Genomic DNA, 53,782 nt, shown 5'->3' on the forward strand with positions numbered 1-53,782 from the left:
CAGATCCCAGGCGGTGTGCACGGGCAGCTCCGGCGTGCAGGGCAGAGGGCGGATGCGCCCCTCGCGCTCCGCAGCATCGAGCAGGGGAGCGTAGTAGGCCCCGCGCACGGCTGCGGCAAACGAGCACTCGAATTCCTGCAGGTATTCGGCTTCATCCATGCCCCGGCGGGCAGCCGCCAGCTCGCTTGCGGGCAGGTAGCCCGTTTCGGAAGCGGGAAAGCGAAACCGCGACCACAGTCCTTCGGTATCCGCGCCAGCCTGCTGCCACACGTCGTAGAGCAGGTTGTCCGTGCCCTGGGGCGTGCCGCAAAACAGCGCCCGGCCCTGACGGTCGGCCAGCATGGGGCGCAGCACCTGCGTCCAGACCTGCCGGGGCATATCTGCCGGTTCGTCCAGCACCAGATCGTCCAGATACAGACCGCGCAGGGCCTGTGCGTTTTCCGTGCCCAGCAGGCGGATGCGTCCGCCTGTGGGCAGCACGCAGGCGAGCTCGCTTTCGAGAAATCGCGTGCCTGGCACGGCCCCGGCAAAGCGTTTGCAGTAATCCCATGCCACAGCCTTGGCCTGCCCCAGAAAGGGCGCGGCATAGGCAGCGCGCCAGTCGTCCCGGCCCACGCGTAAAGCCTGGCGCACAAGGTCATTGATCGCGGCCACGGTTTTGCCAAAGCGCCTGTGGCAGAGCAGCACGCAAAAGCGTGAACGCTCCTCGTGAAAGCGCCATTGCAGCGGCCGGGGGCTGTAGGGGATGACGTGCGGTTCTGGCTGGGACATGGAATAGCACCCTTATAACGTTGCAGGTAAAACTGGCTGCGCGGGCTGGTTGTGTCGCGTGTTGGCGCCGTCTGGCTGGTTGTTGGCCGCGTGGCTGGCGGTGCGTTTTGTTGTTTGCCCGGCTTTGCGCCCGGCGGTGCGTTTTGTTGTTTGCCCGGCTTTGCGCCCGGCCTTTTGCGATGCGTGGGGCAGTCTGCCGGACGCGGCGCAGGGCGGCCCGCCCCACACGACCACCATGCGGGGCTCGGCTTCGGTTGGTTCGTCGTCGCGCAGCGAGCGCAATATCGCGTGCAATTCTTTAATTTCTTTAACAATATCTATGCTTTTTTCTGCAATGTCGGCGGCGCTGAGCGTGCGGGTAAGCAGATCGAGCCGTTGCTCCAGGCTGTCCAGCAGGGGCATGTTGCGCGCGGCCGCTCTGCGTTTGACGGAGGGCATCAGTTGCAGCCTCCCGTTGCATCCACGCCCGCACGGCAGCCGTACTGCACGCCTACCTGGGGGGTATGGTTCTGGCGGTCTTCGTGTCGGTCAAAGGTGTGCTCGAGGCGTTCGAGCAGGCGATCGAGACCCGAAATGCGGGCGTTGAGGGCCTGCATTTCGCCGCGCAGGGCCGCCAGCTCGTTTTGCAGGCCAGCCATGTCGGCAGTGCCGGGGGCGAGGCGCAGGTGTTGCTCAAGCGCGTCGAGCCTGCGGGCTGAGGCGGCCTCGCGCCGGGCGTCGCGCTGCACGTGCAGCGAATAGTCGTCGGCGCGCACAAAGGCCCGCCTCAGGCTCCACAGCGCCCAGGCAAACAGCCCCTGCACGAGCAGCACAAGCAGGCTTGCCCCGGTGGAAGAAAAAATGTCCATGGTCAGCTAACCTCCAAACCAGTCGGGTGCGGTCAAAGGGCGGTCTGGGGGCGGCTAGAATCCCAGTCCCAGCATACCCAGCAGCAGGGTCATGATCTGGTTGAGGGCCGAGGGCGGCAGGTGGTCGCCCCATGCCGGAAATAACAGGGGAACAATGATGAGCCGGCCAGCAACCTCCCAGCCAAAGAGCAGGGTGAGCATCCAGCCCAGAAACGAACGCCACAAGCGCAGCAGGCTGGCGGGCCCGCCGCTGACCTCCGCCTCGTTGATGCGGCTCTGGGCTTCATTTTGCTGGCTGCGGTCGGGCAGCATTTTGCCCACAACGCCGGAGATGCCGCCAATGAGAGTGCCGAGCAGGGACCACATGCTAGTTGGCCTCCCGTTCGAGGTCGGCGAGATACTGGGCCAGGGCCTTGACCCGGTTGCGCCAGCCATCAAGAAAAACCTTCAGCGAGGGACGCCTTGCGGCCAGGTCGCGGTAAAAGGCGTCGCGCAGGCGCAGTATCTGCCGGGCGGCAAACCAGTGCAGATTGGCCGATTCAAGGGCTTCGGCCAGCTCCGTCGTGCGGCTGCCCGCGATGCCGTCCTCGGCAATGGGGGTGTAGTGGTCAAGCTGGGCTTCGCCCACGGCGTTCATGCCCCGCTGCATCTGGCGGACAGCCCTCCCTGGCCCCATGTTTACCGCGCCGTCGTACAGCGTGACGGCCAGGGGCAGGGGCAGGGCCGCGCAACCCAGGGCATCCCAGAAATGCCTTTTGAACAGGGCGGCGGCCTGAGCCCGCGTGCAGGCCCGGATGTCGTCGGCGTCCACATCGCCGTCCATGTCCAGATCAAGGCCGCAATAGGCGCAGCTCGCGGTGCGGGCGTTGGAGCAGTCGTCGCAGGTTTTATGCTGGCGCAGGCATTCCTGGCGGGCCTGTCGGGCAAGATCCTGCACCCAGCGCAGCGAGACCCCATAGTTGGTCAAGCCGCCCGGATCAGCCGGATGGTCGGTCAGTCCGCCTTCCCACTGGGCGGTGAATGCATGGGCTGTTTCAAACATGTTTGTCATGACGCTCTCCTTGCTTTGTTGGCAGCCACAGCGGCGGCGTGTGCACAACATGCCAAAAAGCGGGCCGCGCGTAAGACTGAAACGTTTCAGCAGGGCAAAAGCCTTGCCTGGAGCCGGTTTGAGCGCAAAAACGCGCGTAATTGCGCAGGTGGGCGCAAAAAAAGCCAGCAAATTTGCTGGCTTAAAATTTTTGTCGGGGATGCGTGCGCCTGATTTGCGTCAGTGGCTGGCGTCGGGCCTGTCCGTTGCGGGCCGGGCGGAGTCGCCAAGCTTCATGAGCAACCGAGTCTGCGGTGGAACGGAGTTTTCCTTTTTCAAAATCTGCCAAACGCGGCGGTCAGATATGCCGTGCCGGCGGGCCAGACTGGACACTGCCGCCGTGCTGCTCGCGCCCCGCCGGGTGCTGCGCGAAAAATCCCTGGTGATGTCGCGTTGGCGAAGGCGGTTCATCAACGCCGAACAGCGCGGCACGTACAGGCTGGTGCCGCCAAAAACCGCCATAAGCTTGCGCAGGCACGCAACCCCCAGTTTTTTGCGTAGCGAGTGCCCTTTGTCCTTGGGCAGGCTGCGCGGCACACGGATGCTCTGACCGCCAAAGCCTTGCAACACCAGCCAGAACTGGTGCAGGTCATTGAGCGCCGTCCATATCTGGCGGGCATTGTCCGGCAGGTGCTTGATGAGGCAGCGCCACTGTCGTTCGTCATCGTTTCTGCTCAGGGCGTCGCCCCAGGCGCTGTCCTTCTTGCATCGTTTGCACCCCCTGCCTGCTGCGGCAGGGGGTGTTTTATCCATTTGAACCGCTTCCGCCGGTATATGCTCCGGCGCGTCGGCTTCAATCCGCCTATTGGTCATAGCGCGTCTCCACAATAGGGCAGGTGCGCGCCAGGATGAGATATGCGGGTAATACCGGCGGTGCGGGCGGGGTTTGCGAGCGGGGAGGGGCCTGCGCTGGGGCTTCCTGCTCTCTCTGGCTGGCCAGCAGACGCAGGTGGTCGATTACAAGGCGCAAAACCGGTTGCTGGAATGCACACACGCCTGAGTGTAAGGAATCCAGCACAGCGCTCAGGTTTTGGATATCGTCATAAAATGCGGACATGCTATGCTCCAAAAATAGAAAATTAAATTACCGGGCCGTAAAATAGAAAAATCATTATTTTGGTAGATAGTCAAGGAAAAGTTTTAATAATAAGAAAAGTTTTAACATGCTTATTTAATTTAATAAATATGATAAATATGTGGCAAATTTAGCGAAGTGTTAATACATATTAAAAAGTTTTCTTTGTGCTTTAAGGAAAACTTGAATTTAATTGAAAACAAATATAGGTATGCATAAACGGAAGCGCCAATTTATGAAATAAACGTTTGGAGCGGGATTGGATACTGCTGTTTGACCGGTCTTTGAAGCAATAAAAAAACAAGGGATAATCATGAAGACAGCGCAAGCGCCCCTGATATCGGCATTCGGCGCACGTATGCGTCAGCGCAGGGAAAACCTGGGTTTGCACAAGCAGGTTCTTGCAGAGGCGGTGGGGCTGAGTTTGACGACCATCCAGCAGTACGAGAATGGGCAGCTGCCCAAGGGCAGCCATGCGGTGCGCCTGGCCGACGCCCTTGACTGCTCGCTTGACTGGTTGCTGGCAGGGCGCGGAGATTGCGGCGGCGGCATCGTGGATACGGCCGAAGCGCGGCTCATGATGGTGCCCATGGCCGAGGCCCGCCTGTCAGCGGGTACGGGCAGCTTTGAAACGGGCGGGGACGTGTTGCGGCATTACGCCTTCAGGTGGGATTTTTTGCGGCGCAAGGGCAACCCGGCGCAAATGGTGCTGCTGCGTGTTGCGGGCGACAGCATGCGGCCACGCATTGTAAACAACGACGTGGTGCTCATAGACCAGAGCCAGCGTGAGCCCATACCCGGCAGAATTTACGCCGTGGGCGTGGAAGACATGGTGTATCTCAAGGTGCTGGACGCCATGCCCGGCAAGCTCATTCTTACCAGCATCAACCCCGATTTTGCACCCATTGAGGCAGATACCAGCGACCAGCTGGCGGGCATGGTGCGTATTATCGGCAGGGCTGTGTGGGTGGGCAGAGAGCTTGATTGAGTCGCGTTTGCCCGTGTCTGCTCGCGTCGCGCGCGGTTGGGGCAAACGGCTCAGTGTGTGTGGCTGCGCAGCAGGCGTGACGCAGGCTGCTCAGCTCTTGGGGGCAACGCCCGGCGCCGCAATTTTGTCCATATCGTGCTCGCTGGCAAGGTTGCGGTTCCATGCGCGGATGGCTGCACCCTGCGATACAGACCACTGTTGCGATGTTTGCCCGCAAGAGCAGACAACGCGCCACACTTCCTGTTTGCGGCCAGGGGGAAGCAGGGATTCCAGATGAACATTGGTTCCGCCGCAGACAAGGCAGGGGCGGATTGTGTGTGGATCAAGCTCTTTCATATATGGCAGCATAGCAGCTTTGCCCAGGCACCACAAGGACCGCCTCCGTGCTGGTGCAGACAGCGCTGGAATATGGAAAAAAATAAATCTCGGCGGCAGAACAATTCTTAACGCTTCGTTGACGCGATAATTTGCACTGTAAGGCCGCACGCGACATGTGGCGCTGTGCAATTTTTTTACGTACCTTTTTGGAGGAACTATGCGTTATCTGCTTATCATGCTCGTGTCCCTGATGCTTGCCGCCCCTGTCTATGCCGCCGGAACCACCGACGCTACCGCCGCGCCCGCCGCCCACAAGACCAAGCACGTGACAAAAGCCGCCCCTGTGGATACGGTAGCCAAAGCTTTGGCCGCTGCCAACAAAACCCCTGTGTCCGTGACCGGTACCATTGTGGAACCCATGCAGGGCAAGAAAAACGGCTACATCTTTGACGACGGCACAGGCCGCATGACCGTGGTTTTGGGCAAAAAGGCCGCCGCTGCCGCTCACCTCGAAGCGCAGAGCAAGGTTCACCTGACCGGCGTTATGGTCGTCAAGGCCGGCAAAGAAGGCGTGATGGCTGTGCGTAAGGCTGAAATGCAGCAGTAGCCAGCTTCTATTGCAACAGATTGCGATGGTTTCCGATGTCCGCAGGCTGCGCCACAGTGCGCGGACATCGGAAATCTTTTTGCCCTGTCACCTTCAACTACCTGTCCTGTCTCTGCCACAGAATATTTCTATCCACCCGGCGGCGCAGCCCGGCCTTTCGGAGAACAGTATGCAAACAGTGCGGCCCGCCCTTTGTTCCATGCTTTTGTGCCTGGTGTTCAGCCTTGTGTTTTTGAATTGGCAAACCGCGTGCGCGGCAGGGTTTGAAGGGCCTGGGGTTGCGGCCACAGTAACCCGGGCCGTTGACGTGCTTGGCGCGCAGGACGACGCCCCCTGCGAGCTTGAGGGGCATCTGGTGGAAAAGCTGCCCCGCCGCAAGCACCGCTACCTGTTTGAAGACCACAGCGGGCAGGTTGTGGTTGAAATAGACAACAAGGTTTTTGAGCATCTCACCATCACCCCCAAGGACAAGGTTCGCCTGCTGGGCCATGTGGACTGGAACCGCAAGCGCCTCAACGAGGTTGAGGTGGATTCGCTCTCCATTATCGGCCCCATTACCGCCAAGGATATGCCGGAGGTCGCCCCCGCCCCCCAAAAGTCCGGCCCGGCGAGGCGCTGACATGCCCATTGCCATTTTGCTTGTGGAGGACAACGAGGACATCCTCGCCAATCTCTACGCGTTTCTTGAGCCGCTGGGCTATGAACTCGACTGCGCCCGCAATGGCAAAACCGGCCTGTCCATGGCGCTTGAGCAGCATTTTGACTGCATCGTGCTTGACGTGATGCTGCCCGGTCTTGACGGTATAAACCTGTGCCGCGCCCTGCGCGAAAAGCATCAGCGCCACACGCCAGTCATCATGCTGACCGCAAGGGATGCCGTGGCCGACAGGGTGCAGGGTCTCGAAGCCGGGGCGGACGACTACCTCGTCAAACCCTTTGCCCTCAAGGAACTCGAAGCCAGAATACGCGCGCTGTTGCGCCGGGGGCGCATGTCGGCCGCCAATGCCGCCGATGGCGGCGCAGTGTGGACCTACGCGGATATGACATTCAATGCGAGCGAGCACTGGGCCGAGCGTCAGGGCCGCCGTCTGCGCCTGAGCCCCACGGGTTTTCGCATCCTTGACGAGCTGGTGCGCGTTGCGCCGGGGCTTGTGCGGCGAGAAGATCTCGAGCACAGTCTGTGGGGCGACGACCCGCCCGAAGGCAGCGCCCTGCGCACGCACATCCACGAGCTGCGGCGCGAGCTGGATAAACCCTTTGCCTTGCCCCTGCTGCACACAGTGCCGCATGTCGGCTACCGGCTGAGCACCGACCCCGGAGAAACCGACTGATGCGCAGGCCTCCCACCCCTCGCGTTTACGCTGCAGACGGCTGTGCCGCCTCTCCCCGCCGCAGGACGAGCATTCGTCGCCGCCTGCTGGCGGCTTTTGTGTTTTTGGCCCTGCTCATGAGCGCGGCCCTGGGGATAGTGGGGCGGCTGTCGTTTGATTCGCTGGGAACCTACCTGGTGGGCTGGCACGCCAGACCGGTGATGGAAGCCTTTATCGAGGCGGAAAAGCGCGCCTGGGAGGCTGAAGACAACGGCGGAGGCAATCTGTACTACGGCGAAGACCTCGCGGTGGTCATGCATTGGCGTTTTCTTGTAGGCAAGCAGGTGCCGCAAGAGTGGCGGGATATGCCCGACGGGCTGCATTTCATCAACCACATGGAAGAATTTATTCTTATCGAGCGCAGGGACGACGTCATCTATGTGCTCAACGGCGGCACCGGCGCGTTTTTGGCGCTGAAAAAACGTCTCAACCGCATTTTGTTGCTCTGCGCCGTCAGCGGGCTTGGGCTGGCCGTGATATTGGCTGCGGTCATGAGCCGCCGCCTGACAGGGCCGCTGAGCAGGCTCACGACGGCGGTAGAGGGGCGCTCCACCGCGTACCTGCAGGCCGGTGCGCAGGAGTCTGGCGCGAGTGCGCAGCCCATCCCCCTGACGGGGCTGGACGATGAGGTTGGCGTGCTGGCGCGGGCCATCGCCGCGCGCGAGGAGGCCCTGCAACGCTTTGTACAGCGCGAAAGCAACTTTACCGGTGATGTGAGCCACGAGTTGCGCACGCCGCTTACGGTCATGCAGGGCGGCCTGGAAATTCTGGAGCTGCAGCTGCAACGCCTGCCTCAGGGGGAGAGTCTGTCGCCCGTGGTGCAGCGTCTTTTACGTACCACAGGTCGCATGACCAATACCGTGCGCACCCTGCTGATGCTGGCCCGCCGTCCGGAAGAAATCGAATTTCATGAGCTTGACTGCAGTGCCCTCCTATGGGGCATAGTAGCTGAAATGGCGGGTGATGCCGTGTTGCGTCTGGCAGGCCAGCCTGGCCGGAGCGGATCTGACGGCAGCGCCGCCGCTTGCCCGGCCAAAGGGGCGGCGACAGCCGCTTGCAGCGCTGCGAGTCTTAACCGTACCGCGAGCCTGCCGGGTGACGGCGCGGTCGGTCATCCGCCGTTCAGCGGGCCGGAACAGCGCCCGCCCGTGGTGCTGCAGGCGGATATAGCCTCAGGCGTGCTGGTGCGCGGGCAAAAAGAGCTTGCGGGCATCGTGTTTAACAATCTGCTGGACAACGCCTGCCAGTACACGGAAAATGGGTGCGCCACAGTGGCTCTCACTCCGGGCGAACTGTGCGTGCGCAACAGCGGGCGCATCCCGTCCGGCGTGGATATTTTTGCCAGGGGCGTGCGTTGCGCGCCCAAGGCTGGCAGTGGTGCGGGCCTCGGGCTTTCACTTGCGCTCAGGGCATGCGAGCGGCTTGGATGGCAGCTTGATCTTGTCTCTGACCCGGCAGGCGGCGAAGCTGTGTTTCGCGTAACATTTACTCCTCTATCGCAGGGAGTTGACATATAATGTCCGACTTGCAACTTGGGCGGGGCATTGTTTCTGCCCCCGGCTTTTTTTCCGGCAAGCGCCGTTTTTTACTGCCCCTGCTGCTTGTGCTCGCGGCCCTGCTGTGCTGGCGGCTGTTTTTTGCCGGCGGCCCGGCCCGCAAGGGCATGAACATGGACATGCCGCCGGTGCGCATTGCCCCCGCAATTGCCCAGAATGTACCGCATTTTCTTAACGGTCTGGGCACGGTGCTGCCCTCAAGCGACGTGCTTGTCACCAGCCGCGTGGACGGCCAGCTGCAGCGCCTGCATTTTCAGGAAGGGCAGAGAGTAAAGGCTGGCGATCTGCTGGCCGAGATCGACCCGCGCCCCTTCAAGGCCTCCCTTGATCAGGCGCGCGGCACGCTGGCCAAGGATCAGGCGCAGCTGGACAATGCCCGCAAGGATCTGGCGCGGTACGCCAAGCTTGCGCAGGGCGACTTTATCGCCGCCCAGCAGTTTGAAACGCAGCGTGCACTTGTGCGGCAGTACGAGGGCTCGGTCGAGGCCGACAAGGCAGCGGTCGACTCCGCCGCCCTGCAGCTGAGCTACAGCCGCATTACCGCGCCCACGTCGGGGCGTCTGGGGCTGCGCAATGTGGACGAGGGCAACATGATCAAGGCTTCGGACACGTCAGGTCTTGTGCGCATCACCGAGGTAAGCCCCTGCGACGTGGTTTTTACGCTGCCTGAAAGTCAGGTTCCGCTGGTGGTGCAGGCCTTGCGCGCCCACGAGGACGATGTGGATCGCCAGCCTTTGCCCGTTCAGGCCTGGGACCGCGAACAGAAAACCCAGCTGGGAGTGGGCGGGTTGCTCTCGCTGGACAACCAGATTGACCTCTCTACCGGCACGGTAAAGCTCAAGGCGCGTTTTCCCAACAGGGATGGGGCCTTGTATCCCAACCAGTTTGTCAACGCCCGTCTGCAGGTGCGCGTGCTCCAGAATGCCGTGACGGTGCCCACGTCTGCCGTGCAGCTGGGCACGCGCGGGGCTTACGTGTACGTGGTCGCCAAAAACGACAAGGGGCAGGACGCCGTAACCGTGCGTCCCATTACCCCCGGCATTGCCACCGATGCACTGACAGTTGCGACCAAGGGCATTGAGCCGGGCGAGCTTGTGGTGGTCGACGGGCTTGACCGTCTGCGCGACGGCATTGCCGTTAAAGTCGCCGCCACAACAGAAACTCCCAAAGCCCAGCTTGCGGAATAACCGCCGGGGCACGCCGGGTTTCCTGTTTCTACCACCCCTTCCTGCAGGGGGAGCACCCGTTATATGAATCTTTCGCGCATATTTATTCTACGCCCCATAGCCACCTCTCTGCTCATGGTGGCGCTGTTTCTCTCCGGCCTGCTGGGGTATCGCTACCTGCCCGTGGCGGCCCTGCCGCAGATAGACTACCCGACCATTCAGGTGCAGACGCTGTATCCCGGCGGGTCGCCCGATGTGATGGCCTCGGTGATAACCGCCCCCCTTGAGCGGCAGTTTGGCATCATGCCCGGTCTGGTGCAGATGAGCTCCCTGTCCTCAGCCGGAGCCTCTGTGGTGACGTTGCAGTTTGACCTTGCCATTGCGCTGGACGTGGCCGAGCAGGAAGTGCAGGCGGCCATCAATGCCGCCAACAACCTGCTGCCGAGCGACCTGCCCTCGCCGCCCGTTTACAACAAGGTAAACCCGGCCGACCCGCCGGTCATTACCCTTGCCGTCACCAGCGATGCCATGCCGCTTACCCGGCTGGAAGACCTGGTTGATACGCGCATGGCCCAAAAAATTTCGCAGGTGCCCGGCGTGGGGCTGGTGACGCTTTCCGGCGGGCAGCGCCCGGCTGTGAGGGTGCAGGTCAACCCCAAGGCCCTGGCCAATGCGGGGCTTACCCTGGCCGACGTGCGCACGGCCATTGCCAAGGCCAACGTCAACGACGCCAAGGGGAGCTTTGACGGCCCGGAGCGGGCCAGCACCATTGACTCCAACGATCAGTTGACCTCCGCCGACGCCTATGCCGACGCCATCATCGGGTATCGGGATGGCGGCCCCCTGCGTCTGCGCGATGTGGCCGAGGTGGTCGAAGGGGCGGAAAACGCCCGCCTTGCCGCTTATGTGGCGGGCGAGGGCACGCCGTTTCGCCCGGCAATCGTGCTGTCGGTGCAGCGCCAGCCCGGTGCAAACGTTATCGGCGTGGCGGACAGGGTGCTGCAGCTTTTGCCCGTGCTCAAGCAGACGCTGCCCGGCAATGTGGACGTGCGCGTTGTTACCGACCGTACCACCACCATCCGCGCCACGGTTCACGATGTGCAGCTTGAGCTGCTGCTGGCCGTGGGGCTGGTGATCTGGGTCATCTGGCTGTTTTTGCGCAACGCCAGGGCCACGGTCATCCCCGCGCTGGCGGTTCCCCTTTCGCTGGTGGGCACGCTCGGGGTCATGCATCTGGCCGGGTATTCGCTGAACAACCTTACGCTCATGGCTCTGGTTATCGCCACAGGCTTTGTGGTGGACGACGCCATTGTGGTTATCGAAAACATCTCGCGGTACCTCGAGCAGGGGCAAAAACCCGTGCAGGCGGCCCTGACGGGCGCAGGGCAGATCGGATTTACCATTATTTCGCTGACCATTTCACTGGTAGCCGTGCTTATTCCCCTGCTTTTCATGGGAGACGTGGTGGGGCGGCTTTTCCGCGAGTTTGCGGTAACGCTGGCCGTGACCATCCTTATCTCTGCAGTAATTTCGCTCACGCTCACGCCCATGCTCTGCGCGGTTATGCTGCGCCCCGGGCAACATGCGCAGCAACAGGAAAGCGGCCGTTTTTTTACCCGCCTGCTGGCCTGGTATGAGGAAAAGCTCGACTGGGTGCTGCGCCACCAGAGTATTACCCTTGCGGTGGCAGTGGGTACGCTGGTTTTGACGGTTTTGCTGTATGCAGGCGTGCCCAAGGGATTTTTCCCCGTTCAGGATACGGGCGTCATCCAGGGCATGGCCGAAGCGCCGCAGGATACGTCGTTTGAGGCCATGGCAGGGCGGCAGCGTCAGCTGGCCGAGGTCATACTGCAAGATCCCGCTGTTGAGGGCGTGGTGTTTTTTGTGGGCGTGGACGGCATCAACCAGAGCATGGGAACCTCGCGCCTCTCCATTGAGCTGAAGCCGCTGGAAGACCGCGACGCCCGCGCTCCGGTCATTGCCCGCCGCATCATGGAAAAGGCCGTTGCCCTGCCGGGCATGACCCTGTATCTGCAGCCCGTGCAGGACCTGACCATTGAAGACCGCATTTCGCGTACCCAGTACCAGTTTACGGTTGAAGCCCTGGACAGGGACCAGCTGGATGCGTGGATTCCGCGTATTGTAAACGCCCTGGCGCAACGGCCAGAGCTTGAGATGGTGACCAGCGACTACCAGAGCCCTGGACGCATGGCCTGGCTCAACATCAACCGAGATGCCGCAGGCCGTCTTGGCATAAGCATGTCCACCATTGACAACGCCCTGTATGATGCTCTGGGCCAGCGGCTTATTTCAACCATCTTTACGCAGACCAACCAGTACAAGGTCGTGCTCGAAACGGCGCCCCGCTTCCGCCTCGGGCCGCAGTCGATGGAAAACATCTACGTGGCCGGCGGCGACGGCAAACCCGTGCCGCTCACAAGCCTGGCCACGCTTGAGGAGCGCCCCGTGCGCCTTTCCATCGCGCGTCAGGGGCAGTTTCCCGTGGCGACCATCTCCTTCAACGTGGCCAACGGCTCGTCGCTGGGCGCGGCGGTCAAGGCGCTCAACGCTACAGAGGCCGAGCTCAGCCTGCCTGCAGCCCTGCGCACCCAGTTGCAGGGCGCGGCCAAGGCCTTTGCCACCTCGACCGACAACCAGATATGGCTTATCCTGGCCGCCGTCATCACCATGTATATTGTGCTGGGAGTGCTGTACGAAAGCTACGTGCACCCGGTGACCATCCTTTCCACCCTGCCGTCGGCCGGGGTAGGGGCGCTGCTCGCGCTTATCGTGGCCGACATGGATCTGGGCGTGGTGGGCATAATCGGTATTATTCTGCTCATCGGCATTGTCAAAAAAAATGCCATCATGATGATAGATTTTGCCCTGGATGCGGAACGCAGCGAGGGCAAGGAACCGCTGGCGGCCATACGACAGGCCTGTCTGCTGCGCCTGCGGCCCATACTCATGACCACCATGGCGGCCCTGCTTGGCGCGTTGCCCCTCATGCTCGGCTGGGGCATGGGCGCGGAGCTGCGGCGGCCGCTGGGCGTCACAATGGTGGGCGGGCTTATTTTCAGCCAGGCTCTTACGCTGTTTACGACTCCGGTCATCTACCTGTGGTTTGACCGCGTCGGCAGGCGGTTCCGGGGCGGCAAGGCGCAAAGCTCCGGGGCCGGGCAGGAGCACTCCCACGGGGAAGAAAGCGGCCTGAAAGTGCCTGGCCGGGAGACTCGGCCATGAACACAGATCGGGACGCCGCCAAAACTTCCGCTGCCCGCGGTGCTGAACAGGGCACGCAGGATCAGGCCAGCTCCACTGGCAGGGGACGTCCGTCGCTGACCAACAAGCTCAAGGCCCTGCGTGAATCTGGCCGCCAGCACCGCTTCGGGCCGGAGGTCTTGCCCGTCAGCCTCTCCGCCCCGTTTATACGGCGGCCTGTGGCAACGGCCCTGCTGACCTTTGCCATTGCCCTTGCTGGCATTGTGGCCTTTGGGCTGCTGCCCGTAGCCCCTTTGCCGCAGGTGGACTTTCCCGTGGTGGTGGTGCGGGCCAAGCTGCCCGGCGCGGGCCCGGAAACCATGGCCGCCACTGTGGCCACGCCGCTGGAGCGCTCGCTGGGGCGCATTGCCGGCGTTACGGAAATGACCTCAACCAGTTCCCTTTCGAGTACCGAAATAGTTTTGCAGTTTGACCTTGACCGCAACATCGACGGCGCGGCCCGGGACGTGCAGTCGTCCATCAATGCGGCGCGCTCCAACCTGCCCACCATGCCCGCCAACCCCACCTACCGCAAGGTTAACCCGGCGGGCGCGCCCATCATGATTCTGGCCATTTCCTCGGATGTGCTCACCCGCACCCAGCTGTACGACGCGGCATCCACCGTGCTGGCGCAAAAAATTTCGCAGCTGCCGGGCGTGGGCGAGGTTATTGTGGGCGGCGGCGCGCTGCCCGCCGTGCGGGTGGACGTTATACCCGACGCCCTCAACAGGGCGGGCCTGACCATGAGCGACGTGCGCGCGGCCCTTGCTGCGGCCAATGCCTTTATGCCCAAGGGGCAGGTGGACAACGGCGGAACATTTTGGCTTGTCGGCGCGAGCGACCAGCTGCGCAAGTCTGGAGACTACAAATCGCTTATTGTTGCCCGCAGGGCGGATAAAACCATACGCCTTTCGGATGTGGCCAATGTGATCGACGGACCGGAAGATGTCCGCGCCATGGCTGTTTCGGACGGTAAACCCTCGGTGCTGCTTATTGTGTTTCGTTCGCCGGGGGCCAACATCATCGAGACAGTCGACCAGGTAAAGGAAATGCTGCCGCAGCTGCGCTCGTGGCTGCCCGAAAGCGCCGACCTGGGGCAACGCCTGGACCGCTCGCTGACCATCCGGGCCTCGTTGCGCGAGGTCGAAAAAAGCCTCGCGCTTTCCATGGCGCTGGTGGTTCTGGTGACCTTTCTGTTTTTGCGCAACGGCAGGGCCACGGCCATACCGGCGGTGGCCGCGCCCGTGTCGCTGCTGGCTACGTTTGGCGTCATGTATTTGTGCGGCTACAGCCTGGACAACCTTTCGCTCATGGCCCTGACCGTTTCCACCGGCTTTGTGGTGGACGACGCCATTGTGGTGCTCGAAAACATCGTACGGCGTCTCGAATCGGGCGAAAGCCCCATGCGGGCGGCCCTGCGCGGCGCGCGCGAGGTGGGCTTTACCGTCGTATCCATTTCCATTTCGCTGGTGGCGGTGTTTACGCCCATCCTCTTTATGGGCGGGCTTGTGGGGCGTTTGTTCCGCGAATTTTCCGTGGTGCTCACCACTGCGGTGCTGGTCTCCATGGTAGTGTCGCTGACTACAACGCCCATGATGTGCGCCATGTTGTTGCGCCCCATGGCGCACGGAGACGCCGCGGCAGCGCAGGCGGCCAAACTTGGCGCGGGTGGGCTTGCGGGTTTGTGGTGGCGGCTGCTGGCCCGTGTGGGAGATTTTTGGGGCCGTCTGCTGTCGGGCATGCAAAGTGGCTATGCGGCAACCCTGCCCGTGGTGCTGCGTCATCCGCGCCTGACCATCTGCTCGTTGCTGCTGGTCATTGCCGCCAACGTGTGGATGTTCGTTGTTGTGCCAAAGGGGTTTTTTCCGCAGCAGGACACGGGCGTCATCATGGGGGGCATACGTACCGACCAGAGCGCATCGTTTCAGGCCATGCAGCAAAAACTGCGCAAGCTTATCGATGTTATCAAGGCAGACCCCGCCGTGCAGCATGTCTCGGGCAATATCAACAGCGGGCGCGGGGGTGGCGGTGGGGTTTTTATCGCTCTGAAGCCTCTGGCGGAGCGCAAGCTTGACGCCATGGGCGTTATTGCCCGTTTGCGCGGCAAACTGGTGGCAGAGCCGGGCATGCAGATTTTTTTGCAGCCGGCTCAGGACATCATGATGGGCGGGCGCGGCTCTCGCTCGCAATACCAGTACACCCTGCAGGCCGACAATCTGGAAGATCTGCGCCAGTGGGGCCGCAAACTGCAAAGGGCCGTGGCCGCCAACCACCTGTTCAAGGATGTGGACAGCGATATTGAGGAGCGCGGGCTTGAGACCATGGTCAAGGTCGACCGCGATGCCCTGGCCCGTTACGGCCTGACCATAAAGGATGTGGATGCCGCGCTGGGCAGCGCCTTTGGGCAAAGCCAGGCCTCGACCATATATCAGGATAAAAATCAGTACCATGTGGTGCTGGAGTATGGGCCGGACTGGCTGAACGGCGCTGACGCCCTTGGCAAGGTGCGCCTGCCGGGCAAGGAAGGTCTTGTGCCCCTGCTCAGCGTGGCCACCATTGTGCCTGCGTTTGCCCCCCTCTCTGTGGCGCACCAGGGGCAGTTTGCCGCTGTGACCATATCTTTCAATCTGGCGCAAGGGGTCTCGCTTTCCCAGGCGCAGGCCGCGCTGGCGGCCATAAAGGCGGAGCTGGGCATGCCGTCCACAGTAGTAAGCGGCTTTCAGGGTACGGCCAAGATGTTCAGCGACACGGCGGGCAACCAGATTGTGCTTGTGCTGGCCGCGCTGGCCGCGCTGTATATTGTGCTGGGCATGCTGTACGAAAGCCTCATCCATCCGCTGACCATCCTTTCAACCCTGCCTTCGGCGGGCGGGGGAGCCTTGCTGGCCCTGATGGTCTGCGGCATGGAGTTTAGCGTAATTGCGCTTATCGGCGTGCTGCTTTTGTGCGGCATTGTCAAAAAAAACGCGATCATGATGATAGATTTTGCCCTCGAGGCGGCGCGCACCCGCAACCTGCCCCCCGACAGGGCCATTTATGAAGCCTGCCTGCTGCGCTTCAGGCCCATCATGATGACCACCGCCGCAGCCATACTTGGCGCAGTGCCTCTGGCCATGGGGCACGGAGACGGCGCGGAAATACGCCAGCCTCTGGGCGTGACCATTGTGGGGGGGCTGTTGGTAAGCCAGGTGTTGACGTTGTACACGACCCCGGTGGTTTACCTGTGTCTCGACCGGCTGAGCCGCCGCTTTAATCAGTGGCGCAAAAATCGCCGGACGTTGCGACAGCAGGGCGACAATAGCTTAGCGGAGCTGTAAGTTTTTTCGCTCCCCCATTGCTCTTTGTCCATAATTAGTAAAGGATACAGACATTCCCCCCATTTGACGATTTACGAGGAATGCCATGTATCATCACACGTTGCGGATACTGCTGTGCTGTTCTGATGCATCGCTTGAGTCCTCGCTGCGCGACTCTGCGCCGCACCCCGGTTTTACCCATGCCATAACCGCTGCTGGCGCAAATGATCTGGCGTCGCTGCCGGCGCTGGCCGAGGCCGACATTGTGCTGCTGGACGCTCCGGCTCTGGAACAGTTGCCTGCCATGCGCAGCGCTGCACGGGCAGATGCGCTGTTTGTCTGCGTGGACGCGGGCGCGGCAGGGCTGGAAGAGCGGCATCTTTGCCTGCTCGACGAGGTATGGGCCGGGAGCCGCAGCGCCGCCCTCTGCTCCTTTTATGTGTCGCGGCTGCTGGATAGGGTGCGTCGGCAAAAGGACCACGACCTTGCCGCCCTGCAACTCAATACAGCCATTGATCTCACCACTGATCTTGTGTGGTTCAAAGACGTCGAGGGCGTGCACGTCAAAGTCAATCAGGCCTTTTGCCGCCTTGTGGGCAAAAGCCGCGAGGTGATAGAAGGGCGGGGGCATTATTTTATCTGGGATCTGGAGCCGGAGGAATACGCGCAGGGCGAATTCGTATGCCTTGAGACGGACGAAATCGTCATGAATTCGCGTGAGATAGGGGTATTTGACGAGGTTGTCAAAACCCCGCAGGGCATGCGGCAGTTCAAGACACGCAAGGCTCCGTTGTTCAACGACGAAGGCGGCATTATAGGCACAGTGGGCATTGCCCATGATGTGACCGATATCGCCAACGTGACGGCAGAACTGGATCTGGTGCTGCAAAGCATACCCTACGCGGTGATAATTCTCGACGCCGACAGGCGTATCGTCAATTTTAACGAGCGGTTCAGAAAGCTTTTTGGCATCGGGCCATCAGACTATATTATTGGCGAACCTCGCCAGGTGCTTCGTCAAAGGGCCATTGAGCGTCTCGGCTTTGTCCGCAGCGGCAAGCATGTCAAAATGCGTTCTGCCGTGGATGGGCATGAAAAGTACATTGACATGTACGAGAATGAAATATTTGATATTTTTAACAATGTGATCGGCATGATCTGCATCTACCGGGACGTGACCCGGCAGCGGCAGGTTGAAAGACGCCTCAGGCAGCGGGCCGACACGGATGATCTTACGGGGCTTTTCAACCGGCACTACTTTTTTAAAAATATCCCTGTCACCCTGCCTGTGGGCGCTGGGCTTGCCTATATTGACCTCGACAATTTCAAGTACGTCAACGACAAGTTCGGCCATTACACTGGCGACAAGGCCCTGGCGCTGACGGCCCAGATTTTGCGCAAGCATCTGCGCAATGCGGTCATTGCGCGTCTGGGAGGGGATGAGTTTGCGGCCTTTTTCCCCAACGGCTGTACGGAGGAGCTTCTGCGCAGCCGGGCAGGTGATCTGCTGGCGGCCATGGTTGGAGCCTATGAGGGGCACGAGGCTTTTCGGGGCTTGTCGGCCAGCATCGGCATCACCCTGGTGCAGCAGCCGGGCCTCTCGCGCGAAGACCTGGTCAGGCGCGGCGATGTGGCCATGTACGAGGCAAAGCGCTTTGGCAAGAGACGTTACTGTTTTTACTCTGCAAATCACGAATAGCGCGGCGGGTGCGCCCCATGCGGCGTGCACCCGCCGTGGGTTACAGGGGTTTGATGATGCGTGTTCCACCGTTTGAGCTTGAAGTGTTTTTTGGCCGGTACGAATTTTCCACGCCGTATCTGCTTGCCCAGTCCGACTGCGAGGCCGTGAGCATTGACGCACTGCTGCAGCTTGAGCCCGATCCCGAAGCGGCCCGGAGGGATTTTTTAAACACCAGCCTCGGATATGGCGAAAACAACGGCAGGCCCGACCTGCGCCGCGCCGTGGCCGACCTGTATTCAGACATGAGTCAGGAAAATGTGGTGCTGTTCACCGGCGCTCAGGAGGGCATATTTGCCTGCATGAACACCCTGCTCGAGCCGGGCGATCATGTTGTCTGCATGTTTCCGGCTTACCAGTCGCTGTATGAGGTGGCCCGCAGCCTGGGCTGCCGGGTGGACATGTGGCATCTGCGGCAGACGCCGCAAGGCTGGCAGGCGGACATGGACGAGCTGGCTGCTCTCGTGCGGCCAGACACCAAGGCCATTGTGCTCAACACGCCGCACAACCCCACGGGTTTTACCCTCAACAGCGAACAGACCGGGGCCTTGTGCGCGCTGGCCCGCAAATGCGGCGCGTGGATTTTTTGCGACGAGGTATACCGAGGCCTGGGCTGGAATGCGCAGGCGCAAGCCCCCGGCCAGAGCGCGGCTGCAGGGCAAGACCGGGCCGTCCATGCCCCGTGGATTGCCGATGCCTACGAGAAAGGTATTTCTCTCGGGGTGCTCAGCAAGGCCTATGGTCTGCCTGGCCTGCGTGTGGGCTGGCTGGCCTGCCGCGATGCGGCGGTGATGGAGGGCATCGCCCGCTACAAAAATTACCTGAGCATCTGCGGTGCAACACCCTCGGAGGCGCTGGCCCTTGTTGCCCTGCGGCACGGGCCAGCATTGCTGAAAAAAAATCGTCAGATCATTGCCGAAAACCTGAAAACAGCGGACGCCTTTTTTGCCCGGCACGCCAACCTTTTTGTTTACAATCGCCCCATGGCGGGGCCTATTGGTTTTCCGCGTATACGTATTGGCGAACCTGCAAGCGGGTTTTGCGAAAGGCTGGCCCACGAGGCAGGGGTGCTGCTGTTGCCCGGCTCGGTCTACGGCATCAGCGAACCGTATTTTCGTATGGGCTTTGGCCGCAAGAGTTTTGCGGCACACCTTGCGCGGTTTGAACAATGGCTGGCAACGCAGGGCCTCGCGTAGGATGGCCCGCGCAGCCTCTGCAAACAGTGATCCCCGCCTGGCGCTGCCGGGCGGGGATTGTCGTCAAAAATGGGGGACAGCTGCATCCCGTCCCGCGCCAACGGCGTCCAGATACAGCGCCCAGGCTTCGCCTATGGCAAAAAGCCGCTCGCGTGGGATGGCCCCGCTGTCGTAGGTTATCAGTACCGAGCCGCTTACGCTGTTGCCTTCCACCGCCCGAACACCGTCAATGGCGGACATCTTTTCGCGGGCCAGGCGCAGCACGCCTTCATGCCGCAGCGCGGGGTGCCGTATGCGCACTCTGCCGTCTACAAAGCTGCGCACGTATTTAAGCAGATGGATGGCGTTCATAATAGAACTCCTCGCCGGGCAGGCTTTCCGGCAGGTGGGGGCGCATGGCGTTGAGCGCCACGCCCAGGGTTGTGACGTTATGCAGCAGGGCAGAAACGCCAGGCCCGAGCAGCATAAACAGACCGCCCATCAAAAACAGGCTGTTAAGGGTCATGGTGGTCACAAAGTTGGCGTGAATACGCCTGAGAGTACGGTCGCCCAGCATGCGGGCGCTTATGAGTCCTTCAAGGCTTGGGTGGGTCAGCAGCACATTGGCGACCTCGCGGGCCAGATCTGTGCCGTCGCTCATTGCCACGCCCACATGGGCCGCCGAGAGGGCAGGGGCGTCGTTGATGCCGTCGCCGACCATGAGCACCTTGCAGCCTTGCGCCGCAAGCTCCTGCACGATATGGGCCTTGTCGGTGGGCAGCACCTGCGCCCGAAATTCCGTAATGCCCGCCTGCGCCGCAACAACCCGTGCCGTGCGCTCGTCGTCGCCGGTGAGCATGAACACCCGGCGCATGCCAAGGGTGCGCATGGTCTCGACCACGCTTGCCGCCTCGGGCCGCAGGGGGTCTTCAATGGCGACCAGCCCCGCTGCAAGGCCGTCTTCGCCCATAAACAGCAGGGATCGGCCAAGGTCTGTCTGCTGGCGGATGGCCTCGGCAAGGCAGGACAAATCCACGCCCTCGTCGTGCTCGATATAGTGGCGGCTGCCCACGCGCATTTTTTTGCCGTGCAGGGTAGAGGCCACGCCGTGGGCCACAACGTATTCCACATGGGCGTGCTCTTCGGCGTGTTGCAGGCCCTCCTCCTCGGCCTTGCGCACAACGGCCCGAGCCACAGGGTGAGGAAAGTGCTCCTCAAGGCAGGCCATGACCCGCAGCACTTCGTCCCGGTTAAAGCCCTGGGCGGGGATGACCTCCACAACCTTGGGGCTGGCCTGGGTGAGCGTGCCGGTTTTGTCAAACACCAGGGCGTCGGCCTCGCTGAGGGCCTCAAGGTAGCGGCCCCCCTTGATGGCGATGCCGTACCGCGCGCCTTCGCGCATGGATGCCAGCACCGCCAGCGGCGTGGCCAACTTGAGCGCGCACGAGTAATCAACCAGCAGCACTGACGAGGCCCGGCGAAAGTCGCGTGTGATGAGCCACACAAGCCCGGCAAGCCCAAAGGTAAAGGGAACCGCCATGTCGGCCAGACGCTCAAATTTGCCCTGAACTCCGGCCTTGAGCGATTCAGATTCTTCAATAAATTTGACAACCTGACGCAAGCGCGTGCCGTCGCCCACATGGCGGGCGCGGATAACCAGCCTGCCTTCTTCAAGCGCGGTGCCCGCGTATACAGAAGCGCCCTCTGCCCGGTGCACGCCGAGGGGTTCGCCTGTCATGGACGACTGGTTTACCAGCCCGCAGCCTTCAACCACCTCGCCGTCCACGGGTATGGAACCGCCCGCCCGCACAACCACAAGGTCGTCCTCGCGCACCTGGGCGAGGGGCACGGAAACTTCCGTGCCGTCAACCAGCAGCCATACGTTTTCAACATTAAGGGCAAGGCTTTCGGTCAGCGAGGCCATGGAGCGTCGACGCGTCCAGTCTTCAAGGGTTTCACCCAGACCGAGCAGCAGCGTGAGCATGCTGACCGTGCGAAAATCCCTCATGACCAGTGATGCGCCGATGGCGGCGGCATCCAGAACATCCACGCTCAGCGTGCCGCGCAGCACTGCTCCCAGCCCCTTGAAGATATAAGGCAGCGCGCTGACAACGCTGTTGAACACGCGTAGCGCCAGCGGCAAAAAAGGGCGTACAAAAATATAGCGCACCAGCGGCATAAGTTCGTTGCCGGGCTGGGTTGCGTCCGCACCGGGCTGTTCCGGCAGGCCAAACTGGCCCTTGGCGTCGGCCGCGCCCACCAGCAGGGTGAGAGCTGTAACGCGGCTTTCCTCGTTGTCATAAAAAATGAGCAGGCTGCCCACCAGGGCATTGGCGCGCACTTGGGCAATGCCCTCAAGTGACGCCAGAGCGCCAGCCAGCGCTTCCGCACGGCCCCCGCCAAGGCGGCAGGATGCGCGCACGCGCATCCTGCCGGAATCTGGGCTTGTAATGCCGCGCAATTCATGGACGATAAAAAAACGCATGCGCGCTCCTTGAGGCGAAGCGGCCATGGCCGCGCTCTTGAAGACTTTTATTGCCCTGCCCGTGCGCAGGACGACGTGTGCCGCCCGTGCTGACGGGCGGCACCTGGCAGCGCAGTGCGCCGCCCGCGTGGGGCTGGCGCACAAACCGCCTGAAATTACGCTTCGGCAGCATCCTTGGAGGTCTTGCGCTTTTCAGCAGCAAGCCGGGCCTCGGCGGTGAGGTCTTCCACATCTTCCTTGATGGACTCGACCTTGCTCAGCAGGGCGTCCTTGACGTCCATGCCGCGGCTCAAAAGATCGGTGGCAAGGGGTTTGAAATCAAGCTTGCCCTTGCTCACGGCCACTGCGCCCAGCACGCCAAGGGCCACGCCGCCCAAAAACCACAGTCCGCACTTCATGCCTTCGTTCATGTTTCTTCTCCTTACTAGTGGGTGCCCGGATTCGGTCGGTGCTGAAAATGCGGCAGGGGGCCGAATCCAGATAATAGTTCAGCGCTCGTCCGGCCGCGCTGATGCGGCCGGACGATAAAAAGCGCAGATTTTTGGGGCTGGTTAGCTTAGATAAAACGCTAGTTGGATGCGCCAGAGAGGTCAACTTTTATGAAGTCGGCTTCGCTGTTGCGCAGGGAGATGGTTACGCCAGAAAGGCGCAATGCAACAGGATCCTTAAGGGGCGCACGTCCAACAATAGAAACTGTAGTGCCCGGGATAAGGCCCATGTCGCGTATACGGCGGTTCATTTCACCAAGGGCTTCCACAGCGGCAATCCTGCCCTGCTGTCCAACTTGCATCTGACGCAGATTGACAATCTGGCTCATGCGTGCACTCTCTCTGTTTGAGGCTGGTTCAAATTTGTTTAACGGCTTGCAACCGTCCGGGGCCTGTCAGGCTTCTGCCTGGTGCTCTTTCCCGTGGACTAACCTTGCCTTCATTGCAGTTTTGTGTCAAGAGAAAAGAAAGTCGTTTTCAAATTTGATTGGCTGATGAGGATATCCTGCGACCACAAGGAGATAATATATGTTGCCTGTTTATGTAGTGCACAGCATGGAAGGGCGGGCGCGTCTGCGGCATCCGGCGTTGGGCGAAGTCGCAGTGAGCGCTACGGCGCAGGCCGCCCTTGGCAAGGAACCGGGCGTGGACGAAGTGCGCCCCGGTGCGGAGTCGCTCTTGCTGCTGCTGCAGCCGGGTGCGGATGTGGCGGAAATTTGCGTGCGGCTGGAAAAGAGCGTGCCTGCGCTGGCCCGTCCGTTGGCTGTGGTGGCGGGGGAAAGGCGCGCTGCGGCTCGTGCTCGCAGGTGCGAGCAGTGGCGGGGCGGCGATGCCGCCGGTACGTCAGCCCGCACGGGCGTCCGTGCCGAGGCACCCCGCGTTTGCGCGGGGCGTGCAGGTGACAAGCGCAACCTGTTGGGTATTTCGCGCCGTAAGCTTGAGGTACGGGCCATGCTGGGTGTGGCGGGCCTGTGCCTTGCGTCTGGACTGGCAGGCTCCAAGCCGGTTCACCTTGTGGCCGGGCTGGCCTGGGCCCTCATGGCTGGCCGCCATGTGTGGGTGCGGCGTAAGGCTGTATGATGGATATTGTTGCCAAGGTGCGCGCGGCTTGCGCGCGTGGCGGACTGTTTGCAGGCAAGTGGGCGCTGATTGCCTTTGCCGGCGTGGCGGCCTTTGCCCTTGCGGCTCAGGCTCTGGCCCTTGTACTGGCCGCGCTTGCCCTGCTGGTGATAGCCTTGTGTCTTGCCACAGTATGCATGCCAGAAGAAAGCAGGGCCGTGTGGGCTTGGATGTATGAAACCCTTGGCCGCTGGAGCCGTGTTGCGGCTGCGGACCAGACGCAGGCTGCGAGGCCAGAAGACGGCGGAACAGATGTTGCGAAAAATACCGGGCCAGAGAGCGCGCCAGACATATCGCCAAACACGCGCGTAAAGGGCGCTGACAACGAGCCGGGGCAAAACCCCGCAGCAACCACGCGCCCTGATGCATAGGGGCGCGGCCCGTTGCGCGACCGCGTTGACGGCGGGCCTTTGCAGGTCGGGTCCGCCCATAAGAGGCGTCACCATGGCAAGCCTGCTGTAGTGTTATTTTGCTGTCTTTTTTAAGCTCAGCAGCACACCCCCGCATTGGCACAATAATGCGGGGGTGTGCTGTTTTAGCGGGGCGCTGAGGGTACGACCCGCTTAGGGGGCAAGGCCGCTCCGGGCAGTCTTGCTTCTGAAGTGTCAGGCTTGCTCGGCAGCTGCGCCTTCGGGGGCGCTTTCCGTTTCGTGTCTGCCTGCAACAAGGTTGCGGTGTCCTTCTATGATCTTGCCAATGACATCCGGTTCGGCCAGCGAAGTGGTGTCGCCGATGTCTTCATAGCTGTCGCCTGCGATTTTGCGCAGCATGCGGCGTATGATCTTGCCCGAGGTGGTCTTGGGCATGGCGTCCACAAACTGGATGTATTCCGGGCTGGCCAGCGCGCCGATGTCGCGGCGCACGGCGTCGCGCAGTTTGACGCGCAACTGGGCGCTCCACGGCACTTCGTCGCGGGTGACCACATAGGCGTAAATGCCTTCGCCCTTGAGAGCATGCGGCATGGGCACCACGGCCGCTTCGCCTACTTCGGGGCAGGCGGCCAGCACGGCTTCGATTTCAGCCGTGGACAGGCGGTGCCCCGACACGTTGATGGAGTCGTCGACGCGGCCCAGAATCCAGAAGTACCCATCCTGGTCAACTTCCGCAGCGTCGCCGGACGAATAACAGCCGAAGCGCGAAAAGTAGGACTGGTATTTCTCTTCATCATTATACACGCCCTGCATCATGCCGGGCCACGGGCGGCGGATGACCAGGTGGCCAGCCTTGCTGCCGGCCTCGGCTTCGTCCCCGTCGCGGGAGGCCGTGCCGATAACCGCAGCGTCAATGCCGGGCAGCGGCTTGGAGGCCGAACCGGGCTTGAGCTTGGTGGCGTAGGGCATGGGGGCTATCATTGCGCCGCCGGTTTCGGTCTGCCACCATGTGTCCACAATGGGCAGCTCGCCGCCGCCGATATTTTTGTGGTACCAGTGCCACGCTTCGGGGTTGATGGGTTCGCCCACGCTGCCGAGAATGCGCAGGCTGCGCAGGTCGTAGCGCTCTGTCCAGGCCTCGTTCATGCGCATGAGCGAGCGGATGACCGTAGGCGCGGTGTAGAAGATGTTGACCCGGAAGTTTTCCACAATGCGCCAGTAGCGGTCAGGGTACGGCCACGTCGGCACGCCTTCAAACATGAGGGTGGTGGCTCCAAGCGAAAGCGGCCCGTATACGCCGTAGGTGTGGCCGGTGATCCAGCCTGCGTCGGCCGTGCACCAGTATACGTCGTCGTCGCGCATGTCGAAGCACCACTGCGTGGAGTGCGCCGCGTAGGTAAGGTAGCCGCCCGTCGAGTGCATGACGCCTGTGGGCTTGCCCGTACTGCCGCTCGTGTGCAGCAGAAAGAGCGTGTCGTTGGCGTCCATTGGTTCGCACGGAAAATCGGGGTTCAGGGTAAAGTCGTCGATAAGGTCATGCCACCACACGTCGCGGTTGCGCTGCATGTTGACGCCGTCAATGCCGGCGTGTTTGACCACAACCACATGGGCCACGGAGGGGCACTTTTCGAGGATGGGGTCAAGGTTGGCCTTGAGGGGCTTGTACTTGCCGCCGCGCACAGCCGCATCTGCGGTTATGACGACGCGCGCCTTGCAGCCCTGAATACGGCTGCGGACGCCGCCCTCGGCATAGCCGGAGAAAATGGCGGTGTGGATGGCGCCAATGCGGGCGCAGGCCAGCATGGCGATAAACAGCTCGGGGATCATGGGCATGTACAAAGCCACATGATCGCCCTTGCGGATGCGCAACGAGCTCAACGCATGAGCCACGCGGCACACTTCAGTATACAGCATCTGGTAGGTATAGCAGCGAACATCAGTTTCTTTTTCGCCCTGCCAGATAAGCGCGGCCTTGTTGCGCCGCCCAGAGATGAGGTGCCTGTCTATGCAGTTAAAGGAGGCATTAAGTTTGCCGCCTGTAAACCACTTGTATTTGTGGTTTACCTCATCAGCTTCAAGTACTTTGTCCCAGCGCTTAAACCAATGGATCAACTGCGATGCTCGCGCACCCCAAAAATCATTGGGGTCTTCCAGTGCGCGGCTGCAGAGAGCATTATATTCTTCTGGCCCACATACCCATGCAGAAGTTTTGCCGTGCTCAGGTGGAAGATAGCTGCGGTTCTCATTTAACAGCGTTGTGATCCTTTCCTGGGACATGATAAAATCCTCCCTCCTGTTTGTTACATAAATTTTTAGAGGTGAAGTAATTCCATGATACAGCAATAAAGATATTCTAGAGAGTCGTCAAGAGGCCGGGATTGATTGGTCTTTCAGTCATAGTTGAGCTTTTTTTCACAATTAGGTCTAAACTGCAACCTAGGATACCATGCTATGCGGATTGGAACGCCATACCAATTAGGGAAATAAATCACAAAATAGGGCCAAAATTATTTTATTTTTTTTAAAAAATCTGTGGAATGCAAAAAAAGGCATGTTGCTGCTCACCCGCAGGGTCTTCGGCACGCGGCAGGTAATAGCGGAAGGCAGCCCCGGTTGAAGCGTGGGCCGAGTCTGCAGACCATGGATATGGTCAGAAACACAGACAGGAACTCTGGCAAATGCTGAGTATGGGGATTTTGCGGGGGGCATGCGCCGGAAAGGTGGTTCGAGGGGTAGGCTGGAGCCAATGCTCCAGGACTGAAAAAACGCTGCGCTGCGGGCCGCAATGTCAGCCCGGCGGGGTTTCAGAACTACTCTGCCGGGACGGCTCAGCAGCGGCAGGGCAGCATGAGGCCCCGGTCCATCATGACCTGAGCCAATGCTGTGACGGGGAGCCCTACCACGGTGCTCCACGAGCCTTCGACCCGCTCGACCAGCACGGCCCCCTGGCCCTGAATAGCGTACGCGCCCGCCTTGTCGGTGGGCTCTCCCGTGTCCACATAGGCCTGCAGCACCGGCATGGGCCAATGATGAAAGAAAACCCGGCTCACATCGCTGAAGGTCAGCATGCAAAAGGAACCCACGAGCGTTTCCTGAAGGTTGAACGCCGTGTTGGCGTTGCCCGAGGCGCTGGCCTCGGTATAGGAAATACTGGCCGGAACATCTGCCAGAGCTTGAGCTGCGGGGGTAAGTGCAGGCTGGGCGGGCAGCAGCAGGCAAACTGCGCTGATCACCTCGTGGCTCGCGCCGTTGAGTCGGGCGAGCATGCTCAGGGCATGCGCGGGATTGTCCGGTTTGCCCAGGATGTCGCCGCCGATGGCCACGACCGTGTCCGCCGCCAGTATGACCGGCTGGGGCGACGCGGCGGGTGCGCCATCAGCGGCCTTGTGCGCCGCCTGCTGGCGCAGGGTCTGGGCCACCGCCAGCGCCTTGGCCGTTGCGGCGCGGCGCGTGTAGGCCTCGGGCGGTTCACCCTGCAGCGGGCGGGGTTCCTCCGCATTGGGCAGCGCCAGACGGAAGGGCAGCCCCCACTCGTTCAAAAACTGACGCCTGCGGGGCGAGCCCGACGCCAGCAAAAGCTCAAAACCGGGCGAAAGACGAAACAGCGGGCATAATATCTCGCTGGCGCCTGCTGGCGGGGCGCAGTGGCAAAGACTGGATGTCATCGTGTGCTTTTGCCGGGCTAGACGGCTGCGGGGGCATGCCGCAAAAGTACGCCGCCCTGCATGTCCAGCACGCTGAAGACGCCCTGGTCGATAACGCCGTACGTGCGCGGCGAGCCGCTCTTGGGCAGGGAGAGGGAACCGGGATTCCAGAAGTGCAGGCCGGCAATGGTCTCGCCGCGCGGTACATGGGTATGACCGCGCAGCAACACCGTGCCGGGCTTGACGCCGGGGCACGGGGGGCGCTCGGGCAGGTGGTGGCCGTGGCTGGCAAAAATATTCAGGCCGTCGGCGTCGATCCAGGCTGATTCCGCAACGTCAAAGGGCAGCAGCCCCAAATCAACCTCCGCGTCGCAGTTGCCGCGCACGGCAATGACCGGGCAGGGCAAGGCAGACAGGTCGGGCATGGTTTGCAGCACCGAACGCGTGTCGTAGCCCTGCGGCAAGGGATTGCGCGGGCCGTGGTAGACAAGATCGCCCAGCAGCACCAGTGCATCGGGGGCCAGCTCGTGCGCCTTGTTCAGCAAAAAGCGCAGGCTCTCCGCAGAGCCGTGCAGGTCAGAAGCAACCAGCAGGCGCATCAGGCTTTTTCCCTGGCGGCGGGGTGTTGCCTGTTCCATTCGTCCAGCGGGACGGATTCTTCAACCAGCATGATGGGAATGTTGTCCCGCACCGGGTAGGCCACGCCGCAAACTTTGCAGGCAAAGGCGGCGACGGAGCCGTTGTCTTCTAGAGCCACAAGGTTGCCCAGGCATTTGGGGCAGGCCAGAATCTGGAGCAGTTCGTTGGTTTCCATTGGCATAAAATATCCTTCTTATCTGCGTGAGCAGGTATTCTATCTCCAAGCGGCTTCCAGTTCAAGGCTTCCCCATATTGCCATTTTCTGGTATGACAATTATTCCATGAAAGAGAGTATGAATTTTATAGATTTGCACACGCACTCCTCTGCCTCCGACGGCACGGACCCCCCCGCCCAGCTTGTGGCCAAGGCCCATGCCGCGGGTCTTGCGGCCGTTGCCATTACCGACCACGACACCCTTTCGGGACTGGATGAAGGGCAGCGGGTCGGGCGCGAGCTTGGCATTGAGGTGGTGCGCGGGTGCGAAATTTCTACCGGTACGGAACTGGGCGAGTTGCATATACTCGGCCTTTGGCTGCCTGAAAAGCCGCAACTCCTGCTGGAAAAACTGAGCTGGCTGCGCGAGCGCCGCGCCGAGCGCAACACGGGCATTGTAAAAAAACTGCAGGATCTCGGCTATGACATCTGCATGGATGAGGTGCTGGCGGCCGCCAAGGGCGAAAGCGTAGGTCGGCCGCATATCGCCGAAGTATTGCTGCGCAAGGGCTTTGCCAAGGATGTGCGGCAGGTATTTAAGGAATTTTTGGGCAGCAGGGGCAAGGCCTATCTGCCAAAGACCGTGTTGGAGCCAGATGAAAGCGTGCGCTTGCTGGTCTCGATGGGGGCCACCGTATGCCTGGCGCACCCCCTGCTGTGGAAGGCCCCGGCCGGGTGGCTGGATTCCATGGTGGCGCGTCTCAAAGACTACGGGCTCAGCGCCATTGAGGCCTACCACAGCGAGCACTCCGACGCGGACGTTCGCACCTGTCTGGCCCTGGCCAAGCGGTTTGACCTTGGCGTTTCGGGCGGTTCGGACTATCACGGATCAAACAAGCCCTCCATCCGGCTGGGCCAGGGATACGGGGGCTTACGCGTAAGCTTGTCTGTGCTCCAGGGTCTGAAAGAACGCCGCAGCGCCGCAGGCCTCAACATCTGACAATCCGCTTTTTGCCGCATTTTTTGGCGGCCCGTGAAACCTCTTGCGCAATCGGGTCAGCCGATGTACAGCGGTTTTTCACACCATATGGAAGGCATTGCATGCGTATTCTTCATAAACAGCAGCATCTTCCCCCACTTGAGGGGCCACGCCTGCAGCCGCATCCTTTCCGCGGAGCGGGGGTTCCCCCGGACGAACACGACGGCGCACCACTTGTGCCCGTTGCCCGACCCGAGCGCGGGTCAGCCGCGCAGGGCGTTGCCGCCCCCCACAGAGAAGCCCCGACCATAAAGGACATAGGCACAGAATCCTTTGAGCTGCGCCAGCTTGGCGAAGATGACTTTGAGGAATTTGAGGCCCTGCTGCGCTACGCGTTTCAGGTCAGTACCTCCGAGATGGCCCGCATCGGCTGGTCGGATATGGAGATGAAGCAGTCCAAGATGCCCATTTTTGAGGCGTCGTACGTCATGGGCTGGTTCTATAAGGGACATCTTGCCTCGCAAATAGTCATCTACCCCATGGAAGTGAATATCCAGGGCGAAATATGCAAGATGGGCGGCGTTACCGGCGTGGCTACCTACCCGGAATACACGGGCCGAGGGCTGATACATTCGCTCATTGGCAAGAGTCTTGAGTACATGCGCTCGCAGCAGCAGATCGTCTCGTACCTCTGTCCCTATTCCATCCCTCTGTACCGCAAGCACGGCTGGGAAATTGTCTCGGACAAGATGACCTTTTCCATCAAGGACACCCAGCTGCCCAAGCGCCACGCCGTTGAAGGGCAGATCGAGCGCGTGGACATCGAATGCGAAGACCTGCACAGGGTCTACAAGTACTTTGCCCTGCAGGAGCACGGCGCGCTTGTCCGCAGCAAGCTGGAGTGGGAGGAATACTGGCGCTGGGATTCGGACGACGTTATGGCGGCAGTGTACTACAGCGCCGACGCCAAGCCCCTGGGCTACGTTATTTACTACATAGAAAACGAAGTTTTCAGCATCAAGGAGATGGTCTATCTGAACCAGGAGGCCAAGTACGGCATCTGGAACTACATCAGCGCCCATTTTTCCATGATCACCAAGGTCGAAGGGGCAAACTACACCGGCGAGCCCATTGCCTTTCAGTTTGAAGACAGCGAAATTGACGAGAGCATTCAGCCTTATGCCATGGCCCGCATTGTGGACGTGCAGCGCTTTATCGAGCAGTACACCTTTCAGTTTGAGGACCCCAAACTGAACCTCGAGCTTGAGGTGAGCGACGTTATGGCCCCGTGGAACAACGGTATCTTCCACGTAAGCTGGCGCGATGGCCGCACCTTGTGCGAAAAGGTCAACAACTGGAGCACCGGGCACCGCCTCTCGCTGGACATCAAGACGCTCACGACCATGCTGATGGGCTACAAGCGGCCAACCTATCTCTACAATAATGACCGCATTGATATGGACTACCATCTGCTCAAAACGCTGGAAACGCTGATTTCGCCGGACAAACCGTATTTTTCGGATTACTTCTGATGCCGTAAAAAGTAAGGGCGCCCCAAAAGGCGCCCTTACTTGTATGCGTTATTGCAGGTTGCTAACTTTCTCGCCCGCAGCATTTTTTGTATTTTTTGCCGCTGCCGCAAGGGCAAAGATCGTTGCGGCCAATGCGCGGTCCAGCCTTGGCAGGTTTGTGGGATTCTTCAGTAATGCTGCCGCCGCTGGAGTAGGAAAGCGGGGCGCTGCTCTCCTTGTGGCGGTATTCGCGGGTCAGCGGGGTGCCCTTGGGTTCTTCAACGGGGGGCTGTTCCTGCTGCTGTTCTTCTTCAATGGGTTCGATGCGCACGCGTATGCGCGTGAGGGCGCGGAACACGCTTTCGCGAATCTGGAAAAGCATGGCCTGGAACATTTCAAAGCCTTCGCGCTTGTACTCCAGCTTGGGGTCGCGCTGGCCGTAGCCGCGCAGGCCTATGCCGTCGCGCAGGGCGTCCATGTTGCGCAGGTGCTCCTTCCAGCAGCGGTCCAGTTCTTCCAGCAAAAAGTAGCGCAGGATGTCTGCATAGGTGGGGCCGGTCTCCGTCTTGAGCTGGTCGAGGAGGCCGCGCACAATATCCTGGGTTTCTTCGCGCTCGGGCAGGCGGGCATCTTCGGGCAGCACGCGGTCAAGGTTGAACACCTCGCGCAGACGGGCCATGGCCGCCGCGCGGGCTTCGTCCTGATCGTCAATGGAAACAGAGTCGAGGGGGCTGTACACGTCGTCCAGCACGTCGCTCATAAATTCCTGCAGCACGGGGTCAAGGTTCGCCTCAACCATCAATTCGCGGCGCAGGGTGTAGATAACCTCGCGCTGCTGGTTCATGACGTTGTCGTAATCGAGCAGGGTTTTGCGGATTTCAAAGTGGTGGGCTTCCACGCGCTTTTGGGCGCCTTCGACAGCGCGGGTGACCATGGCGTTTTCAATGGCCTCGCCGTCGCGCAGGCCCAGCTTTTCCATGAGCCCCTTGATGCGGTCCGAGCCAAAAAGACGCATGAGGTCGTCCTCAAGCGACAGGTAGAAGCGCGATGAGCCGGGGTCGCCCTGACGGCCCGAGCGGCCGCGCAGCTGGTTGTCGATGCGGCGGCTCTCGTGACGTTCGGTGCCGAGAATGTGCAGGCCGCCAAGATCTACAACACCTTCGCCCAGCATGATGTCCGTGCCGCGCCCGGCCATGTTGGTGGCGATGGTCACGCGACCTCGCTGGCCGGCCTGGGCGACGATTTCAGCTTCCTTTTCGTGCTGTTTGGCGTTGAGCACGCTGTGGGGAATGCCGAGCTTTGCCAGCCGGTGCGAGAGCATCTCGGACGTTTCAATAGATATGGTGCCCACCAGCACGGGCTGCTCGTTTTTGTGCAGCTCTGCAATGGCCTCAACAATGGCGTCGAACTTTTCCTGCCGCGAGCGGTAGATAAGATCGGGGTGATCCTTGCGGATCATGGGCTTGTTGGGCGGGATGGAAACAACCTCAAGGTTGTATATCTGGTGGAATTCGACAGCTTCGGTATCGGCCGTGCCGGTCATGCCCGAAAGCTTTTCGTAAAGGCGGAAGTAGTTCTGGAAGGTGATGGAAGCCAGCGTCTGGTTTTCGGCGGCGATGGTGACGTGTTCCTTGGCTTCCAGGGCCTGGTGCAGGCCGTCGGAGTAGCGGCGGCCTGCCATGAGGCGGCCGGTAAACTCGTCTACGATGATGACCTGGTCGTCCTGAACGATGTAGTCCACATCGCGCTTGAAAACCAGGTGCGCCTTGAGCGACTGCATCACGTGGTGCTGGGCGGTGATATTGGCCGGGTCAAAAAGGTTGTCCAGCGTGAGCAGTTCTTCGCAACGGGCCACGCCCTCGTCGGTAAGCATGGCGGTGCGCGCCTTTTCGTCTACCGTGTAGTGCTCGGGGGTGAGCTGGCGCACAATATCGTCCACCGTGCGGTACATGCCCACCGATTCGTCCGACGCGCCCGAAATGATCAGCGGGGTTCTGGCTTCGTCGATAAGGATGGAGTCCACTTCGTCCACAATGGCAAAGTTGTGCCCGCGCTGCACCAGCTGGTTGGCGTAAAATTTCATGTTGTCGCGCAGGTAGTCGAAGCCGAACTCGTTGTTGGTACCGTAGGTTATGTCCTTGCCGTACTCTACCTTGCGTTCGTCGTCGTCCAGCCCGTGCACGATAACGCCTGTGCTCAGGCCCAAAAATTCATACAGCTGGCCCATCCAGGCCGAGTCGCGCTTGGCAAGGTAGTCGTTGACCGTAACCACGTGCACGCCCTTGCCCGACAGGGCGTTGAGCACCACGGGCAGGGTCGCCACCAGGGTTTTGCCTTCGCCGGTTTTCATTTCGGCAATCTTGCCCTTGTGCAGCACAATGCCGCCAACGAGCTGCACATCGTAGTGACGCATGCCCAGCTTGCGTCGGGAGGCTTCGCGCACGAGGGCGAACACTTCGGGCAGCAGCGCTTCCAGCGTTTTTTCGCCACCCTGTACCTGCTGGCGGTATTGCGCTATGTGGACAGGAAAGTCCGCATCCGACAGCTGCTGCATCTGCGGCTCAAACTCGTTGATGCGCTGCACCATGGGGCGGAGTTTACGCAAGTAACGGTCATTGGTGCTGCCGAAGAATTTTTTGAAAAGGAAACCGAACATGAACTCTCCTTACACGAGGGCCAGTCGCTTACGCTGAGCGCGCGCCAACAGTGACGCCGCTCTGCGGGATATACTGATTGCGTGGTGCATTGCCCCCAAAGGGCAATGCACGGCATCTCTCAAAAATAAGACATAACATTAAGGTTGGCAATGTTACGCGGCAAAATTAATATTGATTCGCCGTATAAACGTAACATGGGGCAAGGGTAAACGCCGCCGCCCTTGCTTAGCTTTTTGTCTGTGCCCGTTGCAGGCCTTGCAGGGCCAGCTTCATGCCGGGCTTTATTTCCAGCGCCTGCGAAAAAAACTGGGCGGCCCGGTCACGATCGCCCGACTGCAAAAATATTGCCCCAAAGTTGCAGGCGATGGAAGCGTTGGTCTTGACCATTTCCGGCTCCAGATCCAGCGCCTTTACCAGGTTGGCCTTGGCCTGAAGAAAATCCGCGCCTTCGGCAAAGGCCATGCCTACATTATAATAGAGCGTGGGATCGTCGGGGGCGATTTTGCTGGCGCGCTTGTATTCGGTAATGGCGTCCTGCCAGCGGCCCTGCCTGCGCAGGCTGATGCCAAGCTGGTTAAAGAGCGACAGATCGCCCCTGCTAAGGCGTTTGCCCTTGGCCTCAAGACTGCTGCGCAGAAATTTTTCGGCCATTTCGGGGGCACGCTCGCCATAGATGCCGGCAATACGGCTCGAAAGCGCGCTGAGTCCGTCGGCTGCCTCGCGGTTCATCTGCACGACTGCCCTTTCAAAAAAAGCCTCTGCTTTATCCATGTCGCCATTGGCAAAATGGGCCTCGCCCAGGCTGACCTTGCGGTCGACATTGAGCGGCGAAAGCGAGTCGAGTTTTTCGAGGTAGCGCACCTGCTGGGGGATATCGCCGATTTCTTCGTACATTTCGGCAAGGCGCTGCAGGGGGGCCAGGTACAGATCTGCGGATTTTGCGGCCGATTCGTACGCCATGCGGGCCTTGTCGTACTGCTGCGTGGCGCGAAAAACATCGCCCATAACCAGAAACGCCGCCGCGCTGCCCGGTTTGAGGGCGAGCACCTTTTGGCAGGCAGTAAGGGCCATGTCGTATTTTTTCATGGTCAGCAGCTTTTTTGCCATATCGATGACCTGCCCAAGCTTGCTCTGCGGCTTGAGGGTAAAGGCCATTTTTTCAATAAGCGTATTGGCCGAAACCGGTTTGGCAATAAAGTTGTCAGCGCCGACTTCGTGCAGCAGCATGAGCCGGTCGCGCTGCACATCGCTCGTGAGCACAATGATTTTGATCGCGCTGAAGGCCTGTTTGATCTGGCTTACCAAAAAGCTGAGGTCACGACCGCCGATGCTGCGCTCTATAAAGACAAGAGGGGCGGGATGCCGGGCCATGATGTCGCGCAGCTCGCGCAGCATCAGGCGCGGATCGGCCAGGGCCGTAAATATGCTCTGGGCGGTAAGCCCCATCTCCTTGGCCAGGGTCAGGCGCAGCTGGGTGCAGAATGCCTGATCGTCACTGACCACAAGAATATGCCCATTTTCTTTGGCTAGGTATGTAATAACAGAGTCTTGGTATGAATTTAACTTTGCTCTATTCGCAGTGTCTACTGTAGCCATCGTTACTCCTGAAAAAATGCACGTGAGCCGCAAACACCGTTTATGCCGCAAAAAAAGGCGTCGTTGCGTCCAAGAAAGTTGTCACGGCCAAAACTGGCGTGCGCTGCAGTTGTAGGGTTGCCAGGTTTCCACGTCAAGAGGTATAACCGCTGCATCGTGCGGGATGCAGCTTGAGTATACAAAAATAATGCGAAAATGTCTTGACGTTCAAGGGTAACTTGGATAGAAAGTATCTCCGCGCGACAAAGAGTGTTTTGTCGGCGTTCCCTGGACGGCAGGGAAGGGCGGGTTGAGTCCGCCCTGATGTACCGAAAACGGACAATTTATAGGCCGTTTAAGGTTTTGACATGTGCAGGCGTTACCGAATGCCGGACAATGTCGAGCCGTTCCAGCCCAAGGACGGACCCCACCGCAGCCCATGGCCGCGTGTGACCCGGGGCTGTAAGGTAGGGGGGATAGCCCCCATTTGGTGACCCTGCGGGACCGCCTAGTCGCTTTTCTATAAGTGGCTTGGCCTGAGCGACGCCGGGGAGCATCACGCGGATGATGCAGGCGCGTTCAGGCGTCCAATCTTCCGAATCTTTCCTGAAAATTCAGGCGTGATGCGCGCATTAGCGCAACCCCTTACGTTGCTCCGTTTTTCCGTTCCTTGCCAGGGTGAGGTCGGCCTTCGGGCCATGCTTCATGGCCCGCGTATGCTGTGAAGGAGCCCGCGCTCGTAGCCCAAGGGCCGCGCGGGATGTTTTTGCAAACGGAGTAGGCAAAATGACGACAGTTAGCAGCGATCGCATTCGGATCAAGCTCAAAGCCTACGATTACCGCATTCTGGATAAAGCCGTTGCGGAAATCGTGGATACGGCGCGCAATACCGGTGCCGGTGTGGCGGGACCAATTCCCCTGCCCACCAACATTCACAAGTACACCGTGCAGCGTTCCGTGCATGTGGACAAAAAGTCCCGTGAGCAGTTTGAAATGCGCATTCACAAGCGGCTCATGGATATCCTGGAACCCACGCAGCAGACCGTCGACGCGCTGGGCAAGCTTTCGTTGCCCGCCGGTGTGGACGTAGAAATCAAGCTCTAGCGAGAGGCAGTCATGGCTGAGAAAATGGGAATTTTGGGTCGCAAACTCGGTATGACCCGCATATTTGACGGCGCTGGCGCAGCCGTGCCTGTCACGGTGATTGAGGCCGGTCCGTGCCCCGTCACCCAGGTCAAAACCGCGGATACTGACGGCTACAACGCCGTGCAGATCGCGATGACCCCCGCTAAGGAAAAGCACACCCCCAAGGCTTTGCAGGGGCACTTTGCCAAGGCAGGCAAGGGGCTTTTCCGTCACCTGCGCGAAATCCGCCTTTCGGGCGCGCCGGAGCAGGAGCTGGGTCAGGAACTGACCGTTGAAATTTTCGCCGCTGGCGAAAAGGTCAAGGTTACCGGCACCAGCATGGGTAAGGGCTATCAGGGCCGCATGCGTCGCTGGAACTTCGCAGGTTCCAAAGACACCCACGGCTGCGAAAAGGTGCACCGCAACAATGGTTCCATTGGTAACAACACCTTTCCTGGCCACGTATTCAAGGGTCGGAAAATGGCGGGCCATTGGGGCAATGAAACCGTTACGGAATTGGGCCTGACCATCGTTGACGTGCGTCCTGAGGACAACGTCATTCTGGTCAAAGGTTCCGTGCCCGGCCCCAAGAACGGGCTGGTGCTGATCCGCAAGCAGTAGAGGAAGCAGCAATGGCTACCGTTAAAGTATATGACCAGAACAAGCAGGAAAGCGGTGAAGTTACGCTTGCTTCCGACGTGTTCGAAATCGAGGTGAGGCCCGAAATCCTCAATCTCGTGGCGCGTGCCCAGATGGCGGCTAAACGCGCAGGAACGCATATGGTTAAGACCCGCGCGCTGGTTTCCGGCGGCGGCGTCAAGCCCTGGAAGCAGAAGGGTACGGGCCGTGCCCGTTCCGGCTCCAACCGTTCGCCCATTTGGCGCGGTGGTGCCATCATCTTCGGACCCAGCCCGCGTGATTACAGTTTCAAGGTTAACAGCAAGGTGCGCGCCCTGGCCATGAAGATGGCCCTTTCAAGCCGCCTGGCTGACGAAACCCTGATGGTGGTTAAGGGTATTGAACTGCCCGAAGCCAAAACCAAGCATTTTGCCAAGGTTGCCGACACGTTGGGCCTCTCTAAGGCTCTCATCGTGGCACCCGCCGAAGACAGCGCGCTGACCCGTTCGGCCCGCAATATTCCGGGTCTCACCCTGACCACTGTCGATCGCCTTAGCGTGCTTGAAATCCTCAAGCACAAGCAGCTTGTGCTGCTTGAGGGCGCTGTCGAGTCTGTTCAGGCGCGTTTCGCTAAGAAGGGGGCGTAAGATGGAAATCACTTCTGTTCTGCTCAAGCCCCTGCTGACCGAAAAGACGACCTTGATCAAGGACGAAGCCCAACAGGTGGCCTTTATGGTCCACACCCTGGCCAATAAGCTTGAGATCAAGCAGGCCGTGGAAAAGGCTTTTGACGTTAAAGTGGAAGCGGTCAACGTTGTGCGCCGCGCCCCTATGAACAGGGAGCGCCAGGGTCGCGTTGTAGGCCGTAAGCCCGGCTGGAAGAAAGCGTATGTTACGCTGCGCCAGGGCGATAAAATTGAGTTCTTCGAGGGAGTGTAATCATGGCTGTCCGCAAGCTGAAACCGACCTCCGCGGGGCGTCGCTTCCAGACGGTTTCCGACTTTGAGGAAATCACCCGGACGCGCCCTGAGAAGTCGCTCACCGAAGGCCTTAACAAAAAGGCCGGCCGCAACAATCTGGGTCGCGTTACCAGCCGTCGTCGTGGCGGCGGTGTAAAGCGTCTGTACCGCATCATCGACTTCAAGCGCGACAAGACCGGCGTTGAAGCCACTGTTGCGCACATTGAATACGATCCTAACCGTACCGCCCGTATTGCGCTTCTGCACTATTCGGACGGCGAAAAGCGCTACATCCTCGCTCCGGTTGGTCTGAAACAGGGTGACAAGATCATGTCCGGCATCAACGATCGCAATGGCGTCGTGGCCGACATCAAGCCCGGTAACGCTCTGCAGATGGCCCGCATCCCCGTGGGTACTGTTGTGCATAATGTCGAGCTGTACCCCGGCAAGGGCGGGCAGATGTGCCGTGCCGCCGGTACCTACGCCCAGCTGGTCGCCAAAGAGGGCAACTACGCCCTGCTGCGTCTGCCCTCGGGCGAAGTGCGCAAGGTGCTTGCCACCTGCGTGGCTACTGTGGGTCAGGTGGGCAATGTGCACCACGAAACCATCTCTCTGGGCAAAGCTGGCCGCAATCGTTGGCTGGGTCGTCGTCCCAAGGTTCGCGGCGTTGCCATGAACCCCATCGACCACCCCCTGGGCGGCGGCGAAGGCAGAAGCTCTGGTGGCCGTCATCCTGTGTCGCCTTGGGGTATGCCTGCCAAGGGTTACAAGACCCGCGACAAGAAGAAGGCCTCTTCCCGGCTGATCATCAAACGCCGCGGCCAGAAGTAGGAGTAGCTCATGCCGAGATCGTTGAAAAAAGGGCCGTTTGTTGACGCCCATGTAATGAAGAAGGTCGACAGCGCGGTGGCCAACAGTGACCGCCGCGTGCTCAAGACCTGGTCGCGCCGCTCGACCATCCTGCCCGAAATGGTGGGACTGACCTTTGCGGTGCATAATGGCAAGAAGTTCGTGCCGGTGTTCGTCACCGAAAACATGGTCGGCCACAAGCTGGGCGAATTTTCGCCCACTCGTACCTTCCATGGGCATGCCGCCGATAAAAAGGCCAAGGCCGGCAAGAAGTAGGGTAGGGATATGGAATCTAAAGCTATTGCAAAATTCCAGCGCGTTTCGCCGCGCAAGACCCGTCTTGTGGCCAAGAACGTGCAGGGCATGGGAGTGGAGGAGGCTATGAACCTTCTGCGCTTCACGCCCAACAAGCCCGCTGGCGTGCTTTTCGGCGTGCTCAAAAGCGCGTTGGCCAATGCCTCGCAGCTGGGCGGCGTTGATGTGGATGCCATGGTGGTGAAAGAAATCGTGGTCAACGAAGGCCCCACCTGGAAGCGCTTCATGCCCCGGGCTCAGGGCCGGGCGACCAAGATTCACAAGCGCACCAGCCACATCACCGTTATACTCGCAGAAGGGCAGGAATAGGCTATGGGTCAGAAAGTACATCCGTTCGGGTTCCGGCTTGGGTACAACAAGAATTGGCAGTCCCGCTGGTTCAGCAAGAAGGAATACCCTGCCTTTGTCTATGAAGACAGCAAGATCCGCACGTTCGTGAAGAAGCTCCTGTTTCACGCCGGGGTTTCCAAAATCGAAATCGAACGTGCAGGCGGCAAGGTACGGCTTATCCTTTCCACCGCTCGCCCCGGTATTGTTATCGGCCGCAAGGGTGTGGAAATTGAAAAGCTCCGCAACGACCTTCGTCAGAAGTTCGGTCGCGAGTTCTCTCTTGAAGTGAACGAAATCCGTCGCCCCGAAGTGGACGCCCAGCTGGTGGCCGAAAACATCGCCCAGCAGCTTGAGCGCCGCGTGGCCTTCCGGCGCGCCATGAAGCGCACCGTGTCCATGGCCCGCAAGTTTGGCGGCGAAGGCATCAAGGTAACCTGCGCTGGTCGTCTGGCTGGTGCAGAAATCGCCCGTACCGAATGGTACCGCGATGGCCGCGTGCCCTTGCAGACCCTGCGCGCCGACATCGACTACGGCTTTGCCGAAGCGCACACCACCTATGGCATCATCGGTGTCAAGGTGTGGATCTATAAGGGTGAAATCCTTGACAAAGAGGTAGATCAGTAATGCTTGCGCCCAAAAGAGTTAAATTCCGCAAGTGGCAGAAAGGCCGCCTGCGTGGCCTGGCCACCCGCGGCGCCACCATTGCATTTGGCGATATCGGTCTCAAGACCGTGCAGCATGGCCAGCTTTCGAGCCAGCAGATTGAAGCTGCTCGTATCGCCATGATGCGTCACATCAAGCGTGGCGGTAAAGTGTGGATCCGCGTGTTCCCTGACCGCCCCGTTACGGCCAAGCCTCTGGAAACCCGTCAGGGTTCCGGTAAGGGCGCGCCGGTGGGTTGGTGCGCTCCGGTCAAACCCGGTCGCGTGCTGTATGAAATCAAGGGCGTGAGCCTTGAGCTCGCGCGTGAGGCGCTGACCCGCGCCGCTCACAAGCTGCCCGTCAAGACCATCATTGTGATGAGGGAGGGCATCTAAATGGCCGCCAAGAAAAAGACCGAAACCGCCGCCCGGCCCGCCGCCCAGGATCTGCGCTCCATGAGCGTTGAAGAACTGCGCACGGTACTTACCGAGCAGCGCCAGGAACTGATGAGCGCCCGCTTCAAGCACGCTGCTGCGCAGCTTGAAAAGACTTCCGAACTGAAAGTCATGCGTAAGCAGGTGGCGCGAATCGAGACCGTATTGAACGAAAAGGAACAGAGGGCCTGAACATGCAAGCTCTGGAAGATCGCAAGGGCAGAACGCTGACCGGCATTGTGGTGAGCGACAAGAACGACAAGACCATTGTCGTGCGCGTCGAGACCCTGGTCAAGCATCCTCTGCTTAAGAAGTATGTGAGGCGCCGCAAGAAGTTCACGGCTCATGATCCTATGAACGAATGCGGTATGGGCGACAAGGTTAAAATTGTGGAGTTCCGTCCGCTTTCGCGCAACAAGCGCTGGCACCTGGTCTCCATCATTGAAAAAGCCGTGTAGGGTAGTACCATGATCCAGGTAGAATCGACGCTTCAGGTGGCCGATAATTCCGGCGCCAAAAAGGTTGCCTGCATCAAGGTGCTGGGCGGGTCACACCGCCGCTACGCCTCGGTGGGCGACATTATCGTGGTTTCCGTTAAAGAAGCCATGCCCCACAGCAAGGTTAAGAAGGGCGACGTTATGAAGGCTGTTATCGTGCGCACCGCTAAAGAAGTGCGTCGCATGGACGGCAGCTACATCAAGTTCGACGGCAACGCCGCCGTGTTGCTCTCTAACCAGGGTGAGCCCGTGGGTACGCGTATCTTCGGCCCCGTGGCCCGTGAGCTGCGCGCCCAGAACTTTATGAAAATTATTTCGCTGGCCCCGGAAGTGCTGTAGGAGACCGTCATGAAAATGTATCGCATCCGCAAGGACGACAAGGTGATGGTAATCGCCGGCAAGGACGCGGGCAAAATCGGCAAGGTGCTCAAGATCCTGCGCAAGAAGGATCGCGTGCTTGTGGAAAAAACCAACATGGTTAAGCGCCACATGCGTCCCAACCCCTATGCCCAGCAGCCGGGCGGTATCGTGGAAAAGGAAATGCCGATCCACGTTTCCAATCTCATGGTTGTCTGCTCTGCCTGCGGCAAGGCCACTCGAGTCGGTTACAAGACCATCGAGTCCGAGGGCAAGGAAAAGAAAGTGCGCTTCTGCAAAAAGTGCAACGAAGTCATGGAATAAGGTGATACAATGACACGCCTTGAAAAGATATATGGAGAGAAAGTGGTTCCGGTACTGCAGAAGGAGTTTAACTACTCCTCTTCCATGCAACTGCCCGGCATCGAAAAGATCTCTCTGAACATCGGCCTTGGCGCCGCCAGCTCGAACAACAAGCTGATGGAAGAAGCCATGGCGGAGCTTACCGCCATTGCTGGCCAGAAAGCTGTTGTTACCCGGGCTAAGAAGTCCATTGCCGCATTTAAGTTGCGCGAAGGCATGCCCATTGGTGTGCGCGTCACCCTGCGCAAGGATCGCATGTGGGACTTTTTGGATAAGCTCATGAACTTTGCCTTGCCCCGAGTGCGTGACTTCCGCGGCATTCCTGATCGCGGTTTTGATGGGCGCGGCAATTTCACCTTGGGCATCAAAGAGCACACCATCTTTCCCGAGCTGGAAGCTGACCGTGTGGAAAATCCCAAGGGCATGAATATCACCATCGTCACCACGGCGGCCACGGACAAAGAAGGCAAGTTCCTTCTCGACCAGCTTGGCATGCCGTTCCGCAAGTAGGAGTTAAGCCATGTCCCGTACTTCTCTGGAAGTAAAGGCCAAGCGCAAGCCCAAGTTCAGCGCCCGCGCCTACAATCGCTGCCCGCTTTGTGGTCGCCCCAGGGCTTTCCTGCGCCAGTTCGGCATCTGCCGTATCTGCTTCCGCAACATGGCCCTTCGTGGTGAACTGCCCGGCGTGCGCAAGTCGAGCTGGTAAGATTTCCAGGCGTGCAAACGTCTGGGTGGTGCGCCCTGCGCACCTGCGGGAAGTGACGGCATAGGGCCGTTAACCCCGCTCCCAAACTCTCAGGAGCATTCGATGTTGACAGATCCCATTGCGGATATGCTCACCCGTATCCGCAACGCGCATTTGGCCCTGCACAAGGAAGTGAATGTGCCGCGCTCGAAGATGAAGGAATCTTTAGCCGCCATCCTCAAGCAGGAAGGTTACGTCGAAGACGTGGCCGTGGCCGAAACAAACATTGTCATTACTCTTAAGTACCAGAAGGGAAAGCCCGTCATCTGCGGGTTGAAGCGTGTAAGCACGCCCGGTCGCCGGGTTTATGTTGGCGCGCATCACATTCCCAGGGTGCAGAACGGCCTCGGCATCTGCATTTTGTCCACGTCCAGCGGCGTGCTGGACGGCATGACCGCCCATGAGAAGAAGGTGGGCGGCGAACTTCTGTGCGAAATCTGGTAGGCGGTGCACCATGTCGAGAATAGGTAGACTGCCCGTTGCCGTTCCCAATGGCGTTGAAGTCAAGATCGGAACGGATGTTGTGGAAGTTAAAGGGCCCAAGGGCTCGCTGAGCACCCCTGTCTGCTCCCTGCTCAAATACGAACAGGCTGACGGTCATGTAACCCTCAGCCGTATTGAAGATAACCGCCAGACCCGTTCGCAGCACGGATTGCGCCGCACCCTTCTTGCCAATTGCATTGAAGGCGTCACCAAGGGCTTTTCTAAGGGCCTTGAAGTTATCGGCGTTGGTTACCGTGTGGCGGTCAAGGGCAACATTATCGAGCTTTCCGTGGGCTATTCCCACCCCGTGCTCGTTGAACTGCCCGACGGCATCAAGGCTGCTGTTGAAGGTCAGGTTCTGACCATCACCGGCATCGACAAGGAACTTGTGGGCGAAATGGCCGCCAAGATTCGCCGCATCCGTAAGCCTGAACCCTACAAGGGCAAGGGCATCAAGTACGTTACCGAGACTATCCGCCGCAAGGTTGGTAAGTCCGGCGGCAAGAAGTAGGGGGCGCGTCATGAAATACAGCAAGAACGAATCCCGGCAGCGCCGCAAGATCCGTATCCGCAAGAAAGTCAACGGCACCTTCGAGCGCCCGCGTCTGGTTGTGTTCAGGTCCAACCTGCACATCTACGCCCAGATCGTCAACGATCTGGATGGCGTAACCCTGGCTGCCGCCTCTACCCTGTCGCTTTCCAAGACCGAAGCCGGCCTGCACTGCAATAAGAGCGGCGCCGAGATGGTGGGCAAGGAAATTGCCCGGATGGCCAAGGAGAAGAATATCAATCAAGTGGTATTCGATCGCAACGGGTATCTTTATCACGGTCGCGTCAAGGCCGTAGCCGACGGCGCCCGCGAAGGCGGCTTGGAGTTCTAATATGCGTCAGGAAAATACTGAAACTCAGCAGAACGAGTTGGGCGAAATCGAAAAGATCGTTTCCCTCAACCGCGTGGCCAAGGTCGTCAAGGGCGGTCGCCGTTTCAGCTTCAGCGCCCTCGTGGTTGTGGGCGACGGCAAGGGCGGCGTGGGCTTCGGTCTGGGCAAGGCCCAGGAAGTGCCCGAAGCTCTTCGCAAGGCTACCGAGCGAGCTCGCAAGAACCGCGTTCAGGTGTCCCTGCTCGAAGGCACGCTTCCTTATGAAGTGCTCGGTCGTTTCGGCGCCGGTCGCGTCATGCTCAAGCCCGCCTCCGAAGGTACCGGCATCATCGCCGGTGGTGCTGTGCGCGCCGTCATGGAAGCCGTAGGCATCCGCGACGTCCTTGCCAAGGCCATCGGAACCAACAACCCGCACAACGTGCTTCGCGCCACCATGCAGGGCCTCGTTTCCCTGCGCAGCGCCGAAGATGTTTCGGCCCTGCGCGGTAAGAAGCTGGAAGCTCCGAGGAAGTAACCATGGCAGAAATTAAGGTAAAACTCGTGCGTTCGCGCATCGGCACCACGCCAGCGCAACGCAGGCTGCTGGACTCCCTTGGCCTCAAGCGCCGCGAGATGGTCAAGACGTTCAAGGATACCCCGGCCATTCGGGGCATTATCGCCAAAGTTCCGCATATGGTCGCCGTTGTTGAGTAACGGCCAAAGGATATACCATGCAACTGCACAATCTGTTTCCTTTTCCGGAAGAGCGTAAGACCCGCCGTCGCGTGGGCCGTGGCTCTGGCTCCGGTCTGGGCTGCACTGCGGGCAAGGGCCACAAAGGGCAGAACGCTCGTGCCGGCGGCGGCGTCCGCCCTGGCTTCGAAGGCGGCCAGATGCCCCTGCAGCGCCGTTTGCCCAAGCACGGTTTTAAAAACGCCCCCTTCAAGGTTACCTACGACGTGATCAATCTTGACGCGCTCGTGTCGGCCTTTCCGGGCAAGACCACCATCACCCTTGACGACATCTACGCCCGCGGCCTGGTCCGCATGGGCGCGCCCGTGAAAGTGCTTTCGCGCGGCGACGTCTCAAGCTCCCTGTCGGTGGAGGCTCACAAGTTCAGCCAGGCAGCTGCGGAAAAAATCCGCAATGCTGGCGGCAATGTGACCGAGCTGGAAGCGGTAGCTACCGCTGAATAAATCTGGTGGCCGCGCGCAAGCGCGGCCTCACGGCTTTTCTGGCGTCATTGCCCGCCTTGCGGCGGGCAATGACGTTGCGCACATACTGCGCCGCAGGCGCACAAACGCAACGAGTGTTTCATGGCAGTAGGATCGGCAAACAATATGGCGGGCCAGGCTTCGTTGTCCAAACGCATCGGCTGGACCCTCCTGATTTTGTGCTGCTACCGCATAGGTGTTCATGTGCCCATTCCGGGTGTTGACGCTTCTGCGCTGGCGTCGTTTTTTCAAAGCATGTCCGGCACGCTTTTCAGCCTGTTTGATATGTTTTCCGGCGGCGGCCTGTCCAACGTCTCGGTGTTCGCTCTGGGCGTCATGCCTTACATTTCGGCAAGCATTATCATCCAGCTTTTGCAGGTGGTCAGCCCCGATATCAAGCGCATGGCTAAGGAAGAAGGGCAGGCGGGGCGACGCAAGATCACGCAGTACACCCGTTACCTCACCGTGCTTATCACCCTGGTGCAGGGTCTTGGCATAGCGGTAGGGCTTGAAAACATGACCAGCCCTGGTGGCGCGCCGGTTGTTCTTGCACCCGGCTGGCATTTCCGCCTTGTTACCATGGCTACCTTTACGGCTGGCTCCGTGCTTGTTATGTGGCTTGGCGAACAGATTACAGAGCGCGGTATCGGCAACGGCATCTCGCTGATCATCTTTTGCGGCATCGTTGTGGGCATTCCCCGCGGCATCATCCAGTCTGTGGCTCTTATCCAGGCTGGCGACATGAGCATCTTCATGGCGATAGTCATCGTGGCCCTGATGGCAGCGGTTACTGTGGTCATCGTGTTTGTGGAACGCGCGCAGAGAAGGATCCCCATCAGCTATGCCAAACGTCAGGTTGGACGCAAGATGTACGGCGGGCAGAATTCGCACCTGCCCCTGCGTCTGAACACTGCGGGCGTTATCCCGCCTATCTTTGCATCTTCGCTGCTGTTGTTTCCCGCCACCATTGGTCAGTTCTCGACCAACCACTACGTGAAGCAGGCAGCTGAGTTCTTTTCACCGCACGGCGTTGCGTACAACGTGCTGTATGTGGCCTTGATGTTCTTCTTCTGCTATTTTTACACGGCCATCATTTTTGATCCCAAGGATATGGCTGAAAACCTCAAGAAGAACGGTGGGTTTATCCCCGGCATTCGTCCCGGTGAAAAAACCCAGGAATATGTTGATGTGGTGCTTTCGCGGCTGACCCTTTCGGGGGCCACCTATATTTCACTGGTCTGCCTGCTGCCCATGCTGCTCATCAGCAACTTCAACGTGCCTTTCTATTTTGGCGGCACGAGTTTGCTGATCCTTGTGGGCGTTGCCATGGACTTCATGAATCAGGTGGAATCTCACATGATCTCCAGCCAGTATCAGGGCCTTATGGCCAAGGCGCGTAAGAGCGGCAGGCTCTAGAAGGCTGCGGGCATGCTGCAAAGCTTGCACTGCGGTTTTCACAAGCGCGGATGGTGATGGAATAATGAAAAAATATCACGGCGCATTCATCAAGAATGAAAGGGAAGTGGCCTGCCTGCGGGAAGCAAACCGCATGGTTGCCAACATACTGGATGCCGTGGGCGACATGGTGGCACCTGGTTTGCCTACCATGCGGCTTGAAGAGCTGGCGCGCGACATGTGCGCCGACTACAAGGTAACTCCGGCTTTTCTGGGTTACTGCGGTTACCCCTTCGCCCTGTGCTGCTCGGTCAACGAGCAGGTGGTGCACGGTTTTCCTTCCGCGCGGCTGCTTAAGGAAGGCGATATCGTCAGTGCCGACATGGGCGTTGTGTTTGAAGGCTTTGTGGGCGACGCCGCACGCACCTTCCCTGTTGGCAAGGTGAGCGACGAGATCCACAAGCTCATGCAGGTAACGGAAGAGAGCCTGTACGTTGGCATAGAACAGGCCAGGGCTGGCAATGATGTTTATGACATCGGCGCAGCAGTGCAGGATTATGTTGAGGCAGCTGGTTTTAACGTAGTGCGCCGGTTTGTGGGCCATGGCGTGGGTGCAAAGATGCATGAAAAGCCTGAGGTGCCCAACTTCAGGCCCGGCATGCGCGGTCTGACCCTGCAAAACGGCATGGTCATCGCTATTGAACCCATGGTCACAGTGGGAACGTACGAAGTGGACATCCTGGACGACCAGTGGACCGCCGTTACTCGCGACGGTTTGTGGGCCGCCCATTTTGAGCACAGCGTCGCCATAACCCCCCACGGGCCGCAGATTCTCAGCATTTCGGATCGTGGTTTGAACCGGCACACAATTGAAGGTTGACATCAGAGGTAAAGCTGGATAAAGATTTCCGTTCCCGTCCTCAATTTCGAGGACTGCGGCCTGTTGTTCTATCGTGGCGAAGCCGCAAGCCGGATCTTTATTTGGTCAATGCAATGGTTTCTTATTGGAGATGAGGTATGAAAGTAAGACCTTCCGTCAAGAAAATATGCCCCAAGTGTAAGGTTATCCGGCGCAAGGGAGTGCTTCGAGTTATCTGCGAAAACCCCCGGCACAAGCAGCGCCAGGGCTAGGGCAGGAGACTAATTGTGGCGAGAATAGCAGGTGTTGATTTGCCTCGCGGCAAACGGGTGGACATTGCGCTCACCTACATTTATGGCATTGGCCGCACCACGGCCATGAAAATTCTGGATACCACCGGCGTCAACTGGGAGCGTAACATCGACGACCTCTCCGCTGACGAAGTTAACGAGATCCGTAAGGAACTCGAACAGAACTACAAGGTGGAAGGCGACCTGCGTCGCGAAATTTCCAGCAACATTAAGCGCCTTATGGATATTGGTTGTTTCCGTGGTCTGCGTCACCGTCGCGGCTTGCCCGTGCATGGTCAGCGCACGCACACCAATGCCCGCACCCGTAAGGGACCCCGCCGCGGCGCCGTAGGCAAGAAGAAGTAGCGGCGCGGCTGCGCTTGTCGCAGTTTGTAAAGCGAATGCAGCAATAGTGCTGCCGTGAGGACGAACGGATTTTTCCGCAATGCGGAACACAAATCTGACAAGCTCCATTTAGAGGTTAGTTATGGCCAGACCCAAGAAAGTGGTCAAGAAAAAGGAAAAGAAGAACGTGCCCGTGGGCATTGCCCACATTCAGGCTTCGTTCAACAATACCATCATCACCTTTACGGATACGCGCGGCAATGCTGTTTCGTGGGCCTCTTCGGGCCAGAGCGGCTTTAAGGGTTCGCGTAAGTCCACCCCCTTTGCTGCGCAGGTTGCCGCTGAAACGGCCGCTCGCAAGGCTCAGGATAACGGCATGCGGACCGTGGGCATCTATGTTAAGGGCCCCGGTTCCGGTCGTGAAGCCGCCATGCGCGCCATTTCGGCAATCGGCTTCAAGGTGGCGTTCATCCGCGACGTTACGCCCATTCCGCACAATGGCTGCCGGCCGCCCAAGCGCCGCCGCGTCTAGTTTGCGCCTTGCGTAAACCGCGCCAAAACCGTAAGAGGTAAAGATAGATGGCCAAATATACTGAAGCCAAGTGCCGCATGTGCCGTCGCGAAGGCTGCAAGCTTTTTCTGAAGGGCGACCGCTGCTTCACCGACAAGTGCGCATATGACCGCCGTCCCTACGCTCCCGGCCAGCATGGCCGTGCGCGCAAGAAGGTCAGCGAATATGCTGTTCAGTTGCGCGAGAAGCAGAAGACCCGCCGCGCTTACGGCATTCTCGAACGCCAGTTCCATGGCTACTTCGAGAAGGCCGAAATGCAGAAGGGCGTTACTGGTACCAACCTGCTCGTTATTCTTGAACGCCGCCTCGACAACGTGGTGTACCGCCTTGGTTTTGCCAATTCGCGCAACCAGGCTCGTCAGCTCGTGCGTCATGGCATTTTTACCCTCAACGGCCGCAAGGTGAACATTCCTTCCTTGCAGGTGCGTCTGGGTGATAGCATTGAAGTGCCTGAAAAGAATCGCAAGATTCCTGTGCTTGCAGAAGCTCAGGAAGTTATTGCCCGCCGTGGCTGCCCTGCGTGGCTTGAAGCCGACGGCGCAGCCTTCAAGGGCTCAGTCAAGGCGCTGCCGCAGCGTGACGATATCCAGTTCCCCGTCAACGAGCAGCTGATTGTCGAACTTTACTCGAAATAAGCGGGGGTTCGCATGCTTATAAAACAGGGCGAACGCCTTATAAATGCACGCAACTGGTCCGAGCTTGTAAAGCCCGACCAGATCATGCGCGAAGAAGAAACCGCCAGCGTTACTCACGGCAAGTTTATCTGTGAACCGCTGGAAAGGGGCTACGGCACCACCATTGGTAATGCCATGCGCCGGGTTCTTTTGTCGTCACTTCAGGGTGCGGCCTTCGTATCGGTGAAAATCATCGGTGTGCAACATGAATTCACCACGGTTCATGGCGTTCTTGAAGACATCACCGATGTCATCCTGAACATCAAGCAGGTTCGCCTGCGCATGGATACCGACGAACCGCAGCGCATTACTCTGCGTGTTGACCAGAAGGGCCCGGTGACCGCCGGGAACATTCAGGGCAACCAGCATGTGGAAGTTCTCAACCCCGAGCAGCACCTCGCCACTCTTACCGAGGACGTTGTGTTTGAGATGGAGTTTGAGGCTCGTATGGGCAAGGGCTATGTGCCTGCGGATATGCACGAGGGATTGACCGACGAGATCGGCATCATCAGGCTGGACTCCAGCTTCTCCCCTGTGCGCAAGGTTGCCTACACCGTGGAGCAGGCTCGCGTCGGTCAAATGACCAACTACGACCGTCTGCTGCTGGAAGTGTGGACCGACGGCTCCCTCACCCCAGAGGACGCCATTGCCTACAGTGCCAAGATCATTAAAGACCAGATTTCTGTCTTCATCAATTTTGATGAGCGCGTTTCTGGCGATATGCGGCACGGTAGCGGCGAGAGCGGCGAAATTAACGAGCATCTGTACAAGAGCATTGACGATCTCGAATTGTCGGTGCGTGCGACCAACTGCCTGAGGGGCGCTAACATCGCCCTGGTTGGCGAGCTGGTGCAGCGTTCTGAAGCGGAAATGCTCAAGACCAAGAATTTTGGTCGCAAGTCATTGGATGAAATCAAGGGTGTTCTCGTGGACATGGGCCTTGACTTCGGCATGAAGGTCGATTCCTTCGACAAGAAATATCAGGAATGGAAAAGGAAGCAGCAAAATGAGGCATAGCAATTCCGGCAGGAAACTCTCGCGTACGCCTGCGCACCGTAAGGCCCTGTTGCACAATCTCGCTAAGGCCCTGCTGATCCACGGCAAAATCCGCACCACGGAAATCAAGGCCAAGGAGCTGCGCCGGGTGGTGGAACCCCTGATCACCCTTGCCAAGCGCAACGACCTGCACGCCCGCCGTCAGGCTTACCGTGTGTTGAACGATCACGCTTTGGTTAAGCGCCTTTTTGACGAGATCGGTCCCGTTTTCGCCGGCGTGCCCGGCGGCTACACCCGTATCCTTAAGCTGGCCATGCCCCGTAAGGGCGACAACGCCCCCATGGCCATTATTGAGCTTTCTCGCGCTCTTGAAGCGGCTCCCGCTGCGGAAGCCAAGGCCGCTGAAGAAGCCCCTGCAAAGCCCAAGCGTACCCGCAAGCCCAAGGCTGAAGAAACCGCTGAAGCGTAATTGCTTTTGAGGTTGCATTATATGGACAAAGGGGCGCATGAGCGCCCCTTTGTCGTTTCGTCTGCCTTGTGGAAGCAACTGTCCAATTTGAATCCCAAACAGCATCCGTTTTTTTGACGGTGCTTTTGCAAAATTGCAAGGCCCTGCACTTGCAGCTGCGTTTTAACGCAGGCAAGTGCCCCAGCGGCATCTCTTCATACATTATGCCTCATCTTTGCCACGACAGTGCAGCACTGGATATTTGCCTTACCGTTGCTGTACTGTTTCAAATATGGCGGCATACCGCGCGTGGATGTATAAAAAAACATCAAACATGCATGCCAGTCTGGCCCATATAGCGCTGCAGGGCTCGGCGGCAATTTGGTTTGTCTGTGTTGGAATATACCGCTGCTGCAGCAATGCCCCGCACAGCTGCCGCTGAATTGCGAACAGGACGTGGATCGGGGCATTTTGCCTCTACCTTGGTGCCTGAGGCGCAGCATGTCATGTGCTCGATTTGCTGGTCAGCTTTCACCATAGTTCATCACGCCCAAAGTCACGCTCTTAAGCCAAGGGGCATATAATGTCGCGGCCGGTCGTGTTTGATTCTTCGATGCCGTGCGACCTGGCGCAGGCTTCCGGCAGGCCGCGTCTCGTGCATTTTGCAGCTCCATAGCTGTCTGCATTAAAAAAAAGCAGTAAACCTGGCGGCATACTGCTGTTTGAAGATATGCCTCGCAAGTCAGGCAAGTACAAATATTTCAGTTAGGGCTCGGCATTTTCAAGCATGCCGTCAACCCAGCGCGCCATGCGCGCGGTCTGCTCAAGATACCACAGTGACGCCATAAGCGGAGAAAGCGTACCTCCGTCCGGGTCATACATGGCGAGCGAGCCGCTTTTGCGCAGCGTATCCCATGCGCCAAGGGCTTCAGTAAACGCTTTGGCGCGTTCAGGGTTCAGCGTGGGGGCCACGCGGTTGCGCTGGGCCGCCATGCGCGTTTCAAGGCGTTCCTGTTCCGCGGCCATGCAGTCCTGCATGGCGGTGGTTGTGCCTGCGGCTTCATCCATGCAGGCTTGATAGGTCTGGCTGAACAGGCTTTCTGCTGGCGGGGCCGGGTCCTGCGGCTCGGCGTTGTTGGCGGCCGGTTCCGCGCCGGGTTGCGCAATAACCGCCTGCGGTGCTGCCTCGGCGGCCAGAGCCTGGGTTGCAAAAAGCAGCACAGCGCAAAAAGCCCCAGTTGCGGCCAGATTGGTCAAAAAAGTTGCGAAGGATTGACGAGCAAGCGACATCCCTGACTCCTTGGCAATTAAGTCGTATATTTAGAGAGTGTACGCGTGGGCTGTGCCTTGCGCAAGCCTTCTTACCTGTATTCCCTTCCAGACCAGAGCACGCGCCCAATGACCCGGAACTGATCCGCGCAGTCTCCGCGCAGGTCAAGGCTCACTGGGGGGTACGCCGGGTTGACGCTGTGCAGTATAATTTTGCCGGGGAGTTTGTCTATGCGCTTTATGTAGATGGCATCTTCAAACCCAACGGCATAGAGACGCCCTGGGCTGATTTCTGTTTGCCCTCGGTCAAGCAACACCAGGTCGTTGTCAAAAATTTCAGGAACCATGCTGTCGCCGGAAACCCGCATAAGCACCATGCGCCTGGGGTTGCCCTTGCGCCGCAAAAAATCGCCCCGGAAGGCATAGCTGCCCTGGCTGTGACTATTTACTTCAAGGCTGCCGGTGCCAGCGGAAAGTCTGGCCTCGGCAAGGGGTATGCTGATGAGGTCTGCCTCGCAATCGGCCTGAATGCTGGGCAGCTCGCCGTCCGCCGCCTCGGGAAGGCGCATGGGCCCGCAGCCGAAAAAAAGCCAGTGAGCGTTGACGCCTGTTTGCGCGGCGCAGCCCTGTATCCACGCTGGCGGAACGTCGCCGCGTTTACGCGCGCCGCTGACCGACTGGGGGGTTATGCCCAATGCTCTGGCCAGTTCCGCATCGCTTACAACGCTCAGGGCCTGCATAAGCCTATGCAATGTTTCTTTAAAATCAGCTTTTTCCGGCATAACGCTCCTCGCATCGCACGCAAAATGGTGTCTCCGCGCACGTTTTCGGCGGGGTAGTTTCAGCTTTTCCTTCAATGTATCAATCACAGGCGTTGCTTGCAAGGATAAAATAAGCTAAAAGCTTATTGTCGGCGCGCCGCTGCGGTTGCGCCCATCAGCCTGCCCGTCGCGCCATGCGCGGCGCAACCCGTTCCAAGGAGGCGGTATGGCTTTCATTTCGTCTTCACTCGAGTTGGTGGCTCCTGCGGCGGCAGTCTGCGATTGCCGTGCGGGATCGCCCCTGTACCTTGCCCCCGTCGAGGCCGGTTTTCCTTCGCCTGCCGAGGATTACTTGGATTGCAGGCTTGACCTGCACCGCCATCTGGTGCGCAACGAGGCGGCCACGTTTTTTTTGCGGGCGCACGGCGAGTCCATGCTGGGCGCCGGCATACACGACGGCGACCTGCTGGTGGTGGACCGGTCCATTGATCCTGTCCACCGCAAGGTGGTCATTGCCGCGCTGGAGGGCGAGCTGACGGTCAAGCGGCTGCTGCATCGCGGGGGCCGCATTTTGTTGGCTCCGGAAAATGCCCGGTTTGAGCCCATAGATATTACAGAAAGCGAATTTGTGCATATCTGGGGGGTGGTTACCTATGTCGTCCACAAGCTGTGAATCGCCCGCATCACTGTGGGCCCTTGTGGATTGCAACAATTTTTACGCCTCGTGCGAAAAACTGTTTCGACCAGATCTTGCTGCGCGGCCCGTGGTGGTGCTTTCAAACAATGACGGGTGCATTGTGTCCCGTTCGGCGGAGGCCAAGGCGCTGGGCGTTCCCATGGGGGCGCCCGAGTTCAAGCTTCGGTCGTGGCTGCAAGAGCTGAATGCCGTTGTCTTTTCTTCCAATTATACGCTGTATGGCGATATTTCCGCCCGGGTCGTGGGCATCCTTGAGCAGTGCTGCCAGCAGGTGGAGCCGTATTCCATAGACGAAGCCTTCATGAGGCTTGATGCGCCCCAGCTGGCCAACCTGCCGGAATTTTGCAGGGATGTGCGCCAACGCATCCAGCGCTGGACGGGCATTGCCGTGTCCGTCGGGGTGGGTTCAACGCGCACGTTGGCCAAAATTGCCACGCATGTGGCCAAAAAACACGCTGCCTACGAGGGCGTTTTTTCGCTTGTGCGGCACGAGGAAGCCATAGACCGGGTGCTGGCCCGCACGCCGGTGGAGGACATCTGGGGCGTAGGGCGGCGACAGGCCCGGCGGCTGTGGGCCGAAGGCATACGTACGGCCCTGCACATGAAAAACGCCGACGACGTCATGCTGCGCCGTCTGCTTACGGTTACCGGCTGGCGCACAGCGCTGGAGCTGCGCGGCATCCCCTGCCTTGGCAACGAAACCGCGCCCGTTGTCCGTAAAACCCTCATGTCCACCCGGTCGTTTGCCCACCGCATACACGACAAGGCCATGCTGGCCCAGGCCTTGTCCACCTTTGCGGTGCGG

The 53,782-nt window shown here is 59.6% G+C and carries 65 protein-coding genes (2 of these 65 only partly in view); 45 read left to right on the forward strand and 20 right to left on the reverse strand.

The window, feature by feature from the left end; all coding sequences use genetic code 11:
• The 7 genes from DDIC_RS03915 to DDIC_RS03945 all read right to left on the reverse strand — a co-directional run.
• Window positions 1-771, reverse strand: partial view of a terminase large subunit domain-containing protein gene (locus DDIC_RS03915; protein WP_136399239.1) — the 5' portion only. 591 nt of this gene lie to the left of the window's left edge; only the first 771 of its 1,362 coding nucleotides appear in the window; the start codon lies at window positions 769-771; the stop codon falls past the left edge of the window.
• Between the two features lie 12 nt (window positions 772-783).
• Window positions 784-1,209 carry a hypothetical protein gene (locus DDIC_RS03920; protein WP_136399240.1) on the reverse strand — a complete coding sequence of 142 codons (426 nt, stop codon included), beginning with the start codon at window positions 1,207-1,209 and terminating at the stop codon, window positions 784-786.
• Complete coding sequence (locus DDIC_RS03925) at window positions 1,209-1,619, reverse strand: DUF2730 family protein (protein WP_136399241.1); 411 nt, start codon at window positions 1,617-1,619, stop codon at window positions 1,209-1,211. The genes DDIC_RS03920 and DDIC_RS03925 overlap by 1 nt, the downstream gene beginning before the upstream one ends.
• Window positions 1,620-1,673: 54 nt before the next feature.
• A complete protein-coding gene (locus DDIC_RS03930) occupies window positions 1,674-1,985 on the reverse strand; it encodes a hypothetical protein (protein ID WP_168732460.1) in 312 nt (103 codons plus the stop codon).
• Window position 1,986: 1 nt separating this feature from the next.
• Window positions 1,987-2,670 (reverse strand): glycoside hydrolase family 108 protein, encoded by a 684-nt coding sequence (locus DDIC_RS03935; protein WP_136399243.1) that lies wholly within the window; start codon window positions 2,668-2,670, stop codon window positions 1,987-1,989.
• A gap of 219 nt (window positions 2,671-2,889) precedes the next feature.
• Window positions 2,890-3,522: a Mor transcription activator family protein gene (locus DDIC_RS03940; RefSeq protein WP_136399244.1), complete on the reverse strand. Its 633-nt coding sequence runs from the start codon at window positions 3,520-3,522 to the stop codon at window positions 2,890-2,892.
• Complete coding sequence (locus DDIC_RS03945; protein ID WP_136399245.1) at window positions 3,512-3,766, reverse strand: hypothetical protein; 255 nt, start codon at window positions 3,764-3,766, stop codon at window positions 3,512-3,514. Before DDIC_RS03945 ends, DDIC_RS03940 begins: the two co-directional genes overlap by 11 nt.
• A 331-nt stretch (window positions 3,767-4,097) precedes the next feature.
• Between DDIC_RS03945 and DDIC_RS03950 the strand changes: the two genes are divergently transcribed.
• Window positions 4,098-4,772: an XRE family transcriptional regulator gene (locus tag DDIC_RS03950; RefSeq protein WP_136399246.1), complete on the forward strand. Its 675-nt coding sequence runs from the start codon at window positions 4,098-4,100 to the stop codon at window positions 4,770-4,772.
• 90 nt (window positions 4,773-4,862) lie between these two features.
• On the opposite strand, the gene DDIC_RS03955 is transcribed toward DDIC_RS03950, so the two are convergent.
• Window positions 4,863-5,120, reverse strand: coding sequence for a Lar family restriction alleviation protein (locus DDIC_RS03955; RefSeq protein ID WP_247647550.1), 258 nt, complete (start codon window positions 5,118-5,120; stop codon window positions 4,863-4,865).
• 187 nt (window positions 5,121-5,307) lie between these two features.
• Between DDIC_RS03955 and DDIC_RS03960 the strand changes: the two genes are divergently transcribed.
• The 9 genes from DDIC_RS03960 (at window position 5,308) to DDIC_RS04000 (ending at window position 19,280) form a co-directional block, all read left to right on the forward strand.
• A complete protein-coding gene (locus DDIC_RS03960; RefSeq protein ID WP_136399247.1) occupies window positions 5,308-5,697 on the forward strand; it encodes a NirD/YgiW/YdeI family stress tolerance protein in 390 nt (129 codons plus the stop codon).
• A 169-nt stretch (window positions 5,698-5,866) separates the two neighbouring features.
• On the forward strand, window positions 5,867-6,316 hold the full coding sequence (locus tag DDIC_RS03965) for a YgiW/YdeI family stress tolerance OB fold protein (RefSeq protein ID WP_247647551.1): 450 nt from the start codon (window positions 5,867-5,869) through the stop codon (window positions 6,314-6,316).
• Between the two features lies 1 nt (window position 6,317).
• Window positions 6,318-7,028, forward strand: coding sequence for a response regulator transcription factor (locus tag DDIC_RS03970; protein WP_136399248.1), 711 nt, complete (start codon window positions 6,318-6,320; stop codon window positions 7,026-7,028).
• Entirely contained in the window at window positions 7,028-8,584 is a 1,557-nt protein-coding gene (locus tag DDIC_RS03975; RefSeq protein ID WP_136399249.1) for a sensor histidine kinase, read from the forward strand. The genes DDIC_RS03970 and DDIC_RS03975 overlap by 1 nt, the downstream gene beginning before the upstream one ends.
• A complete protein-coding gene (locus DDIC_RS03980; protein WP_136399250.1) occupies window positions 8,584-9,810 on the forward strand; it encodes an MdtA/MuxA family multidrug efflux RND transporter periplasmic adaptor subunit in 1,227 nt (408 codons plus the stop codon). The genes DDIC_RS03975 and DDIC_RS03980 overlap by 1 nt, the downstream gene beginning before the upstream one ends.
• 63 nt (window positions 9,811-9,873) lie before the next feature.
• On the forward strand, window positions 9,874-13,032 hold the full coding sequence (locus DDIC_RS03985) for an MdtB/MuxB family multidrug efflux RND transporter permease subunit (protein ID WP_136399251.1): 3,159 nt from the start codon (window positions 9,874-9,876) through the stop codon (window positions 13,030-13,032).
• A complete protein-coding gene (locus DDIC_RS03990) occupies window positions 13,029-16,367 on the forward strand; it encodes an efflux RND transporter permease subunit (RefSeq protein ID WP_136399252.1) in 3,339 nt (1,112 codons plus the stop codon). Before DDIC_RS03985 ends, DDIC_RS03990 begins: the two co-directional genes overlap by 4 nt.
• A gap of 85 nt (window positions 16,368-16,452) precedes the next feature.
• Window positions 16,453-18,045, forward strand: coding sequence for a diguanylate cyclase (locus tag DDIC_RS03995; protein WP_136399253.1), 1,593 nt, complete (start codon window positions 16,453-16,455; stop codon window positions 18,043-18,045).
• Between the two features lie 53 nt (window positions 18,046-18,098).
• Window positions 18,099-19,280, forward strand: a complete 1,182-nt coding sequence (locus DDIC_RS04000) for an aminotransferase class I/II-fold pyridoxal phosphate-dependent enzyme (protein WP_247647552.1) — start codon at window positions 18,099-18,101, stop codon at window positions 19,278-19,280.
• Window positions 19,281-19,343: 63 nt separating this feature from the next.
• On the opposite strand, the gene DDIC_RS04005 is transcribed toward DDIC_RS04000, so the two are convergent.
• The 4 genes from DDIC_RS04005 to DDIC_RS04020 form a co-directional block, all read right to left on the reverse strand.
• The gene (locus DDIC_RS04005) at window positions 19,344-19,631 is read right to left on the reverse strand and encodes an HMA2 domain-containing protein (protein ID WP_136399254.1); all 288 of its coding nucleotides are present in this window, start codon (window positions 19,629-19,631) and stop codon (window positions 19,344-19,346) included.
• Window positions 19,609-21,744, reverse strand: coding sequence for a heavy metal translocating P-type ATPase (locus DDIC_RS04010; RefSeq protein ID WP_136399255.1), 2,136 nt, complete (start codon window positions 21,742-21,744; stop codon window positions 19,609-19,611). The genes DDIC_RS04005 and DDIC_RS04010 overlap by 23 nt, the downstream gene beginning before the upstream one ends.
• 155 nt (window positions 21,745-21,899) lie before the next feature.
• Entirely contained in the window at window positions 21,900-22,154 is a 255-nt protein-coding gene (locus DDIC_RS04015) for a hypothetical protein (protein ID WP_136399256.1), read from the reverse strand.
• 158 nt (window positions 22,155-22,312) lie between these two features.
• A complete protein-coding gene (locus tag DDIC_RS04020; protein WP_136399257.1) occupies window positions 22,313-22,561 on the reverse strand; it encodes a FeoA family protein in 249 nt (82 codons plus the stop codon).
• 199 nt (window positions 22,562-22,760) lie between these two features.
• On the opposite strand from DDIC_RS04020, the gene DDIC_RS04025 reads away from it, so the two are divergent.
• Entirely contained in the window at window positions 22,761-23,312 is a 552-nt protein-coding gene (locus DDIC_RS04025) for a hypothetical protein (protein WP_136399258.1), read from the forward strand.
• On the forward strand, window positions 23,309-23,722 hold the full coding sequence (locus tag DDIC_RS04030) for a hypothetical protein (RefSeq protein WP_136399259.1): 414 nt from the start codon (window positions 23,309-23,311) through the stop codon (window positions 23,720-23,722). Before DDIC_RS04025 ends, DDIC_RS04030 begins: the two co-directional genes overlap by 4 nt.
• 234 nt (window positions 23,723-23,956) lie before the next feature.
• On the opposite strand, the gene acs is transcribed toward DDIC_RS04030, so the two are convergent.
• From acs to DDIC_RS04050, 4 genes are all read right to left on the reverse strand, one after another.
• A complete protein-coding gene (gene acs, locus DDIC_RS04035) occupies window positions 23,957-25,999 on the reverse strand; it encodes an acetate--CoA ligase (protein WP_136399260.1) in 2,043 nt (680 codons plus the stop codon).
• Between the two features lie 551 nt (window positions 26,000-26,550).
• Window positions 26,551-27,387 carry a Maf family protein gene (locus DDIC_RS04040; protein ID WP_136399261.1) on the reverse strand — a complete coding sequence of 279 codons (837 nt, stop codon included), beginning with the start codon at window positions 27,385-27,387 and terminating at the stop codon, window positions 26,551-26,553.
• Window positions 27,388-27,404: 17 nt separating this feature from the next.
• Window positions 27,405-27,965: a phosphodiesterase gene (yfcE, locus tag DDIC_RS04045; RefSeq protein WP_136399262.1), complete on the reverse strand. Its 561-nt coding sequence runs from the start codon at window positions 27,963-27,965 to the stop codon at window positions 27,405-27,407.
• The gene (locus DDIC_RS04050; protein WP_348769735.1) at window positions 27,965-28,186 is read right to left on the reverse strand and encodes a Trm112 family protein; all 222 of its coding nucleotides are present in this window, start codon (window positions 28,184-28,186) and stop codon (window positions 27,965-27,967) included. The genes yfcE and DDIC_RS04050 overlap by 1 nt, the downstream gene beginning before the upstream one ends.
• 112 nt (window positions 28,187-28,298) lie before the next feature.
• On the opposite strand from DDIC_RS04050, the gene DDIC_RS04055 reads away from it, so the two are divergent.
• Window positions 28,299-29,159, forward strand: coding sequence for a PHP domain-containing protein (locus tag DDIC_RS04055; protein WP_136399263.1), 861 nt, complete (start codon window positions 28,299-28,301; stop codon window positions 29,157-29,159).
• 101 nt (window positions 29,160-29,260) lie between these two features.
• On the forward strand, window positions 29,261-30,670 hold the full coding sequence (locus DDIC_RS04060; RefSeq protein ID WP_247647553.1) for a GNAT family N-acetyltransferase: 1,410 nt from the start codon (window positions 29,261-29,263) through the stop codon (window positions 30,668-30,670).
• Between the two features lie 61 nt (window positions 30,671-30,731).
• On the opposite strand, the gene secA is transcribed toward DDIC_RS04060, so the two are convergent.
• On the reverse strand, window positions 30,732-33,305 hold the full coding sequence (gene secA, locus DDIC_RS04065; RefSeq protein WP_136399264.1) for a preprotein translocase subunit SecA: 2,574 nt from the start codon (window positions 33,303-33,305) through the stop codon (window positions 30,732-30,734).
• Window positions 33,306-33,531: 226 nt separating this feature from the next.
• The gene (locus DDIC_RS04070; RefSeq protein WP_247647554.1) at window positions 33,532-34,809 is read right to left on the reverse strand and encodes a tetratricopeptide repeat protein; all 1,278 of its coding nucleotides are present in this window, start codon (window positions 34,807-34,809) and stop codon (window positions 33,532-33,534) included.
• An 858-nt stretch (window positions 34,810-35,667) separates the two neighbouring features.
• Between DDIC_RS04070 and rpsJ the strand changes: the two genes are divergently transcribed.
• From rpsJ to rplQ, 29 genes are all read left to right on the forward strand, one after another.
• Window positions 35,668-35,985 (forward strand): 30S ribosomal protein S10, encoded by a 318-nt coding sequence (gene rpsJ / locus DDIC_RS04075; RefSeq protein ID WP_022658146.1) that lies wholly within the window; start codon window positions 35,668-35,670, stop codon window positions 35,983-35,985.
• 12 nt (window positions 35,986-35,997) lie between these two features.
• Window positions 35,998-36,627, forward strand: coding sequence for a 50S ribosomal protein L3 (rplC, locus tag DDIC_RS04080; RefSeq protein ID WP_136399266.1), 630 nt, complete (start codon window positions 35,998-36,000; stop codon window positions 36,625-36,627).
• Between the two features lie 11 nt (window positions 36,628-36,638).
• Window positions 36,639-37,271 (forward strand): 50S ribosomal protein L4, encoded by a 633-nt coding sequence (gene rplD / locus DDIC_RS04085; protein WP_136399267.1) that lies wholly within the window; start codon window positions 36,639-36,641, stop codon window positions 37,269-37,271.
• 1 nt (window position 37,272) lies between these two features.
• Window positions 37,273-37,563: a 50S ribosomal protein L23 gene (gene rplW, locus DDIC_RS04090; protein WP_136399268.1), complete on the forward strand. Its 291-nt coding sequence runs from the start codon at window positions 37,273-37,275 to the stop codon at window positions 37,561-37,563.
• A 2-nt stretch (window positions 37,564-37,565) separates the two neighbouring features.
• Window positions 37,566-38,414: a 50S ribosomal protein L2 gene (gene rplB / locus DDIC_RS04095; RefSeq protein WP_136399269.1), complete on the forward strand. Its 849-nt coding sequence runs from the start codon at window positions 37,566-37,568 to the stop codon at window positions 38,412-38,414.
• A 9-nt stretch (window positions 38,415-38,423) separates the two neighbouring features.
• Window positions 38,424-38,708 carry a 30S ribosomal protein S19 gene (gene rpsS / locus DDIC_RS04100; protein ID WP_136399270.1) on the forward strand — a complete coding sequence of 95 codons (285 nt, stop codon included), beginning with the start codon at window positions 38,424-38,426 and terminating at the stop codon, window positions 38,706-38,708.
• A 9-nt stretch (window positions 38,709-38,717) separates the two neighbouring features.
• A complete protein-coding gene (gene rplV, locus DDIC_RS04105) occupies window positions 38,718-39,056 on the forward strand; it encodes a 50S ribosomal protein L22 (protein ID WP_136399271.1) in 339 nt (112 codons plus the stop codon).
• 3 nt (window positions 39,057-39,059) lie between these two features.
• Complete coding sequence (rpsC, locus tag DDIC_RS04110) at window positions 39,060-39,701, forward strand: 30S ribosomal protein S3 (protein WP_136399272.1); 642 nt, start codon at window positions 39,060-39,062, stop codon at window positions 39,699-39,701.
• Window positions 39,701-40,114, forward strand: a complete 414-nt coding sequence (gene rplP / locus DDIC_RS04115; protein ID WP_136399273.1) for a 50S ribosomal protein L16 — start codon at window positions 39,701-39,703, stop codon at window positions 40,112-40,114. Before rpsC ends, rplP begins: the two co-directional genes overlap by 1 nt.
• Window positions 40,115-40,345 carry a 50S ribosomal protein L29 gene (gene rpmC / locus DDIC_RS04120; protein ID WP_136399274.1) on the forward strand — a complete coding sequence of 77 codons (231 nt, stop codon included), beginning with the start codon at window positions 40,115-40,117 and terminating at the stop codon, window positions 40,343-40,345.
• A 2-nt stretch (window positions 40,346-40,347) separates the two neighbouring features.
• Window positions 40,348-40,611, forward strand: coding sequence for a 30S ribosomal protein S17 (rpsQ, locus tag DDIC_RS04125; protein ID WP_012624303.1), 264 nt, complete (start codon window positions 40,348-40,350; stop codon window positions 40,609-40,611).
• A 9-nt stretch (window positions 40,612-40,620) separates the two neighbouring features.
• Complete coding sequence (rplN, locus tag DDIC_RS04130; protein ID WP_022658157.1) at window positions 40,621-40,989, forward strand: 50S ribosomal protein L14; 369 nt, start codon at window positions 40,621-40,623, stop codon at window positions 40,987-40,989.
• A gap of 9 nt (window positions 40,990-40,998) precedes the next feature.
• The gene (rplX, locus tag DDIC_RS04135) at window positions 40,999-41,331 is read left to right on the forward strand and encodes a 50S ribosomal protein L24 (RefSeq protein WP_022658158.1); all 333 of its coding nucleotides are present in this window, start codon (window positions 40,999-41,001) and stop codon (window positions 41,329-41,331) included.
• 9 nt (window positions 41,332-41,340) lie between these two features.
• Entirely contained in the window at window positions 41,341-41,880 is a 540-nt protein-coding gene (rplE, locus tag DDIC_RS04140) for a 50S ribosomal protein L5 (RefSeq protein WP_136399275.1), read from the forward strand.
• Window positions 41,881-41,890: 10 nt separating this feature from the next.
• Window positions 41,891-42,076, forward strand: coding sequence for a type Z 30S ribosomal protein S14 (locus DDIC_RS04145; protein WP_012624307.1), 186 nt, complete (start codon window positions 41,891-41,893; stop codon window positions 42,074-42,076).
• A gap of 102 nt (window positions 42,077-42,178) precedes the next feature.
• The gene (gene rpsH / locus DDIC_RS04150; RefSeq protein WP_136399276.1) at window positions 42,179-42,559 is read left to right on the forward strand and encodes a 30S ribosomal protein S8; all 381 of its coding nucleotides are present in this window, start codon (window positions 42,179-42,181) and stop codon (window positions 42,557-42,559) included.
• 10 nt (window positions 42,560-42,569) lie between these two features.
• A complete protein-coding gene (rplF, locus tag DDIC_RS04155; protein WP_136399277.1) occupies window positions 42,570-43,109 on the forward strand; it encodes a 50S ribosomal protein L6 in 540 nt (179 codons plus the stop codon).
• A gap of 10 nt (window positions 43,110-43,119) precedes the next feature.
• Window positions 43,120-43,479, forward strand: coding sequence for a 50S ribosomal protein L18 (gene rplR, locus DDIC_RS04160; protein ID WP_136399278.1), 360 nt, complete (start codon window positions 43,120-43,122; stop codon window positions 43,477-43,479).
• Window position 43,480: 1 nt separating this feature from the next.
• Window positions 43,481-43,993, forward strand: a complete 513-nt coding sequence (rpsE, locus tag DDIC_RS04165) for a 30S ribosomal protein S5 (RefSeq protein WP_136399279.1) — start codon at window positions 43,481-43,483, stop codon at window positions 43,991-43,993.
• Window positions 43,994-43,995: 2 nt separating this feature from the next.
• A complete protein-coding gene (rpmD, locus tag DDIC_RS04170; RefSeq protein ID WP_136399280.1) occupies window positions 43,996-44,172 on the forward strand; it encodes a 50S ribosomal protein L30 in 177 nt (58 codons plus the stop codon).
• 17 nt (window positions 44,173-44,189) lie between these two features.
• Window positions 44,190-44,654: a 50S ribosomal protein L15 gene (gene rplO / locus DDIC_RS04175; protein WP_136399281.1), complete on the forward strand. Its 465-nt coding sequence runs from the start codon at window positions 44,190-44,192 to the stop codon at window positions 44,652-44,654.
• Between the two features lie 120 nt (window positions 44,655-44,774).
• Window positions 44,775-46,088, forward strand: coding sequence for a preprotein translocase subunit SecY (gene secY, locus DDIC_RS04180; RefSeq protein WP_136399282.1), 1,314 nt, complete (start codon window positions 44,775-44,777; stop codon window positions 46,086-46,088).
• Between the two features lie 64 nt (window positions 46,089-46,152).
• A complete protein-coding gene (gene map / locus DDIC_RS04185; RefSeq protein ID WP_136399283.1) occupies window positions 46,153-46,947 on the forward strand; it encodes a type I methionyl aminopeptidase in 795 nt (264 codons plus the stop codon).
• Window positions 46,948-47,084: 137 nt separating this feature from the next.
• Complete coding sequence (rpmJ, locus tag DDIC_RS04190) at window positions 47,085-47,198, forward strand: 50S ribosomal protein L36 (RefSeq protein ID WP_005027799.1); 114 nt, start codon at window positions 47,085-47,087, stop codon at window positions 47,196-47,198.
• A gap of 15 nt (window positions 47,199-47,213) precedes the next feature.
• On the forward strand, window positions 47,214-47,582 hold the full coding sequence (gene rpsM / locus DDIC_RS04195; RefSeq protein WP_136399284.1) for a 30S ribosomal protein S13: 369 nt from the start codon (window positions 47,214-47,216) through the stop codon (window positions 47,580-47,582).
• Window positions 47,583-47,703: 121 nt separating this feature from the next.
• Window positions 47,704-48,093 carry a 30S ribosomal protein S11 gene (rpsK, locus tag DDIC_RS04200; RefSeq protein ID WP_136399285.1) on the forward strand — a complete coding sequence of 130 codons (390 nt, stop codon included), beginning with the start codon at window positions 47,704-47,706 and terminating at the stop codon, window positions 48,091-48,093.
• A gap of 47 nt (window positions 48,094-48,140) precedes the next feature.
• Window positions 48,141-48,767 carry a 30S ribosomal protein S4 gene (gene rpsD / locus DDIC_RS04205; RefSeq protein ID WP_136399286.1) on the forward strand — a complete coding sequence of 209 codons (627 nt, stop codon included), beginning with the start codon at window positions 48,141-48,143 and terminating at the stop codon, window positions 48,765-48,767.
• Window positions 48,768-48,779: 12 nt separating this feature from the next.
• On the forward strand, window positions 48,780-49,823 hold the full coding sequence (locus tag DDIC_RS04210; RefSeq protein ID WP_136399287.1) for a DNA-directed RNA polymerase subunit alpha: 1,044 nt from the start codon (window positions 48,780-48,782) through the stop codon (window positions 49,821-49,823).
• Window positions 49,813-50,271, forward strand: coding sequence for a 50S ribosomal protein L17 (gene rplQ, locus DDIC_RS04215; RefSeq protein WP_136399288.1), 459 nt, complete (start codon window positions 49,813-49,815; stop codon window positions 50,269-50,271). The genes DDIC_RS04210 and rplQ overlap by 11 nt, the downstream gene beginning before the upstream one ends.
• 744 nt (window positions 50,272-51,015) lie before the next feature.
• On the opposite strand, the gene DDIC_RS04220 is transcribed toward rplQ, so the two are convergent.
• Together DDIC_RS04220 and DDIC_RS04225 are read right to left on the reverse strand one after the other, a co-directional pair.
• The gene (locus tag DDIC_RS04220; protein WP_136399289.1) at window positions 51,016-51,540 is read right to left on the reverse strand and encodes a lysozyme inhibitor LprI family protein; all 525 of its coding nucleotides are present in this window, start codon (window positions 51,538-51,540) and stop codon (window positions 51,016-51,018) included.
• A gap of 71 nt (window positions 51,541-51,611) precedes the next feature.
• Complete coding sequence (locus DDIC_RS04225) at window positions 51,612-52,301, reverse strand: LexA family transcriptional regulator (protein WP_136399290.1); 690 nt, start codon at window positions 52,299-52,301, stop codon at window positions 51,612-51,614.
• A 205-nt stretch (window positions 52,302-52,506) separates the two neighbouring features.
• On the opposite strand from DDIC_RS04225, the gene DDIC_RS04230 reads away from it, so the two are divergent.
• Together DDIC_RS04230 and DDIC_RS04235 are read left to right on the forward strand one after the other, a co-directional pair.
• Window positions 52,507-52,953: a LexA family protein gene (locus DDIC_RS04230; protein WP_136399291.1), complete on the forward strand. Its 447-nt coding sequence runs from the start codon at window positions 52,507-52,509 to the stop codon at window positions 52,951-52,953.
• Window positions 52,934-53,782, forward strand: the 5' portion of a protein-coding gene (locus DDIC_RS04235; protein ID WP_136399292.1) for a Y-family DNA polymerase. 480 nt of this gene lie beyond the right edge of the window; 849 of the gene's 1,329 nt are visible here — the first part of the coding sequence; the start codon lies at window positions 52,934-52,936; its stop codon lies beyond the right edge, outside the window. Before DDIC_RS04230 ends, DDIC_RS04235 begins: the two co-directional genes overlap by 20 nt.

Source organism: Desulfovibrio desulfuricans (assembly GCF_004801255.1).
In the GTDB taxonomy this organism is placed as follows: domain Bacteria; phylum Desulfobacterota; class Desulfovibrionia; order Desulfovibrionales; family Desulfovibrionaceae; genus Desulfovibrio; species Desulfovibrio desulfuricans_C.

Bases quoted from the DNA above. Each gene is read 5' to 3' on its own strand.
- rplX (WP_022658158.1), top strand. From the start codon at position 40,999: ATGAAAATGTATCGCATCCGCAAGGACGACAAGGTGATGGTAATCGCC.
- DDIC_RS03990 (WP_136399252.1), top strand. From the start codon at position 13,029: ATGAACACAGATCGGGACGCCGCCAAAACTTCCGCTGCCCGCGGTGCT.
- rpmJ (WP_005027799.1), top strand. From the start codon at position 47,085: ATGAAAGTAAGACCTTCCGTCAAGAAAATATGCCCCAAGTGTAAGGTT.
- rpsD (WP_136399286.1), top strand. From the start codon at position 48,141: ATGGCCAAATATACTGAAGCCAAGTGCCGCATGTGCCGTCGCGAAGGC.
- DDIC_RS04050 (WP_348769735.1), bottom strand. From the start codon at position 28,186: ATGCCAATGGAAACCAACGAACTGCTCCAGATTCTGGCCTGCCCCAAA.
- rpsH (WP_136399276.1), top strand. From the start codon at position 42,179: ATGTTGACAGATCCCATTGCGGATATGCTCACCCGTATCCGCAACGCG.
- rpsQ (WP_012624303.1), top strand. From the start codon at position 40,348: ATGCAAGCTCTGGAAGATCGCAAGGGCAGAACGCTGACCGGCATTGTG.
- rpsJ (WP_022658146.1), top strand. From the start codon at position 35,668: ATGACGACAGTTAGCAGCGATCGCATTCGGATCAAGCTCAAAGCCTAC.
- DDIC_RS03930 (WP_168732460.1), bottom strand. From the start codon at position 1,985: ATGTGGTCCCTGCTCGGCACTCTCATTGGCGGCATCTCCGGCGTTGTG.
- rpsE (WP_136399279.1), top strand. From the start codon at position 43,481: ATGCGTCAGGAAAATACTGAAACTCAGCAGAACGAGTTGGGCGAAATC.
- rpsS (WP_136399270.1), top strand. From the start codon at position 38,424: ATGCCGAGATCGTTGAAAAAAGGGCCGTTTGTTGACGCCCATGTAATG.
- rpmD (WP_136399280.1), top strand. From the start codon at position 43,996: ATGGCAGAAATTAAGGTAAAACTCGTGCGTTCGCGCATCGGCACCACG.
- rpsK (WP_136399285.1), top strand. From the start codon at position 47,704: ATGGCCAGACCCAAGAAAGTGGTCAAGAAAAAGGAAAAGAAGAACGTG.
- rplB (WP_136399269.1), top strand. From the start codon at position 37,566: ATGGCTGTCCGCAAGCTGAAACCGACCTCCGCGGGGCGTCGCTTCCAG.
- map (WP_136399283.1), top strand. From the start codon at position 46,153: ATGAAAAAATATCACGGCGCATTCATCAAGAATGAAAGGGAAGTGGCC.
- rpmC (WP_136399274.1), top strand. From the start codon at position 40,115: ATGGCCGCCAAGAAAAAGACCGAAACCGCCGCCCGGCCCGCCGCCCAG.
- rplR (WP_136399278.1), top strand. From the start codon at position 43,120: ATGAAATACAGCAAGAACGAATCCCGGCAGCGCCGCAAGATCCGTATC.
- DDIC_RS04005 (WP_136399254.1), bottom strand. From the start codon at position 19,631: ATGAACGCCATCCATCTGCTTAAATACGTGCGCAGCTTTGTAGACGGC.
- DDIC_RS04020 (WP_136399257.1), bottom strand. From the start codon at position 22,561: ATGAGCCAGATTGTCAATCTGCGTCAGATGCAAGTTGGACAGCAGGGC.
- DDIC_RS04230 (WP_136399291.1), top strand. From the start codon at position 52,507: ATGGCTTTCATTTCGTCTTCACTCGAGTTGGTGGCTCCTGCGGCGGCA.
- DDIC_RS04060 (WP_247647553.1), top strand. From the start codon at position 29,261: ATGCGTATTCTTCATAAACAGCAGCATCTTCCCCCACTTGAGGGGCCA.
- rpsC (WP_136399272.1), top strand. From the start codon at position 39,060: ATGGGTCAGAAAGTACATCCGTTCGGGTTCCGGCTTGGGTACAACAAG.
- secA (WP_136399264.1), bottom strand. From the start codon at position 33,305: ATGTTCGGTTTCCTTTTCAAAAAATTCTTCGGCAGCACCAATGACCGT.
- DDIC_RS03945 (WP_136399245.1), bottom strand. From the start codon at position 3,766: ATGTCCGCATTTTATGACGATATCCAAAACCTGAGCGCTGTGCTGGAT.
- DDIC_RS03965 (WP_247647551.1), top strand. From the start codon at position 5,867: ATGCAAACAGTGCGGCCCGCCCTTTGTTCCATGCTTTTGTGCCTGGTG.
- rplO (WP_136399281.1), top strand. From the start codon at position 44,190: ATGCAACTGCACAATCTGTTTCCTTTTCCGGAAGAGCGTAAGACCCGC.
- rplP (WP_136399273.1), top strand. From the start codon at position 39,701: ATGCTTGCGCCCAAAAGAGTTAAATTCCGCAAGTGGCAGAAAGGCCGC.
- DDIC_RS03980 (WP_136399250.1), top strand. From the start codon at position 8,584: ATGTCCGACTTGCAACTTGGGCGGGGCATTGTTTCTGCCCCCGGCTTT.
- yfcE (WP_136399262.1), bottom strand. From the start codon at position 27,965: ATGCGCCTGCTGGTTGCTTCTGACCTGCACGGCTCTGCGGAGAGCCTG.
- DDIC_RS03920 (WP_136399240.1), bottom strand. From the start codon at position 1,209: ATGCCCTCCGTCAAACGCAGAGCGGCCGCGCGCAACATGCCCCTGCTG.
- DDIC_RS04145 (WP_012624307.1), top strand. From the start codon at position 41,891: ATGTCCCGTACTTCTCTGGAAGTAAAGGCCAAGCGCAAGCCCAAGTTC.
- DDIC_RS03975 (WP_136399249.1), top strand. From the start codon at position 7,028: ATGCGCAGGCCTCCCACCCCTCGCGTTTACGCTGCAGACGGCTGTGCC.
- DDIC_RS04025 (WP_136399258.1), top strand. From the start codon at position 22,761: ATGTTGCCTGTTTATGTAGTGCACAGCATGGAAGGGCGGGCGCGTCTG.
- DDIC_RS03970 (WP_136399248.1), top strand. From the start codon at position 6,318: ATGCCCATTGCCATTTTGCTTGTGGAGGACAACGAGGACATCCTCGCC.
- DDIC_RS04015 (WP_136399256.1), bottom strand. From the start codon at position 22,154: ATGAACGAAGGCATGAAGTGCGGACTGTGGTTTTTGGGCGGCGTGGCC.
- DDIC_RS03985 (WP_136399251.1), top strand. From the start codon at position 9,874: ATGAATCTTTCGCGCATATTTATTCTACGCCCCATAGCCACCTCTCTG.
- DDIC_RS04220 (WP_136399289.1), bottom strand. From the start codon at position 51,540: ATGTCGCTTGCTCGTCAATCCTTCGCAACTTTTTTGACCAATCTGGCC.
- DDIC_RS03950 (WP_136399246.1), top strand. From the start codon at position 4,098: ATGAAGACAGCGCAAGCGCCCCTGATATCGGCATTCGGCGCACGTATG.
- rplW (WP_136399268.1), top strand. From the start codon at position 37,273: ATGGAAATCACTTCTGTTCTGCTCAAGCCCCTGCTGACCGAAAAGACG.
- rplF (WP_136399277.1), top strand. From the start codon at position 42,570: ATGTCGAGAATAGGTAGACTGCCCGTTGCCGTTCCCAATGGCGTTGAA.
- DDIC_RS04055 (WP_136399263.1), top strand. From the start codon at position 28,299: ATGAATTTTATAGATTTGCACACGCACTCCTCTGCCTCCGACGGCACG.
- DDIC_RS04000 (WP_247647552.1), top strand. From the start codon at position 18,099: ATGATGCGTGTTCCACCGTTTGAGCTTGAAGTGTTTTTTGGCCGGTAC.
- rplE (WP_136399275.1), top strand. From the start codon at position 41,341: ATGACACGCCTTGAAAAGATATATGGAGAGAAAGTGGTTCCGGTACTG.
- secY (WP_136399282.1), top strand. From the start codon at position 44,775: ATGGCAGTAGGATCGGCAAACAATATGGCGGGCCAGGCTTCGTTGTCC.
- DDIC_RS04210 (WP_136399287.1), top strand. From the start codon at position 48,780: ATGCTTATAAAACAGGGCGAACGCCTTATAAATGCACGCAACTGGTCC.
- rplN (WP_022658157.1), top strand. From the start codon at position 40,621: ATGATCCAGGTAGAATCGACGCTTCAGGTGGCCGATAATTCCGGCGCC.
- rplQ (WP_136399288.1), top strand. From the start codon at position 49,813: ATGAGGCATAGCAATTCCGGCAGGAAACTCTCGCGTACGCCTGCGCAC.
- rplD (WP_136399267.1), top strand. From the start codon at position 36,639: ATGGCTACCGTTAAAGTATATGACCAGAACAAGCAGGAAAGCGGTGAA.
- DDIC_RS03960 (WP_136399247.1), top strand. From the start codon at position 5,308: ATGCGTTATCTGCTTATCATGCTCGTGTCCCTGATGCTTGCCGCCCCT.
- DDIC_RS04040 (WP_136399261.1), bottom strand. From the start codon at position 27,387: ATGACATCCAGTCTTTGCCACTGCGCCCCGCCAGCAGGCGCCAGCGAG.
- DDIC_RS03940 (WP_136399244.1), bottom strand. From the start codon at position 3,522: ATGACCAATAGGCGGATTGAAGCCGACGCGCCGGAGCATATACCGGCG.
- DDIC_RS03935 (WP_136399243.1), bottom strand. From the start codon at position 2,670: ATGACAAACATGTTTGAAACAGCCCATGCATTCACCGCCCAGTGGGAA.
- rplC (WP_136399266.1), top strand. From the start codon at position 35,998: ATGGCTGAGAAAATGGGAATTTTGGGTCGCAAACTCGGTATGACCCGC.
- rplV (WP_136399271.1), top strand. From the start codon at position 38,718: ATGGAATCTAAAGCTATTGCAAAATTCCAGCGCGTTTCGCCGCGCAAG.
- DDIC_RS03995 (WP_136399253.1), top strand. From the start codon at position 16,453: ATGTATCATCACACGTTGCGGATACTGCTGTGCTGTTCTGATGCATCG.
- DDIC_RS03925 (WP_136399241.1), bottom strand. From the start codon at position 1,619: ATGGACATTTTTTCTTCCACCGGGGCAAGCCTGCTTGTGCTGCTCGTG.
- DDIC_RS04225 (WP_136399290.1), bottom strand. From the start codon at position 52,301: ATGCCGGAAAAAGCTGATTTTAAAGAAACATTGCATAGGCTTATGCAG.
- DDIC_RS03955 (WP_247647550.1), bottom strand. From the start codon at position 5,120: ATGCTGCCATATATGAAAGAGCTTGATCCACACACAATCCGCCCCTGC.
- DDIC_RS04030 (WP_136399259.1), top strand. From the start codon at position 23,309: ATGATGGATATTGTTGCCAAGGTGCGCGCGGCTTGCGCGCGTGGCGGA.
- DDIC_RS04010 (WP_136399255.1), bottom strand. From the start codon at position 21,744: ATGCGTTTTTTTATCGTCCATGAATTGCGCGGCATTACAAGCCCAGAT.
- acs (WP_136399260.1), bottom strand. From the start codon at position 25,999: ATGTCCCAGGAAAGGATCACAACGCTGTTAAATGAGAACCGCAGCTAT.